At 50.8% G+C, this 57,671-nt stretch carries 48 protein-coding genes and 1 tRNA gene (1 of these 49 only partly in view); 23 read left to right on the plus strand and 26 right to left on the minus strand.

Annotation, left to right across the window (positions count from 1 at the left end; genetic code table 11):
* Positions 1-455: 455 nt before the first annotated feature.
* Positions 456-3,251: a bifunctional aconitate hydratase 2/2-methylisocitrate dehydratase gene (locus tag Q0882_RS10850; protein WP_299181389.1), complete on the plus strand. Its 2,796-nt coding sequence runs from the start codon at positions 456-458 to the stop codon at positions 3,249-3,251.
* 437 nt (positions 3,252-3,688) lie between these two features.
* On the opposite strand, the gene Q0882_RS10855 is transcribed toward Q0882_RS10850, so the two are convergent.
* Positions 3,689-3,765, minus strand: a tRNA-Arg gene (locus Q0882_RS10855).
* A gap of 65 nt (positions 3,766-3,830) precedes the next feature.
* A complete protein-coding gene (locus Q0882_RS10860) occupies positions 3,831-4,076 on the minus strand; it encodes a hypothetical protein (RefSeq protein ID WP_299181392.1) in 246 nt (81 codons plus the stop codon).
* A 328-nt stretch (positions 4,077-4,404) separates the two neighbouring features.
* Here Q0882_RS10860 and Q0882_RS10865 point away from each other — a divergent pair, with 328 nt between their 5' ends.
* Entirely contained in the window at positions 4,405-4,824 is a 420-nt protein-coding gene (locus tag Q0882_RS10865) for a c-type cytochrome (protein ID WP_299181394.1), read from the plus strand.
* Between the two features lie 66 nt (positions 4,825-4,890).
* Here the strand turns inward: Q0882_RS10865 and rep are convergent, their stop codons facing one another.
* The gene (gene rep / locus Q0882_RS10870; RefSeq protein ID WP_299181396.1) at positions 4,891-6,900 is read right to left on the minus strand and encodes a DNA helicase Rep; all 2,010 of its coding nucleotides are present in this window, start codon (positions 6,898-6,900) and stop codon (positions 4,891-4,893) included.
* A 231-nt stretch (positions 6,901-7,131) separates the two neighbouring features.
* Here rep and Q0882_RS10875 point away from each other — a divergent pair, with 231 nt between their 5' ends.
* Positions 7,132-8,865 (plus strand): bifunctional diguanylate cyclase/phosphodiesterase, encoded by a 1,734-nt coding sequence (locus Q0882_RS10875; RefSeq protein ID WP_299181399.1) that lies wholly within the window; start codon positions 7,132-7,134, stop codon positions 8,863-8,865.
* A 6-nt stretch (positions 8,866-8,871) separates the two neighbouring features.
* Here Q0882_RS10875 and Q0882_RS10880 read toward each other — a convergent pair whose 3' ends face one another.
* From Q0882_RS10880 to Q0882_RS10890, 3 genes are all read right to left on the minus strand, one after another.
* Positions 8,872-10,386, minus strand: a complete 1,515-nt coding sequence (locus Q0882_RS10880) for a YifB family Mg chelatase-like AAA ATPase (protein ID WP_299181402.1) — start codon at positions 10,384-10,386, stop codon at positions 8,872-8,874.
* Between the two features lie 70 nt (positions 10,387-10,456).
* Entirely contained in the window at positions 10,457-12,115 is a 1,659-nt protein-coding gene (locus tag Q0882_RS10885; protein WP_299181406.1) for a bifunctional diguanylate cyclase/phosphodiesterase, read from the minus strand.
* 29 nt (positions 12,116-12,144) lie between these two features.
* Positions 12,145-12,402, minus strand: a complete 258-nt coding sequence (locus tag Q0882_RS10890) for an accessory factor UbiK family protein (protein WP_299181408.1) — start codon at positions 12,400-12,402, stop codon at positions 12,145-12,147.
* A 289-nt stretch (positions 12,403-12,691) separates the two neighbouring features.
* Between Q0882_RS10890 and Q0882_RS10895 the strand changes: the two genes are divergently transcribed.
* The 11 genes from Q0882_RS10895 to Q0882_RS10945 all read left to right on the plus strand — a co-directional run bounded on the left by Q0882_RS10895 (position 12,692) and on the right by Q0882_RS10945 (position 25,693).
* Positions 12,692-13,030, plus strand: a complete 339-nt coding sequence (locus Q0882_RS10895) for a P-II family nitrogen regulator (RefSeq protein WP_299181540.1) — start codon at positions 12,692-12,694, stop codon at positions 13,028-13,030.
* 37 nt (positions 13,031-13,067) lie between these two features.
* The gene (locus tag Q0882_RS10900; protein ID WP_299181410.1) at positions 13,068-14,324 is read left to right on the plus strand and encodes an ammonium transporter; all 1,257 of its coding nucleotides are present in this window, start codon (positions 13,068-13,070) and stop codon (positions 14,322-14,324) included.
* Positions 14,325-14,521: 197 nt separating this feature from the next.
* Positions 14,522-14,860 (plus strand): P-II family nitrogen regulator, encoded by a 339-nt coding sequence (gene glnK / locus Q0882_RS10905; RefSeq protein WP_299181411.1) that lies wholly within the window; start codon positions 14,522-14,524, stop codon positions 14,858-14,860.
* Between the two features lie 162 nt (positions 14,861-15,022).
* On the plus strand, positions 15,023-16,096 hold the full coding sequence (locus tag Q0882_RS10910) for an alkene reductase (protein WP_299181413.1): 1,074 nt from the start codon (positions 15,023-15,025) through the stop codon (positions 16,094-16,096).
* Between the two features lie 182 nt (positions 16,097-16,278).
* Complete coding sequence (locus Q0882_RS10915) at positions 16,279-18,366, plus strand: bifunctional diguanylate cyclase/phosphodiesterase (RefSeq protein ID WP_299181416.1); 2,088 nt, start codon at positions 16,279-16,281, stop codon at positions 18,364-18,366.
* Between the two features lie 139 nt (positions 18,367-18,505).
* On the plus strand, positions 18,506-19,720 hold the full coding sequence (locus tag Q0882_RS10920) for an aspartate aminotransferase family protein (RefSeq protein ID WP_299181419.1): 1,215 nt from the start codon (positions 18,506-18,508) through the stop codon (positions 19,718-19,720).
* Between the two features lie 27 nt (positions 19,721-19,747).
* Entirely contained in the window at positions 19,748-21,028 is a 1,281-nt protein-coding gene (locus Q0882_RS10925) for a hydrolase (protein WP_299181422.1), read from the plus strand.
* Positions 21,025-21,834 (plus strand): DUF1338 domain-containing protein, encoded by an 810-nt coding sequence (locus Q0882_RS10930; protein ID WP_299181425.1) that lies wholly within the window; start codon positions 21,025-21,027, stop codon positions 21,832-21,834. The genes Q0882_RS10925 and Q0882_RS10930 overlap by 4 nt, the downstream gene beginning before the upstream one ends.
* A gap of 9 nt (positions 21,835-21,843) precedes the next feature.
* The gene (gene astA, locus Q0882_RS10935) at positions 21,844-22,878 is read left to right on the plus strand and encodes an arginine N-succinyltransferase (RefSeq protein WP_299181429.1); all 1,035 of its coding nucleotides are present in this window, start codon (positions 21,844-21,846) and stop codon (positions 22,876-22,878) included.
* Positions 22,875-24,371: a succinylglutamate-semialdehyde dehydrogenase gene (astD, locus tag Q0882_RS10940; RefSeq protein ID WP_299181432.1), complete on the plus strand. Its 1,497-nt coding sequence runs from the start codon at positions 22,875-22,877 to the stop codon at positions 24,369-24,371. The genes astA and astD overlap by 4 nt, the downstream gene beginning before the upstream one ends.
* Positions 24,368-25,693 (plus strand): N-succinylarginine dihydrolase, encoded by a 1,326-nt coding sequence (locus Q0882_RS10945; protein ID WP_299181435.1) that lies wholly within the window; start codon positions 24,368-24,370, stop codon positions 25,691-25,693. The genes astD and Q0882_RS10945 overlap by 4 nt, the downstream gene beginning before the upstream one ends.
* On the opposite strand, the gene Q0882_RS10950 is transcribed toward Q0882_RS10945, so the two are convergent.
* Together Q0882_RS10950 and Q0882_RS10955 are read right to left on the minus strand one after the other, a co-directional pair.
* Positions 25,690-27,039, minus strand: coding sequence for an ATP-binding protein (locus Q0882_RS10950; RefSeq protein ID WP_299181438.1), 1,350 nt, complete (start codon positions 27,037-27,039; stop codon positions 25,690-25,692). The genes Q0882_RS10945 and Q0882_RS10950 overlap by 4 nt on opposite strands.
* Positions 27,036-27,746, minus strand: a complete 711-nt coding sequence (locus tag Q0882_RS10955) for a response regulator transcription factor (RefSeq protein WP_299181441.1) — start codon at positions 27,744-27,746, stop codon at positions 27,036-27,038. Before Q0882_RS10955 ends, Q0882_RS10950 begins: the two co-directional genes overlap by 4 nt.
* Positions 27,747-27,920: 174 nt before the next feature.
* On the opposite strand from Q0882_RS10955, the gene Q0882_RS10960 reads away from it, so the two are divergent.
* Positions 27,921-28,403 (plus strand): Spy/CpxP family protein refolding chaperone, encoded by a 483-nt coding sequence (locus tag Q0882_RS10960; protein ID WP_299181443.1) that lies wholly within the window; start codon positions 27,921-27,923, stop codon positions 28,401-28,403.
* Between the two features lie 94 nt (positions 28,404-28,497).
* On the opposite strand, the gene Q0882_RS10965 is transcribed toward Q0882_RS10960, so the two are convergent.
* The gene (locus Q0882_RS10965) at positions 28,498-28,959 is read right to left on the minus strand and encodes an Lrp/AsnC ligand binding domain-containing protein (RefSeq protein ID WP_299181445.1); all 462 of its coding nucleotides are present in this window, start codon (positions 28,957-28,959) and stop codon (positions 28,498-28,500) included.
* Positions 28,960-29,339: 380 nt separating this feature from the next.
* Here Q0882_RS10965 and putP point away from each other — a divergent pair, with 380 nt between their 5' ends.
* Together putP and putA are read left to right on the plus strand one after the other, a co-directional pair.
* Positions 29,340-30,812 (plus strand): sodium/proline symporter PutP, encoded by a 1,473-nt coding sequence (gene putP, locus Q0882_RS10970; RefSeq protein WP_299181448.1) that lies wholly within the window; start codon positions 29,340-29,342, stop codon positions 30,810-30,812.
* Positions 30,813-31,064: 252 nt separating this feature from the next.
* The gene (gene putA / locus Q0882_RS10975; RefSeq protein ID WP_299181451.1) at positions 31,065-34,685 is read left to right on the plus strand and encodes a bifunctional proline dehydrogenase/L-glutamate gamma-semialdehyde dehydrogenase PutA; all 3,621 of its coding nucleotides are present in this window, start codon (positions 31,065-31,067) and stop codon (positions 34,683-34,685) included.
* Between the two features lie 169 nt (positions 34,686-34,854).
* Here the strand turns inward: putA and trmB are convergent, their stop codons facing one another.
* The 9 genes from trmB to Q0882_RS11020 all read right to left on the minus strand — a co-directional run bounded on the left by trmB (position 34,855) and on the right by Q0882_RS11020 (position 41,470).
* Entirely contained in the window at positions 34,855-35,574 is a 720-nt protein-coding gene (gene trmB / locus Q0882_RS10980) for a tRNA (guanosine(46)-N7)-methyltransferase TrmB (RefSeq protein WP_299181454.1), read from the minus strand.
* A gap of 88 nt (positions 35,575-35,662) precedes the next feature.
* Positions 35,663-36,457, minus strand: coding sequence for a thiazole synthase (locus Q0882_RS10985; protein ID WP_299181457.1), 795 nt, complete (start codon positions 36,455-36,457; stop codon positions 35,663-35,665).
* A gap of 55 nt (positions 36,458-36,512) precedes the next feature.
* The gene (thiS, locus tag Q0882_RS10990; RefSeq protein ID WP_299181460.1) at positions 36,513-36,713 is read right to left on the minus strand and encodes a sulfur carrier protein ThiS; all 201 of its coding nucleotides are present in this window, start codon (positions 36,711-36,713) and stop codon (positions 36,513-36,515) included.
* Positions 36,714-36,717: 4 nt separating this feature from the next.
* Positions 36,718-37,098 (minus strand): DUF423 domain-containing protein, encoded by a 381-nt coding sequence (locus Q0882_RS10995; protein ID WP_299181463.1) that lies wholly within the window; start codon positions 37,096-37,098, stop codon positions 36,718-36,720.
* 113 nt (positions 37,099-37,211) lie between these two features.
* Complete coding sequence (rpoH, locus tag Q0882_RS11000; RefSeq protein ID WP_299181465.1) at positions 37,212-38,066, minus strand: RNA polymerase sigma factor RpoH; 855 nt, start codon at positions 38,064-38,066, stop codon at positions 37,212-37,214.
* A gap of 155 nt (positions 38,067-38,221) precedes the next feature.
* Complete coding sequence (gene ftsX, locus Q0882_RS11005) at positions 38,222-39,256, minus strand: permease-like cell division protein FtsX (protein WP_299181468.1); 1,035 nt, start codon at positions 39,254-39,256, stop codon at positions 38,222-38,224.
* On the minus strand, positions 39,243-39,908 hold the full coding sequence (ftsE, locus tag Q0882_RS11010; RefSeq protein ID WP_299181471.1) for a cell division ATP-binding protein FtsE: 666 nt from the start codon (positions 39,906-39,908) through the stop codon (positions 39,243-39,245). The genes ftsX and ftsE overlap by 14 nt, the downstream gene beginning before the upstream one ends.
* Positions 39,909-39,936: 28 nt before the next feature.
* A complete protein-coding gene (gene ftsY, locus Q0882_RS11015) occupies positions 39,937-41,271 on the minus strand; it encodes a signal recognition particle-docking protein FtsY (protein WP_299181473.1) in 1,335 nt (444 codons plus the stop codon).
* Between the two features lie 61 nt (positions 41,272-41,332).
* Positions 41,333-41,470, minus strand: coding sequence for a hypothetical protein (locus Q0882_RS11020; RefSeq protein ID WP_299181475.1), 138 nt, complete (start codon positions 41,468-41,470; stop codon positions 41,333-41,335).
* A 113-nt stretch (positions 41,471-41,583) separates the two neighbouring features.
* Between Q0882_RS11020 and Q0882_RS11025 the strand changes: the two genes are divergently transcribed.
* Both Q0882_RS11025 and rsmD read left to right on the plus strand, forming a co-directional pair.
* Complete coding sequence (locus tag Q0882_RS11025) at positions 41,584-42,771, plus strand: hypothetical protein (protein WP_299181477.1); 1,188 nt, start codon at positions 41,584-41,586, stop codon at positions 42,769-42,771.
* Positions 42,772-42,780: 9 nt separating this feature from the next.
* Positions 42,781-43,395 (plus strand): 16S rRNA (guanine(966)-N(2))-methyltransferase RsmD, encoded by a 615-nt coding sequence (gene rsmD / locus Q0882_RS11030; RefSeq protein ID WP_299181479.1) that lies wholly within the window; start codon positions 42,781-42,783, stop codon positions 43,393-43,395.
* On the opposite strand, the gene Q0882_RS11035 is transcribed toward rsmD, so the two are convergent.
* Positions 43,392-44,012 carry a TetR family transcriptional regulator gene (locus Q0882_RS11035; RefSeq protein WP_299181481.1) on the minus strand — a complete coding sequence of 207 codons (621 nt, stop codon included), beginning with the start codon at positions 44,010-44,012 and terminating at the stop codon, positions 43,392-43,394. The two genes, rsmD and Q0882_RS11035, sit on opposite strands and share 4 nt — an antisense overlap.
* Before the next feature lie 91 nt (positions 44,013-44,103).
* On the minus strand, positions 44,104-45,357 hold the full coding sequence (locus Q0882_RS11040) for a M48 family metallopeptidase (protein WP_299181483.1): 1,254 nt from the start codon (positions 45,355-45,357) through the stop codon (positions 44,104-44,106).
* A gap of 198 nt (positions 45,358-45,555) precedes the next feature.
* Here Q0882_RS11040 and coaD point away from each other — a divergent pair, with 198 nt between their 5' ends.
* A complete protein-coding gene (gene coaD, locus Q0882_RS11045) occupies positions 45,556-46,035 on the plus strand; it encodes a pantetheine-phosphate adenylyltransferase (RefSeq protein WP_299181484.1) in 480 nt (159 codons plus the stop codon).
* A gap of 31 nt (positions 46,036-46,066) precedes the next feature.
* Positions 46,067-46,315, plus strand: a complete 249-nt coding sequence (locus Q0882_RS11050) for a YfhL family 4Fe-4S dicluster ferredoxin (RefSeq protein ID WP_299181487.1) — start codon at positions 46,067-46,069, stop codon at positions 46,313-46,315.
* Between the two features lie 57 nt (positions 46,316-46,372).
* Here Q0882_RS11050 and Q0882_RS11055 read toward each other — a convergent pair whose 3' ends face one another.
* The 4 genes from Q0882_RS11055 to Q0882_RS11070 all read right to left on the minus strand — a co-directional run bounded on the left by Q0882_RS11055 (position 46,373) and on the right by Q0882_RS11070 (position 52,884).
* Positions 46,373-49,285, minus strand: coding sequence for a DUF6701 domain-containing protein (locus Q0882_RS11055; protein ID WP_299181490.1), 2,913 nt, complete (start codon positions 49,283-49,285; stop codon positions 46,373-46,375).
* A gap of 19 nt (positions 49,286-49,304) precedes the next feature.
* Positions 49,305-49,820 (minus strand): DUF501 domain-containing protein, encoded by a 516-nt coding sequence (locus Q0882_RS11060; RefSeq protein ID WP_299181493.1) that lies wholly within the window; start codon positions 49,818-49,820, stop codon positions 49,305-49,307.
* Between the two features lie 83 nt (positions 49,821-49,903).
* On the minus strand, positions 49,904-51,982 hold the full coding sequence (recG, locus tag Q0882_RS11065; protein WP_299181496.1) for an ATP-dependent DNA helicase RecG: 2,079 nt from the start codon (positions 51,980-51,982) through the stop codon (positions 49,904-49,906).
* The gene (locus Q0882_RS11070) at positions 51,979-52,884 is read right to left on the minus strand and encodes a hydrogen peroxide-inducible genes activator (protein ID WP_299181498.1); all 906 of its coding nucleotides are present in this window, start codon (positions 52,882-52,884) and stop codon (positions 51,979-51,981) included. Before Q0882_RS11070 ends, recG begins: the two co-directional genes overlap by 4 nt.
* Before the next feature lie 51 nt (positions 52,885-52,935).
* On the opposite strand from Q0882_RS11070, the gene Q0882_RS11075 reads away from it, so the two are divergent.
* On the plus strand, positions 52,936-53,781 hold the full coding sequence (locus Q0882_RS11075; RefSeq protein ID WP_299181500.1) for an SDR family oxidoreductase: 846 nt from the start codon (positions 52,936-52,938) through the stop codon (positions 53,779-53,781).
* Positions 53,782-53,816: 35 nt separating this feature from the next.
* Here Q0882_RS11075 and ppk1 read toward each other — a convergent pair whose 3' ends face one another.
* On the minus strand, positions 53,817-55,967 hold the full coding sequence (gene ppk1, locus Q0882_RS11080) for a polyphosphate kinase 1 (RefSeq protein ID WP_299181502.1): 2,151 nt from the start codon (positions 55,965-55,967) through the stop codon (positions 53,817-53,819).
* Between the two features lie 54 nt (positions 55,968-56,021).
* A complete protein-coding gene (gene hemB, locus Q0882_RS11085) occupies positions 56,022-57,032 on the minus strand; it encodes a porphobilinogen synthase (RefSeq protein ID WP_299181505.1) in 1,011 nt (336 codons plus the stop codon).
* A gap of 183 nt (positions 57,033-57,215) precedes the next feature.
* On the opposite strand from hemB, the gene elbB reads away from it, so the two are divergent.
* Positions 57,216-57,671 carry the 5' portion of an isoprenoid biosynthesis glyoxalase ElbB gene (elbB, locus tag Q0882_RS11090; protein ID WP_299181508.1) on the plus strand. The gene runs 198 nt beyond the window's last position, so 456 of the gene's 654 nt are visible here — the first part of the coding sequence; its start codon is at positions 57,216-57,218; its stop codon lies off the right edge, out of view.

The following is a 57,671-nucleotide window of genomic DNA, read 5'->3' on the forward strand; positions in this document are numbered from 1 at the left end:
CGTTGTATTTCGTCAGGAAGCTGCGGATAAGATTCTGTATTTGCCATAAACCTATATCTACCTCGAAGGGGGGGACTGGGAACAACGCTGCTTATATAGTCGATCAAAATTCAAGAATATCCTTGATAACCTTCCGGTCGATTCAACCACTGTTAACACGCAATCAGTTAACCGGTCATCTGATAAAGAGAGGATTAACCTGCCTTGGCCCCTTCTAAAAACCAAGGACCTACCTAATTGATAGTTATTTTTAGTGAAAAAAACCCCAAAGATCTTTAATAAAAAGCATGGTTACAACCAAGGTATACCATCTGAAACATATTGATTTAAATGCCATTTTTTAAACTTATATCGACTATAAGCTTCATTTAATGAGTTTTGATTGAGCTACCCACAACTTATTTTTATAATCCGTCCCCAAATCATAACCACATCTAAGTGAGACGTTGGACGCTATGAGCTACTATTCTGAGTACCTAGAAGAAATTGAGGTTCGTAAAAAGGACCTGGGTCTAAACCCAAAACCGATCGATAGTGCCGAACTGCTATCCGAGATCATTACCCAGATTAAAGATACGGGTAATGCAGAGCGCGAAGCTTCTCTAAACTTCTTCATCTACAACACTCTACCTGGTACAACTCCAGCGGCTGGCGTTAAAGCAGCTTTCCTAAAAGATATCGTTCTGGGTAAAGAAACGGTTGCAGAGATCTCTCCTGAGTTTGCTCTGGAGCAGCTGTCTCACATGAAAGGCGGTCCTTCTGTTGAAGCACTACTGGATGTGGCACTGTCTGACGATGCTCAGGCTGCAGCTGCAGGTGAAGTCCTGAAATCTCAGGTATTCCTGTACGATGCTGACACTGCTCGTTTGGCTGACGCTTTCAAAGCGGGCAATGCGATCGCTAAAGAGATTCTGGAAAGCTACGCGAAAGCTGAGTTCTTCACTAAGCTGGATGACATTCCAGAGAAGATCAAAGTTATCACCTATATCGCAGCTGAAGGTGATATCTCTACTGACCTGCTTTCTCCAGGTAACCAGTCTCACTCCCGTGCTGACCGTGAACTTCACGGCAAGTGCATGATCTCTCCAGAAGCTCAGCAAGAAATTAAGAAGATGGGTGAAGACAACCCAGACGCTAAAGTGATGCTGATCGCTGAGAAAGGCACCATGGGTGTAGGTTCTTCCCGTATGTCTGGTGTAAACAACGTTGCACTGTGGGCAGGTGAGCCAACTTCTCCATACATCCCATTCGTAAATAACAAGCCGGTTGTTGCAGGCACTAATGGTATCGCACCTATCTTCCTGACAACTGTTGGTGTAACTGGCGGTATTGGTCTTGACCTGAAAAACTGGGTTAAGAAAACTGACGCAAACGGCGAAGTTGTTCGTGATGAAAACGGCGATCCAGTACTGGAAGAAGCGTACTCTGTTGCAACAGGTACGGTTCTGACGATCGATACTAAAGCTAAGAAGCTGTACAACGGCGATGAAGAGCTGGCTGATATTTCAGATGCTTTCACACCACAGAAAGTGGAATTCATGAAAGCGGGTGGTTCTTACGCGGTAACATTCGGTAAGAAGCTGCAAACATTCGCTGCTGAAACGCTGGGCGTTGACGCGCCAGCTGTTTACGCGCCATCTAAAGAGATCTCTATCGAAGGTCAGGGCCTGACTGCTGTTGAGAAGATCTTCAACCGTAACGCGGTTGGTGTAGCTTCTTCTACTCCTCTGCACACGGGTTCTGACGTTCGCGTTAAAGTGAACATCGTAGGTTCTCAGGACACTACCGGTCCTATGACTTGTCAGGAACTGGAAGCGATGGCTGCTTCTAAAATCTCACCAAGCGTTGATGGTGCCTTCCAGTCTGGTTGTCACACAGCGTCTGTATGGGATAACAAAGCTAAGGCTAACACGCCTAAACTGATGGCATTCATGAACGCGTTCGGCGTAATCACTGCACGTGACCCGAAAAACGTTTACCACTCAATGACTGACGTTATTCATAAAGTACTGAACGATATCACTGTTGACGACCGCGCTATCATCATCGGTGGTGACTCTCACACCCGTATGTCTAAAGGTGTCGCGTTCGGTGCTGACTCCGGTACGGTTGCTATCGCACTGGCGACTGGTGAAGCAGCAATGCCAATCCCTGAGTCTGTGAAGGTAACCTTCAAAGGCTCTATGAAGCCGCACATGGACTTCCGTGACATCGTACACGCGACTCAGGCGCAGATGCTGAAGAAGTTCGCTGGTGAAAACGTATTCCAGGGCCGTGTAATCGAAGTACAGATCGGTACTCTGCTGGCTGACCAGGCGTTCACGTTCACTGACTGGACTGCAGAGATGAAAGCGAAAGCGTCTATCTGTATCTCTACTGACGAAACGCTGATCCAGTCTCTGGAACTGGCTAAGTCCCGTATCCAGATCATGATCGACAAGGGTATGGAAAACGAAGCTGGCATGCTGCAAGGCCTGATCGAGCTGGCTGACAAGCGTATCGCTGAAGTTAAATCCGGTGAAGCACCTGCTCTGGCTCCGGATGACAACGCTAAGTACTACGCTGAGCTGGTTGTTGACCTGGACGCAATCGATGAGCCGATGATCGCTGACCCTGATGTAAACAACGAAGACGTTTCTAAGCGTTACACTCACGATGTGATCCGTCCAACTTCTTACTACAATGGCCGTCAGGTAGACTTGGGCTTCGTTGGTTCTTGTATGGTTCACAAAGGCGACATGCAGATCATCGCTGCGATGCTGCGTAACCTGGAGAAGAAAGGTCCTATCACCTTTAAAGCGCCACTGGTTGTTGCGCCACCGACTTACAACATCGTTGACGAGTTGAAAGCTGAAGGCGACTGGGAACTGCTTGAGAAATACGCTGGCTTCGAATTCTCTGATGAGAATCCAAAAGAAGAAGCACGCACCAAGTACGAAAACATCATGTACCTGGAGCGCCCTGGATGTAACCTGTGTATGGGTAACCAGGAGAAAGCGGAAGCAGGTGATACTGTTCTGGCAACTTCTACCCGCCTGTTCCAGGGCCGTGTTGTAGAAGACACTGCAGAGAAGAAAGGTGAGTCTCTGCTGGGCTCTACTCCAATGGTAGTTCTGTCTTGTATCCTGGGTCGCTTCCCGACTCTGGAAGAGTACAAAGACGCCGTTGAAGGTATCAACCTGACTACTTTCGCTCCACCAAGCGAAGACTTGAGCGTAGCTCCTCAGGCGATCCCGGCTGCACGCATCTAATCACTGATAACGTGACTAACAAAAAGCCCTGATTATTCAGGGCTTTTTTTGTTTTCGGGTGATTTACGTTACACAAATATATCTAAACATTCGTAAACTAAGCCGCCCGCCAAAGCGTAGAGATTACGATTAATTTTCTTCGTCAGGCCTAATGCGACGCCTAATCTGGCAGAAGAAAGATACTGGAATGACTACAAAGTGGTGGCCAGTTTTACTTGACCACTACATAGCGGCGATAACTCAGTGAATTCCCATAAGCTATAGACCGTCTCCTCCGGAGACGGATCTACAACACAAAACACCTTTCACCGGCACTGTGACCAGATTGTGACCAACGGGTGAATACGCCCCGCAAACGGTTTTGGAGTGCGCCTTTGGCTCAGATGGATGGGCCAGCAATATTCGTAAGGAAACAAGGAGATAGGTGTGTAAAAAAGTGGCGCGCCTGGAGGGATTCGAACCCCCGACCAACAGGATCGGAACCTGCTACTCTATCCAGCTGAGCTACAGGCGCACTCAAGAAGTGTTTGCGGGGCGTATTCTACCCATGCACAACAAATTCGCCAAGCTTTATTCCACTCAAACTACAGCGGATTGGGAAAACTCTTCGTCGTAGAGGTTTTTGATTTCGGTTTCCAGATCTCCTTCTAACAGGATCTCCCATTTCTGGCTATCTTCGATAAATGAGAGGAAGGAGTGGCAGTTACAGCAACGATAAACACGTTGATTGGGAATACTACTGAGCAGGGTAAGTTTTGTATCTTTCGTAGGCTCACCCTGTAATGTCTGACAGGAGCAGCGCTTGTACATTCCATTGCGGGTCATGACAAATACCGTCTTTATTATTTTAGACCTTAGTATAATCATGTTTTACGCTTTTGCATCTCGAAAAGCTATTCTTTTCTGCCCAGGATTTAAGATTTCCTAATTTCTTATAGCTAACTGAAAAAATAATGCTCTAAATCACACGGTTTCTTCCCTCCCCTGCCAAAGCCCCATTTCAGTTGTGATTATTTATCGCTATAATCCGCAGCCGGTGAAACTTTGAGCAGTCGTGTCTGAATATCCGCCCCTGAGCACCTCTTAAGGCCGGGCATCCTGACAGGCCGCGCTGCCCATATTCAAATTTATGGTTGATTGAGAGGTCGTGACTGTGAAAAAAATCACTTCAGCACTGGTTGCTCTGGGTCTGGGTGTTGCACTAAGTGCATCTGTTCAGGCTACTTCTAATGATGAAGCAGTAGTTGAGCGCATTAAAGCTGTTGGTTCCGTTTGTATCGAAGGCGATGATAGCTGTGGCGGCGCTGCTGCGGCTCCGGCTGCGGCAAGTGGCCCACGTTCTGGTGCAGATGTTTACACTGCTAAATGTGCAAGCTGTCACGCTGTAGGCGTTGCAGGTGCACCGAAGTTCGGTACATCTGAATGGACTGACCGTGCAGCGAAAGGTATGGATTCTCTGCTGGCAACTGCAATCAGCGGTGTTGGTGCAATGCCTCCAAAAGGCCTGTGTGCTGACTGTTCAGATGATGAACTACAGGGTGCGATCCAGCACATGATCGACAGCGCTAAGTAATTTTAGCCCTGCTCGTAAAAAAGGCCGCTAGATGCGGCCTTTTTTAATGTCTATATTTCAGACGACTCAATCGAACAGGTTCTTTAAACTATCGAGTGTGGCCTTGCCCCGCTTCTGATTCTGAACCTGACATTTCTCTCCCGCCCCTTCGACCTCCAGATCCTCTGGTGGCAACTCATCAAGAAAGCGACTGGGGATACAATCCAGCACTTCACCGTACTGTTTTCTCTGCTTTGCCAGAGTGATCGTCAGGCAGCGCTTGGCACGGGTGATCCCTACATAGGCCAAACGGCGCTCCTCCTCAATATTATCGGTTTCGATGCTGTTCCGATGCGGCAGTAGCTCCTCCTCCATCCCCATCAGAAACACATGGGGAAATTCCAGACCTTTGGAGGCGTGCAGGGTCATCAGCTGTACGCGGTTGGAGTCATCTTCCTCCTCCTGACGGTCCAGCATGTCGATCAGAATAAGGCGATTAATCGCTTCCTGAATCCCCGCATCCGGATCATCCTCCTGCAAACGCTCCAGCGTCGATTTAAGGGAGTCGAGCAGAAACCAGACGTTCTGCATCCGCTTTTCTGCCATCGCATCGCTTGAGCTGTTCTGTGCGATCCAGCCCTCATAATCGATATCACGGATCATCTCATTGATCGCATCAATCGGATGCCCTGTATGGCATTGCCGATAGATATGCTGCATCCAGTTACAGAAGCGGCGTAATCGCTCAACCGCATTCGCCGGCATCACCTGCTCCAATCCCATCTCGTCACAGGCGTTGAACATGCTGATCTGACGCTCTACCGAGTACTGCCCAAGCTTCTGCAGTGTGCTGGGACCGATCTCACGCCGTGGTAGGTTTATGATCCGCAGAAAGGCGTTGTCATCATCGGGATTGACCAGCACCTTCAGATAACTCATCAGATCTTTGATCTCGGCGCGGGCAAAAAATGAGGTGCCCCCATTCAATTTATAGGGCACCTGATAATGCTGTAGCTTCATCTCCAGCAGGCGTGCCTGAAAGTTGCCACGGTAGAGTATCGCCATATCTTTGAACTGCACCTGATTTCTTAGATGAAGATCGGTGATCTCCATGGCAATTCGCTCACATTCGAACTCTTCGTTGCGTGTGTGGATAACCCGAATGGGATCACCCATCCCCATCTCGCTCCAGAGGGTTTTCTCATAGACGTGGGGATTATTCGCAATCAGTGTGTTGGCCGCTTTCAGTATTCGGCTGGTTGAACGGTAGTTTTGCTCCAGTTTGACCACTTTCAGGCTGGGATAATCTTTCTCTAACTGGTTCAAATTTTCTGGCCGTGCACCACGCCATGCATAGATCGACTGATCATCATCACCCACCACCGTCAACGCACCCCGATGACCAACCAGCAATCGGACCAGACGGTATTGTGAGAGGTTAGTATCCTGATACTCATCCACCAGCAGATAGCGCAAACGGTTCTGCCAACGCTCGAGTACTTGAGAATGTTCCTCAAATAGACGCACAGGGATCAGAATCAGGTCATCAAAATCGACGGCATTGTAGGCCCGCAGATGTTGCTCATAAGCTTCATAGGCTCGAGCGGCGAGGATATCCTGTGGGAGCTGCGCCTGAACCAACGCCTGCTCCGGCGTCAGCATCTCATTCTTCCAGCTTGAGATCTGGTTCTGCACCATATCAACCTGATCACTCTCTTCATTGTTCTGGAGCATCAGGTCTTTCAGCAGGGCTTTCGTATCCTGGTCATCAAAGATCGAGAAACCCGGTTTAAATCCGAGCGTCTTATACTCACGTTTGATGATGGTCAGCCCGAGGTTATGAAAGGTTGCCACGGTCAGACCTTTCGAATCGCCCCCTTGCAGCAGAGAGGTGACACGCTCTTTCATCTCACGTGACGCTTTATTCGTAAAGGTCACCGCAGCGATATTGCGCGCAGCAATACCACACTGATTGATCAGATAGGCGATTTTTTGCGTGATTACACTGGTTTTCCCTGAGCCAGCACCTGCCAGTACCAATAAAGGGCCACTAATATATTCAACCGCTTCTTTCTGCCGCGGATTTAATCGAGACATTTCGCTCTCATAATTAAAGTTAAAATAGTACAAGCCGACTAAGTAGTAGTATCGTATAGTCTGAATACTGGCTTAATAAGCAATTAAGGCTTGCAGTAATTGGTATTAAACGACCGTTTAATCAAGATGCATTAATGCTATGCTAACCAACAGAGCGTTCCTATTATCGCATGAACTCAGCGCGACGGAAGCCCGGATAGAGATGTATCTGACCCATAGGGAAGTAAACAGATGTCCAAGGCCCTCAGGCTAGAACCTGATCGCCCCAAAAGCATACTGCTAATAGACATTGATGGTATAAGCAGACAGATTCCGGAAGCGTTGATCGAATCAACCCGGAAGCATCGTTTGGTTATCACTCATACGTTCTCTGACGGCATGCTCTGCCAAAAACAGAATCGCTGTGATGTCATCCTGCTTGCCTGTAATACACTTAAAAATCTGCTGCCGAAAATTATCAGTAAGCTTCACAATTTCCAGCCGGATGTTCCAATCATCATTCTCGCACCCGATCTCAAAGATGATGAGGGCGAACTGCTTATTCAGTCCAATGCACTCGACTACGTCTCGATCTCCGAATACACCACTGATACCCTAAGTCGTTCAATCCGTTATGCATTTCACAGCAGTGAACAGCTGCAGATCATCAATGAACTCAGAGACAGTGATTCGATGACCGGATTGGGCAACCGGCAGTATTTTCTGAGAACACTTGAGAGCAGCCTTGAATCGATCAAAACAAGTGGTAACAAGCTCGCGATCATATCGCTTGATATCAACAACTTTCGCGCGCTCAACAATCGCCATGGCCAACATAATGGTGACACCGTAGTAATCGAGCTGGGCCAACGGATCGCAAAAAACATAACAGACACAAGCATCGCCGCACGTATCGGTAACGATGAGTTCACCCTGTTGATTGAGACCTCTCCTTTTGAGGATGTTAAGCAGATGGTGACACAGATGCTTAACCGTATTATCCACAGCCTGAATCAGCCGATACAGTATGGTAATGTTGAGACCTCCATCAAATGCAGTATCGGGATCTCACTGGCACCAGAACATGGTTACGATCCGGAACAACTTGTCCACAGGGCGGTTCTGGCACGGCAGGAGTCGAAAAAAGCCTTCGATACCCGCTACACATTCTTCAGTAGCGAACTGGAGGACAGTAATGACCTCTACTCTGAACTGGCCCCAGAGATCGCTTTCGCCCTGCGCAGCAATCAGTTTGTGCTTCACTACCAGCCACAGATCAACCTGAAAACCGGACAGATCGAAGGCGCGGAAACGCTTATCCGCTGGAACCATCCGGAGCGAGGCTTGCTCTACCCTGACTCTTTTATCCCTATCTGCGAGCAGATGGGGCTGATTGTTCCGATCGGCTACTGGATTATTCACCAAGCTTGTCATGATCTGAACAACCTCATCAGGGAGGGTATTCATCTGGAGCACCTTGGGGTCAATCTCTCCTTCCGCCAGTTTGGGGATGAAAACCTTGTCCCTACTATCGAACGGATCCTGAACAAAACGAAAACAGACACCAGCATTCTGGAACTGGAGCTCACCGAATCTACGCTTCACGATGATCAGGACCATGTCATCAGTTGCCTTGAGAGTCTTTCGGAGATGGGACTCTCCTTCTCACTGGATGATTTCGGCACCGGCTACTCATCATTCTCCATGCTGCAGAAACTGCCGATCGACACTATCAAGATTGACCGCTCCTTCATCACCGATGTCACGGTCTGTGATGATGACGCTGAGATCGTTCGTGCGATTATCAATCTGGCCCATAACATGGGTAAGAAGGTGATCGCAGAGGGGGTCGAGAATCAGGATCAGTTGGATTTCCTCGTCAGCCATAATTGCGATATCGTACAGGGCTTCTTCTTCAGCCGCCCCGTGGACTTCGAAACGTTTAAACACACCCTCCTCAAATGCTCTGATTCAGTCGCCGTTTAACCTCCCTCACTCTTTAAAACTCGCCATTGCAGATACCCGATAGCTTAACGCTTCCATCAGATGCGCTCGCGTAACTTTCTCTGCATCTGCCAGATCAGCAACTGTGCGAGCAACCCTTAAAATACGATGATAGGCACGGGCAGATAACTGCAACTTCTCCAAAGCTGCAGCCAACATCTCCCTATCACCTGCCTGAAGCTGACATAAGGACTCCAGCTCTCGTCCAGTCAAAAGTTGATTAGAGACACCTTGACGCTGCAGCTGAAGCTCCCTGCATCTGATAATACGCTGACGGATCACCTCGGTACTCTCACCCGAAACTTCAGCGCCGATCAGCTCCTGTTGCGAGAGCGCTTTAATACTCAACTGCAGATCGATACGGTCTAACAAGGGACCTGAAATTTTACTCTGATAGCGACGCACCTGATCCGGGCTACAGCGGCAACGTCCAGTACCATCTGCATGATATCCACAGGGGCAGGGGTTCATGGCGGTCACAAGTTGAAAGCGTGCGGGGAACAACGCCTGTCTGGCCGCACGCGAAATATGGATCTCACCAGATTCCAGCGGCTCCCTGAGTACCTCAAGCACCGCACGACTGAACTCTGGCAACTCATCCAGAAACAGCACCCCCTGATGCGCCAGAGAGATCTCACCCGGTTTTGGGTTACTCCCTCCCCCCACCAATGATACAGAAGACGCTGTATGATGTGGCGAGCGAAAGGGGCGACGAAGAGGAAATTCGATCGAGCCCGGTTGCGAGATGGAGTAGATTGCTGCAACACTCAGTGTCTCATCTTCATCCATCTCCGGAAGTAACCCCGGCAAACGTGTTGCCAGCATGCTTTTGCCACTGCCTGGTGGACCGACTAAGAGCAGATTATGCCCCCCTGCCGCAGCAATCTCGAGCGCGCGCTTTGCCTGAGGTTGCCCTTTAACATCCTGCATATCAGGATAGAGGCTCTTCATCCGTGTTGGGGGCGGACCCACAACCGCAGCGGGGATTAATGTTTGACCTGAAAGGTGGGCACAGGCCTGCAAAAGGTGCTCTGCCGGACATACGGTTAAACCCGATGCCAGCAGCGCATCTTGTTGGTTAAGATTGGGTAACAGTAACTGCCGCGCCTGCTCCCGGCAGGCCAAGGCAACCGGCAATACACCCGATACCGGCCGCAGCTCACCTGACAGGGCCAGCTCCCCCAGCAGTTCAACCCCTTTTAACGCTTCGGCAGGCAACTGACCGCTGGCAGTTAAGATCCCCACAGCGATGGCCAGATCATAACGGCCTCCCTCTTTGGGCAGATCTGCTGGGGCAAGATTGACGGTGATGCGTCGCTGGGGAAAATCAAAGCCTGAGTTGATCAGGGCACTACGCACCCTTTCACGGCTCTCCTTTACCGCCGCTTCCGGTAATCCAACAATAGAGAAACTGGGCAGACCGCCCGATAGATGTACTTCAACGGTCACCAGGGGAGCATCGATACCCACCTGAGCCCGCGTATACGCGATCGCTAATGACATAAACTTCCTTCCCTGGAAGAGTTGTTATAGTTAAAACCACTTCAAACAGTGGTGCTCACCACCTGGTACGCTAACTGAGTATTGAGTGCTCAACCGCCAGGTGGTCAAGAAGCTGTTCAAGAGTGAGAGGCATACCAAAATACCGTCCCTGCATCAGCATACATCCCTGACTCATCAGTTGGCCACGCATCCCCGCAGTTGCCACACCATCCGCCAACACTTCGATCTCAAGCTGATCTGCCATCTCCAGAACAGTATCCACAATTTTCTGACGACCTTCATCACCGCCCATGGTCATCACTAGGTCAGCATCCAGCTTAATCAGATCGGGTTGAATCTCTGTCAGTTGTTCCAGGACCGGCCCCTGACAGGCAAAACCACTCACAGACAACAGTGCATCGCTCGTCAGCAGATCAAACAGCGCCCCCTCCTTCTCCTGAGCCGTTTTGATATCCACATCCACCATCATCTGACCTGCAATCTGATAGCGGTTTAACTGTGTCATCCACTTCTGGATACTCTCTTTACTTTGCAACTGCTGAGGTTCCATCCGGAAGGAGATAAAACGCAGTCCGGGAAAACGATCCCAGATCCGGTTTAGGGCGGTTAGCTCCTGATCCAGCCACTCTTCATACTGTGCAAGGGACTCCGGGGTTTGTAATAGTGCAGAAAAATCGGCAAAAGGGATCTGCCCCAGCTCAGCATGAGTCCAGCTGGGACGTGCATGGACGGCAACCACCTGATGACTGTAAATACTATACACAGGCAGGTAGGTCATCCGGATATCGCCACTCACCAACGACTTGGTCAGATCCTCCTCTCGCAGAATCTGTGGACCTTTGCTACGCTCCATCAGATCACTGTAAACACGGAAGGTATTACGCCCTCCCTGTTTAGCCGCATACATCGCCACATCCGCTTTTTTAACCAGATCTTTAGGGCGTTCCGCATGCTGCGGGTAGATCGATATACCTACACTGCCACTGATAAAGATTTCACGGTGCTCGACAAAGATGCCATGCGAGAGCTGTTCAACAACTCGCTGTGCAACCTTGACCGCGGCCTCCACACCATCAACTGCCGGCAACATCATCACAAACTCATCACTGCTCAGACGCGCCAGTGCATCCTCGCCACGCACAACTGAGGATAAGCGCCGGGCAACCTCCTGCAACAGATTATCTCCAACTGAGCGCCCCAGATTATCATTGATCCACTTAAAACGATCCAGATCGACCAGCATCACAGCGATCTGTTCATCTTGTTTCTGAGACTTTTCCACCCGACGTTGCAGCATCTCCTGAAACATATCCCAGTTGGGTAGTTGAGTCAGTTCATCATATTGTGCGGCATGAGAATGTTGCTGGATCTCCGCCTTCAGTTGACTGATATTGAAGAACTGGGCGACATACCCACCCGCTTTCCCTGATTCATTTTCCAGTGTAATGATATTGAACCAGGCAGGATAAACCGTGCCATCTTTATTCCGGTTCCACAGCTCCCCCTGCCAACACCCATCGCTGCTCAGCGTTAACCACAGCTCATCGTAGACCTGCTCATTAAGCTTACCAGCTCCCAGAAAGCCGGGATCCTTACCTAACACCTCTTCAGGGCTATATCCGGTAATCTGTGTAAAAGCGCTGTTAACCTGAACGATCTGGTTATCGCTATCAGCCACCAGAATGGCCTGCAACGAGCGTTGAAAAAGTTGCTGTTGAAAATTATCCATGGAACCGCCTGCCTCTGTTAGAACGGGATTCAGTTTTGATCCTGCTGGGATTTTTCCAGTGCTGCCAACTGCTTTTCCAACGCTTCAACTTTTTCTCGTGTCCGCAGTAGCACGGCTTTTTGTGCATCGAACTCCTCACGGCTGACAATGTCGAGACGATTGAAGGTTCCCTGTAGAAGCGCCTTAACCTGATCTTTCAGTTCATTCTGTCCGGGAAGCTTAGCGTCCCCGGAAAGCATCTGCGTAAACTGCTCACTCAAACTCTCGATCAGTTGCGGATTAATCATTTTTTTCCCCAAATAGATATCTGAAACTGCACTCAACTATAACAACAATCAAACCGCATTCAATAGAGCACCAAAAGTGTGCACGCCCTAAAATCGGGCATCATCATCCGCCCCAAGATATTGCACAACAATTAACCAGAACAAAACAAAACCACATAACCAACTGAAAATAAAAGAGTTTTAAAACATGGCACAGCCTTCGCTATATCCTGTGCAGGAATTATTCATGAACAGCCTGCCGATCTGTGCAGGCAAACATAAAGAATTTGTATCTATGGGGGATAACAAAATGAAGATGGTCTCCGCAGTCATCAAACCATTCAAATTGGATGATGTACGTGAAGCACTCTCCGAGATCGGTGTACAGGGTATCACCGTGACAGAGGTCAAAGGTTTCGGCCGCCAGAAAGGTCATACAGAGCTCTACCGTGGAGCTGAATACGTTGTCGACTTCCTACCGAAAGTTCGAGTTGATGCCGCAGTATCCAGTGAGATCGTGGATCAGGTTGTTGAAGCGATCAGCTCAGCAGCCCAAACCGGCAAGATCGGTGACGGTAAAATTTTTGTCACCTCAATCGAACAGGTTGTGCGTATCCGTACCGGTGAATCCGGCACTGAAGCACTTTAATCACTGACTCACCGATAGCTTCTGGAGGAATATCCCAATGGAAGAACTTCTGAATTCAACAGCAGCTGATGTAACTCAGCTGAAATACGCACTCGATACTTTTTACTTTCTCGTGTGTGGCGCCCTGGTAATGTGGATGGCGGCAGGCTTTGCCATGCTGGAAGCAGGCCTGGTACGTGCCAAAAATACAACTGAGATCCTGACTAAGAACATCGCGCTCTACGCGATCTCCTGCATCATGTATCTGGTGTGCGGTTACGCAATCATGTACGGCGGCGACTATCTGCTGTCCGGTATCACAGGCGACGGCTTCACCGGCGCTGAAGAACCAGCAACTTACGCACCTTCTGCAGACTTCTTCTTCCAGGTTGTGTTTGTAGCCACTGCAATGTCTATCGTTTCTGGTGCAGTCGCAGAGCGCATGAAACTCTGGGCATTCCTGGCATTTGCTGTAGTTATGACCGGTGTTATCTACCCAATGGAAGGCTCTTGGACATGGGGTGGTAATGCAGTATTCGGTATGTACACGCTGGGCGATCTGGGCTTCTCTGACTTTGCTGGTTCCGGTATTGTTCATATGGCGGGTGCTGCTGCAGCGCTTGCAGGGGTACTAGTACTGGGCGCTCGTAAAGGCAAATACAGCAAAGAGGGTGCGGTTAACGCAATCCCGGGTGCGAACCTGCCACTGGCGACACTGGGTACGTTTGTACTGTGGTTGGGTTGGTTCGGTTTCAACGGTGGTTCCGTACTGGCAACTTCCGATGTAGAGAACTCAAATGCGGTAGCGGTTGTGTTCATGAACACTAACGCGGCAGCTGCAGGTGGTGTTGTTGCAGCCCTGATTGTTGCTCGTATGCTGTTCGGTAAAGCCGATCTGACAATGGCATTGAACGGTGCACTGGCGGGTCTGGTTGCGATTACAGCTGAACCATCTACGCCGACTGCCCTGCAGGCGACTCTGTTTGGTGCCATCGGTGGTGCGCTGGTTGTCTTCAGCATCCTGACACTGGATAAGCTGAAAATTGATGATCCGGTTGGTGCGATCTCTGTACACGGTGTTGTAGGTCTTCTGGGTCTGCTACTGGTTCCTGTAACTAACGATGGTTCCAGCTTCTCTGGTCAGATCATCGGTGCACTGACAATCTTTGTCTGGGTATTCGTAACAAGTATGATCGTTTGGTTGGCTATTAAAGCGGTTATGGGTGTACGCGTATCGGAAGAGGAAGAGTACGAAGGCGTCGATATTTCAGAATGTGGTATGGAAGCTTACCCAGAATTCACTTCTGCTAAGTAAGCTTAAAACCTCTTAGAAAAGGGTGCGCAAGCACCCTTTTTGCGTTGATTCAGAGTGATAGTTACTGATCTCCTGACACGAATCCATATACCAAGTTTTAAATTTCTAGGTATACTAAGGCCCATAATTCACTATAGTTACAGCTGCTGCCTGATCGAACGGTCGGGAATCGGCAGACCCAACTGAGGAATAGCATTATGAAACTGGTCACTGCGGTGATTAAACCGTTTAAACTGGATGATGTCCGTGAGGCTCTTTCTGAAATTGGTATCCAGGGCGTTACCGTGACTGAAGTAAAAGGCTTCGGTCGTCAGAAAGGTCATACTGAGCTCTACCGAGGGGCGGAGTACGTTGTCGACTTCCTACCTAAAGTGAAGATCGAAATCGCTGTTGATACGGGTATGGTTGACCAGGTTATTGAAGCGATCAGTAAAACTGCGAACACGGGTAAAATCGGTGATGGCAAAATCTTTGTTGCCCCACTTGAGCAGGTTATCCGTATCCGTACCGGCGAAAGCGGCCCAGATGCACTGTAAGGTTTTACTGATACCTTAATCTTTTAAAAAAGCGGTTTATTAAAACCGCTTTTTTATTTGCTTAGATATTCCAGCAACAGTACGTTGCAGATTTCCCCATTGTTTCCCACCCTTCCTCTCTGGTTAACTAAAACGCTTTCCTCCTATCTGTTGCGAGTAATCATGACCAGAGCAGACAACCTTTACAGCCCGATCCAGCTCGGCGAGTTAAAGCTAAATAACAGAGTTTTGATGGCTCCCCTGACCCGGGCACGTGCTGAACCTGGACATCTCCCAGGCAGATTAATGGCAGAACATTATGCACAGCGTGCGGAAGCGGGTCTGATCATTGCGGAAGCCACCATGGTATCTGAAGGCTGCTGTGCCTTTATTGCAGAGCCGGGTATCTATTCCCAGGAGCAGATTGCCGGCTGGCAGCAGGTAACTGATGCGGTGCACAGCAAAGGGGGTAAGATCGTCCTCCAACTCTGGCATGGCGGGCGTGCCTGCCATCCTGACCTGAACAGTGGACGAACGCCCGTCGCTCCCAGCGAGATTGCTATCGATGATCTGGTATATACCCGTTCAGGAAAGCAGCCCTATACCATTCCCAGAGCCCTCAAGGATGATGAGATTCCCGCCATCGTAGACAGCTTCCGGCAGGCAGCAATCAATGCGAAAACAGCAGGCTTTGATGGTGTTGAGATACATGGTGCCAACGGTTACCTCCTCGACTCATTTCTCAGAGATGGCAGCAATCTCAGAGAGGGGCCATATGGAGGTAGCCGAGAGAACCGCGGCCGCTTACTCTTTGACGTTATAAAAGCGGTCTGCGCAGTCTGGGGGAGCCAACGTGTCGGAGTTCGCTCCTCGCCACTGAACAGTTTTAATAGCATGTCAGACAGTGATCCGATCGGCTTAACCCGTTGGCTGGCAGAGCAGTTAAATGGCTTCGATCTGGCATACTGGCATCTGATGCGCAGTGACTTTCTGGGGCAGCAAACCGGCGATATTATCACCCCTGCCCGGAAGTACTACAAAGGCAACTTAATCTGCAACATGGGTTATTCCGCGGAGGAAGCCAACGCAGATATTCTGAACGGAAAGGTGGATGCGGTTGCGTTCGGGGTACCCTTTATCGCCAATCCTGATCTGGTCCGACGGTTTCAGCAGGGTGCTGAGTTGAATTCAGCGGATCCGAAAACATTCTACACAAGGGGCCCGACGGGCTATACCGATTACCCCACTCTCTCCTGAACGTGCTGAAGTAGCATAGGGGCCGCCCTCATACTAATGGCCGCTCCTATGACACGTTTAACAGCGACAATATTGACACAGATCAATAATCAAACAAAATTAATAAATTAACAAAACAAATAAACTATCAAATAGCGCAAAATAGCGGGCTTGCAGCAAAAAATTAAAACAAAAACCGCAAAATGAACAAACAACAAAACATCCCAGAAAACACCATCCCTTTCGACTGGCTGAAAGGTTCATCAATCGGAGTTCTTGAGCTGGACGCTGATTATCACTGCGTCTACGCCAACCCTGCCGCAGCATCTCTTATCTGGGAGCAACCTTACGCACCTCTGCCACTGTTGCCACATGTTTTCAAAGAGGCGCTTCTGCCCCACCTCACCCGTTTAAATAGCAGTAGCAGCTCCTCTCTCTCTCAGCAGTTAGTGATTCCACAAACAGCCACTGAGGAGCTACTTCTCAGTATTGAGATCTCCAAGGTAACGCGGGAAACATCCCCGCATCTCTACTTTATTACGATTCGCAACTCCAGCCACAGTGCTCGACAGGCAAGGGAACTTAAAGTATTCCGAAATGCGGTGGAAAATACGGGCAGCGCGGTAGTCATTACTGATGCCCGAGGTCAGATTGAATACGCTAACCACCGTTTCTCTGAGATCACCGGTTACGAGATTGCGGATGTCAGAGGGAAAAGCCCCGGTTTCCTCAGCTCAGGTAACACCAGTAAAGAAACTTATGACTCCCTCTGGAGTACCATTCTGAACAACCAGCAGTGGCGCGGAACGCTGTTGAACCGACGTAAAGATGGCACAACCTACTGGTCATTACAGAACATCTCCCCTATTCACGATGAACAGGGCAATATTATCAACTTTGTGTCGGTCAGTGAGGATATCTCACAGATCAAAGAGCATGATGCGATGATGGAGAAGATGGCGTATTACGATCCGCTCACCGAACTGGGCAACCGGCGTAATTTCCGTCGGGCTCTCGATCAACATCTTCAAGATACACCTGAAGAGGGCTACTCCGCTCTCCTCCTGCTTGATCTGGACCACTTTAAACAGATCAACGACACCATGGGCCACGAAGCAGGCGACGCACTACTGACAACCATCGCGGGGCGTCTTAATTTTTGTACCCGCAACCGCACCTCCGTATTCCGCCTCGGTGGAGATGAATTCACGCTAATTTTCCATAACTGTATGGAGAAACAGCAGATCATTGAGCGGGCCAATGAGGTCCTGAACCTGCTGTCACAACCTTTACAGATCGGGGCGCATGAGATCAGAGTGACTGTCAGTATCGGCATTACGTTGATCGGCGTTGATAGCCTCGATGCCAGTGACCTGTTAAGAAATGCTGATCTGGCGATGTATTACGCCAAAAAACAGGGGCGTAACACCTTTGCCTTCTATGAGGAGAGAATGGATGCGGAAGCTCAGCGCACCCTGAGTATTGAACATGATCTGCGCCATGCCCTGAACACCGATCAGCTCCGAGTGGTCTATCAATCCCAGATCAATGCAAAAACCAGTCGCATCACCGCAATGGAAGCACTATTACGGTGGGATCACCCTCTCGATGGTGAAATCCCACCAGCTGAATTTATCCCCCACGCTGAAGAGACCGGATTAATTATTCCGATCGGGCACTGGGTGATGAAAGAGGCCTGTAAGGCCGCTAAATCCATTCAACTTGAAGGGCTTCCCCCCGTCAAAGTCTGCGTTAATCTTTCTGCCAGACAGTTTGATGACCCCTCTCTGATCAGTCATATCGAGGAAGCCCTCAGCGAATCACAGCTGGACCCTCAGTGGCTGGAACTTGAGATTACAGAAAGTATGCTGATGCGGGATATATCCACCGCAATTGAAACCCTAAACAAGATCAAAGCCCGTAATATCAGCCTTGCGATCGATGATTTCGGTACCGGCTACTCCTCCCTGAGCCATCTTAAAAAGATGCCAGTTGATCGTCTTAAAATTGATCGCTCCTTCCTGATGGATATCCCTGAAGATAAAGACAATATGGCGATCACAACCACCATTATTGCGATGACCAAGATGCTCGGCCTGAAAGTGGTTGCAGAGGGCGTTGAAAACCATGATCAGATGCAGTTCCTCAACGACAATGATTGCTCGATGATGCAGGGTTACCTAATCAACCGGCCCGAAAGGTTTGACGATTTCCAGCAGAAGTACCGTTACTGCCAACGATTCTGCGGTCACTGCCACGAACGACTACACTGCACTTTCGGCACAGCTTAAACTCAAAAACAGCGCCATCGCCAGCGTTTTTTTTCAAACCCGCTTTACCCCTCCCAACCCCACAGACAACACACATTAGCAGCCGACTCTCAATCTAAGGTCTAAACTAAAACCTATATGTCGAGTGAGGAGTCATGCGATGGAAGCTCCTGTAGACCGCCAGACATTTGAACAGGTCATGGTGCCCAATTATTCCCCCCTCCCAATGATTCCGGTATCCGGTAGAGGCTCACGAGTCTGGGATCAACACGGCAAGAACTATATCGATTTTGCCGGGGGAATCGCTGTCACAGCCTTGGGGCACAGCCACCCCGACCTGATCAGAACACTGCAACAGCAATCTGAACAACTATGGCATCTCAGTAATGTATGGACCAATGAACCTGCAATCTTGCTGGCACAGACACTGTGTAAAAAAACCTTCGCTGAGCGCGTCTATTTTGCTAACTCCGGGGCTGAAGCGAATGAAGCCGCATTCAAGCTAGCCCGGAAGTATGCCCATGACCACTTTGGTAGCGAGAAGAACGAGATTATCAGTTGCATCAACAGCTTTCATGGCAGAACACTGTTTACGGTTTCCGTCGGAGGCCAGGACAAATACTGCCAGGGGTTTGAGCCAATACCCGGCGGTATCACTCATATCCCCTTCAATGATATCCCGGCTCTGAGGGCTGCTGTCAGTAACAACAGCTGTGCAGTCGTTATTGAACCCATACAGGGCGAAGGAGGTATTATCCCGGCTGAGCGAGCCTTTCTCCAGAGCGCACGGGAACTCTGTGATCAGCACAACGCACTGTTGATCTATGATGAGATCCAGACCGGGGTAGGCAGAACCGGAAAGCTGTATGCCTATGAGCACACTCAGATCACCCCCGATATTCTGACAACCGCCAAAGCACTTGGCTGTGGTTTCCCCATCGGCGCAATGCTCTGCCGGAAAGAGGTTGCTGCCGCTTTCACTGTGGGTAGTCACGGCAGTACATACGGAGGCAATCCACTCGGCTGTGCCATCGCCAACCGGGTGTTAACACTGATTGATGAGCCAGAATTATTGGCCGGGGTTACACAGAAACATCTGCTGTTTATCCACGAGCTAGGTCTACTGAATCAAAAATACCCACTTTTCAGAGAGTTTAGAGGGCAAGGCTTGCTGATCGGCTGTGAGCTGCAACCGGATTATCAGGGTAAGGCCCGTCAACTGTTGCAGATTGCGCAGGAGGAGGGGCTCATGGCACTTATTGCGGGGCCGAATGTGATCCGTTTTACCCCTTCACTGATCATCCCCGATCAGGAGATTCTGGAAGGGTTGGCCCGTTTTGGGCAGGCGATGGAGCGCTTTCTGCTCGAGTGTTAAAACCCGGCGCGGTGAGAGAGGTCGAACATGAACCAGCTTATCCATCAACCGACCAAACCCTCCCGGCTGGAATCCCAGCTGATTGAACAGCTCTGGGAGCTTCAGCCATTAAGAGAGCAGCAGCTCATTGAGCTGGTAGAGATCAATAGCAGCTCCCTTAATCCTGAAGGCATCAACCGGACCGGTGAGTATCTGGAAGCACTCTTTACCCCCCTCAGCGATCGATGTGAACGCATCACCCTCTCACCCTGGGAACGCTTGGATTTTGATGGCCGTCTGCTGAAACAACCTCTGGGGGATCTGTGGCGTTACCGCTGCAGGACCGAAGCACCGATCCAGATATTGCTGTGCGGACACCTGGATACCGTGTTTCCCAAAAACAGCCCTTTTCAGTGTATCTCCCGCATCACTCCGACCTGTCTCAACGGTCCGGGGGCTGCCGACATGAAAGGGGGTATTCTGGTGATCCTGTCAGCTCTCTCCCTACTTGAGAAACACCCGGAACATCATAAGATCGGCTGGACCCTGCTGCTCAACCCTGATGAAGAGATTGGCTCGCCGGGCTCAGCTCCGCTACTACAGAAAGAAGCGGTGAAACACCATATCGGATTGGTCTATGAACCCACCCTGCCCGACCAGAACTTAGCAGGCGCACGCAAGGGCAGCGGGAATTTTACCTGTGCAGTCCATGGCCGTGCAGCCCACGCCGGACGAGAGCCCGAAAAAGGGCGAAACGCGATAAACAAAGCGGCTGAGATCCTGCTGGATCTGGCACAGTTCAACCACTTACGCCCAGGACTCACGCTGAACACCGGTATGATTCAGGGTGGCGAAACGACCAATAAAGTACCTGATCTCGCCGTCTTCAAATTTAATATCCGTATTGCTCAGCCGGAAGATGCGCAATGGTGCCAGCAGAAATTGAATCACCTCATCAAAGCAGCAAACCAGCAGGATGGGTATAACGTTACACTCCATGGGGGGTTCGGTCGGCTTCCTAAGCAGTTGGATCCAGTCCACCTGAGCCTCTACCAGTACCTGCAACAGTGCGCGCTTCATCTGGGCAGAAAGGTGCACTGGCAGGCGACAGGTGGCTGTTGTGATGGCAACAATCTCTCTGCTGCCGGATTGCCCAACATCGATACATTGGGGGTCCATGGTAATTTTATCCACAGTGCAGATGAGATTATTGAGCTGCCAAGCCTGACTCAACAGGCACAGCTCAGCGCATTACTACTCTTTAAAATCGCGCAACAAGGCTTGCCAACAGGTATTTCCCAGCGCGAATCCCGGGAGGCTAGAAGATGAACCTAGACGACATGCTACAAGCCATGTGGCAGGACTACCTCCAACTCAACCCCGATGCACGGAAGATCCATTTACTCTTCGAGCAACACAACTCACAAGTGCTGAATGATCACATTGCGCTGCGAACGTTTGATCTGGAAGAGGTTAACCTGGAACAACTCGCCCAACCTTTCTGCAGAGCGGGATATATTCAGGCCGGTGAGTACGACTTCCCCACTAAACATCTCTATGCACAGCACTTTGAGCATCCAGACCCGCAGCATCCAAAGATCTTTATCAGTCAGCTGATGACCGAAGCTCTCTCACCCGACAATCAGTTACTTATCCATAGCCTGATCGCCGACATTGATCCCCAACTGCCATCAACCGATCAGTTCTGTTATAGCGGCCGCCCCTGGGAACTGTCATTTTCTGAATATGAGCAGCTCCTGACAGAGAGTGAATATGCCGCCTGGGTCGCCGCCTTCGGATTCCGTCCTAACCACTTCACCATTCTGGTCAACGCACTTGAGAGCCACAGAACCATTGAGGCGGTCAACGCATTCCTCAAGCAACAGGGTTTCCAGTTGAACAGCGCAGGCGGGGAGGTAAAAGGGGGTGCAGACCAGTATCTGGCGCAGTCATCGACGCTGGCCAATCTGGTCACGGTCAGCTTCAGCGATGGTGAAACTCAGATCCCCGGATGCTATTACGAATTCGCCCTGCGGTACCCTCTGCCAACTGGGCAGTTATATCAAGGGTTCGTGGCTGCATCCGCCGATAAAATTTTTGAGAGCACTGACTCACGGCAGGCCAGAGACAGTTAGGAGGTCGCTATGTATTTCATTCGCCCGATAATCTCAGAGGATCTGGATACATTGCATCAGATTGCAATTGAATCTGGCCCCGGCTTTACATCTCTGCCCGAAAACCCGGAGTTGTTGACCGAAAAGATCGCCCGAAGCCAGACAGCAATCCAGCAAGAGATCCAGACGCCCGGCCCTGAAAGCTACCTGTTCGTTCTCGTTAACAGCGAAACCAATGAAGTGGTGGGCACCACCGGTATCGAAGCCGCCGTCGGTCTGAAGGAGCCCTGGTACCACTACCGGGTCGGAACGGTGGTACATGCCTCTCGCGAATTGAAAATACATCACCAATTTCGCACCCTCTACCTGTGCAACGATTACACCGGCTGCTCCGAGGTATGTACACTCTATCTGCAACCGGACCATCGTCACTCCCAAAATGGCAGCCTGCTCTCCAAAAGCCGTTTTCTCTTTATGGCGGAACAGCCACAGCGTTTCTCCACCCGTGTTATCGCTGAGATGCGCGGTTATTCAGACGATCATGGCCGCTCTCCCTTCTGGGAGGGGTTAGGACGCAAATTCTTTACTATGGATTATTCAGAGGCGGATTATCTGACCGGCTCTGGGAATAAGGTCTTTATCGCTGAACTGATGCCAAAGCACAGTATCTATATCCACCTACTGCCCGAGGATGCGCAGAAGGTGATCGGGCGTGTCCATGCCAATACAGAACCTGCAAAAAGGCTACTTGAGAATGAAGGTTTCCGCTTTGAAAACTATGTGGATATCTTTGATGCAGGCCCGACAATCACCGCACCTCTGGAGAAGATCCGGGCCATCCGCGAAAGCCGATATGCCAAGGTGCAGATCAGCCACTGCGACGCCTCAGATTCCTATCCGACTTTTCTGCTAAGCAACACTCAAACAGCGCAGTTTCGCTGCTGCATCCACCCCCTGCAGGAGAAACGGGGTATTGCCGAGCTGCCCGCTGAGGCTGCTGAAATTCTCAAGGTTCGTCAGGGCGAGACGATCAGGCTGGTAGAGCTCAAAGGGAGACATTCATGAAACCTTTAGCATCACACTTTATCAACGGTGAGTGGGTCCGGGGGGATGGAGAGGAGCTGGTCTCCCTGAATCCGGGCAATGGCGAGCGTATCTGGCAGGGCATTACTGCAACGCAAGCACAGGTCGATGATGCTGTATCTGCCGCAGTTGACGCATTCCCTCACTGGGCAGAACAAACCTTCCAACAACGCGCCTCTTACCTCAAACGCTTCACGCAACTCCTTGAGGAGTACAGCGACCTTCTGGCGGACACGATTGGTCAGGAGACCGGAAAGCCGTTGTGGGAAGCCAAAACGGAGGTCACCGCGATGCTGGGCAAAGCCGCACTGACGGTGCAGGCCTATCAGGAACGCTGCAGCTCGGAAACACAGCACAACGGTTCGATTCGCTCGGTTCTCAGCCACCGTCCCCACGGGGTCGTGGCTATTTTTGGCCCCTATAATTTCCCCGCCCACCTGCCGAATGGACATATCATGCCGGCCCTGCTGGCGGGCAATACCGCCATTCTTAAACCCAGCGAACTCACCCCACGGACAGCCGAACTTATGGTTCATCTATGGCAGAAAGCAGAGCTGCCTGACGGTGTGCTCAATCTGCTTCAGGGAGCTAAGGCCACAGGGGAGCGACTGGCGTCGCATCCTGCAATCAACGGACTCTATTTCACCGGCAGTGCGGCAACCGGCTGCTATCTGCACGAACAGTTCGGTGGTCATCCCGAAAAGATTCTGGCTCTGGAGATGGGCGGAAACAATCCCCTGCTGGTCACTCAGGTAAACAACCTGACCGCGGCGGTCTATCACACCATTCAATCGGCCTACCTCACCGCTGGACAGCGCTGTACCTGTGCCCGACGTCTGCTAGTGCCTGAGGGTACTGAAGGCGACCGGTTTATAGAGACTCTGGAACAGGCGATCCGAACAATTGAGGTCGGCACTTATAATCAACAACCCGCCCCATTCATGGGGGCGCTTATCAGTCAAAACGCGATGACGGCGATGCTCAACGCACAACAAACGCTGCTTGATCAGGGAGCCGAAAGCCGGGTTGATATGGTCCGTTTTTCCGAAAGAGGCTCTTTAATAACCCCTGGTCTGATCGATTGTAGCGCGATCGAACAACCTGAAGATAAGGAGCTGTTTGGCCCTCTGCTCCAACTGTATCGGGTGAAAGATGTGCGGCATGCCACTGAACTGGCGAACCAGACCCGATATGGCCTGGCGGCCGGTGTGCTCAGCGATAACCCCAAAGTATTTGAATATTTTCAGCGCCATGTTCGAGCCGGCCTGATCAACTGGAACCGACCACTCCCAGGCGCTTCCAGTGCGCGCCCGTTCGGCGGAACAGGACTCAGTGGCAACCACCGTCCCAGCGCCTGGTATGCCGCCGACTTCTGCGCCTATCCGGTCGCCTCCCTTCAATCCGACAGCATTGAGTTGCCTGAGCAGTTATCTCCCGGTCTCCGGTTGGAGGAACATATCTGGAGCCAGCCATGACAAAACTACTCAATCTGGATGGACTGACAGGACCCAATCACAACTACGCAGGGCTGGCGTTGGGTAACCTCGCTTCGAAGCAACATCAGGGAGAGTCTTCATCTCCCCGTGCAGCCGCACTGCAGGGTCTTGAGAAGATGTGGCGTTTACATCAATTAGGCATCCCGCAGGGGATCATACCACCGCAAACACGCCCCGATCTGGCACTGCTTTATGCCGCCGGTTTTCGGGGGTCTCCAGAACAATTACTGCAACAAGCCTGGAAGAGAGCCCCCAGATTACTTGAAGCCTGTTATTCCGCCTCCGCCATGTGGGCAGCCAACAGCGCAACCGTGACAGCCTCTGTCGATAGCCAGGATGCTCGATTGCAGCTCACCCCCGCTAACCTGATCAGCAGTCTGCACCGCTCCAGAGAGTCGGCCGATAATGGCCTCTTCTTCCGGCGCTGTTTTGCCAGTTCAAACTATTTTCACCACCACCCTCCCCTGCCCGCACAAGCATCCTTTGCTGATGAGGGAGCGGCTAATCACTGCAGACTGAGTGACCCCAATTCAGATCAGGCACTTAACCTGTTTATCTATGGTCGTGAAGAATCAGCAGAGCACACTGCACGCTACCCTGCGAGACAGAGCCGGCTTGCCTGCGAAAGCATTTTGCGTTCGCATCAGCTTAAAGGTGGGCGGAGTTTACTGATCAGACAGAATCCAGAGGCGATTAACCACGGTGCTTTTCACAATGATGTTGTTGCAGTTGGTTTCCGTAACCTGCTGCTCCTGCACCAGCAAGCGTTTGCCTCACAGCCAGATCTGCTGGGTGAGATCCGCAAAGCGTGTCAGACTTGGCAAAGCCCCTTATATATATTCGAAGTTTCAAACGATGAGTTAACTCTGGATGAAGCCGTTTCCAGCTACCTTTTTAACGCTCAGTTAGTACCGATCTCGGAAAACGAGATCATGATGCTCGCTCCTGAGGAGTGCCGCGAGCATCCTAAGGCATTACAGGTTTGCCAGCGCATTCTGGATGAGGACAACCCGGTCAGCGATATCGAATTTATCGATCTTCGCCAGAGCATGAACAATGGAGGTGGGCCAGCATGCCTCCGTCTGGCAATACCGATCACCGAACAGGAGCTGACCCAAGTCCACCCCGGCATCATGATGTCCGAGCCACTCTACAGTGAGCTTCAGCTATGGATCTGCGCCCATTATCGCGATAGGCTCACCCGGGAAGCACTACTCGACCCGCAGTTAATCTCGGAGATAGAAACTGCGTTGGAATCACTTAGTAAGATTCTCAAGCTCCCCGGATTGTATGATCACTAACCCTCCTCACAACCCGGCAGATGTATACTCACCTCAAGCCCGCCCTCTGGATGATTCTCCAGAATCAATGCCCCACCTAAGCGCTGGACCGCCCGGTGAGCAATACTCAGACCCAAACCATAACCTTCACTGGAACTATCCCCTCGATAGAAGGGTTCACACAGGTGCGCCAACACATCTGGCTCCACCCCGGGGCCATGGTCCCGAATACGGAGAATACAGTCACCGGCATGCTCTATCGAAATATCTATCGACGCGTCTGTCGGCGTATGTTTACAGGCATTGCCAATAATATTATTCAGTGCTCGTTCCAGAAGTTGAGGGTTCAACTTAATCGTACAATCACTCTGCACACTGAGATTAAATGACCGTTGCGGGTATGCAAAGCGAGCATCATCCAGTTGACGTGTCAGTATTGTCCCAAGCTCTACTGAATCTCCACCTCTCTCCATCTGCTCCAGACGAGACAGAGAGAGAATCTCCGCAATCAGTTGATCAAGTGCCTCACACTCCTGAATGATCCGTAAAACCGCTTTATCCTCGACACCCAAGCGTTGTTCGGCGATTCCTGCGGCTGCCTGCAAACGCGCTAACGGCGCCCTCAGTTCATGGGAAACATCTTGCATTAGCTGTTGATGCGCAATGATGGTTTGCTGCACATACTCCGCCATCTGATCAAAATCCCTTGCCAACTCCCCCAGTTCATCCCCTCGTTTACGCAATTTTTCATCCGTACGCGTATCCAGCTCACCCCGGTAGATCGCCTGTGTATGCTGACGTAGAAGCTTTAAGGGTCGCGATATAATTGCAGAAACCAGCAACGCACCCAGCGCCGACACCAATAGAATCAGCACCAACTGAGCGGATAAGATCCTGCCAATCAGATGCAGAAAAGGTGAAGACTCCCATGCCAGATCCACCTCCACCTGATATTCACGCCCCCTCTCAGAGTGAATAAAGAAACGGTAACGATCCTCTGCCGTCGGATCAAAATTGACCGGACCAATCACCTTACGATTAAGTTCGATATCCTTGATATAGACCCGCTGTGAAAAGTTAATCCAAAGGTCTCGCCGCCAGTCCCGGCTATGACGGTCATGATGGTCATGGTCCTTACGGTATTTTTTAGATGGAGCGGGTAGGGTTCTCAATGTACGAAAGCCTTTGAGCTCATAGCGTTCAACCATAAGTTCCGCATAACCCTCGGCCTTGGTTGTCACCACGTCCCTGAAGCGATCTTTTTCCGTAATCGCTCCGATCACGATCACTGTCGCCAACAGTACAAGAAAACTCACACTCCAGATCGCGACAAAGACCTTCCAGAAGAGCCGTTTATACCACTTCATACTGACCCCTTGATAAACTGGTAGCCCACCCCTCTAACTGTTTTTATCAGCTCCCGTTCCGGCAGGTATCGGGCAAGCTTTTGTCGTACCCGACTGACATGAACATCAATTGCACGGTCATAGGCGGCGAGTGGACGGTGTAGCACCAGCTCGGTTAGCTGCTCTTTTTTTAAGACCGAACCAGCGTTGCCCATCAGGTAGGCCAGCACATTAAACTCTGTTCCGGTCAGCTCCAGCAGCTCATCGCTGACTCGAATCTCGCGCAAACCGGGATCAAGACAGATCACGCCCATGTTCACGACCGCGTCAGGAAACAGTGTCGCCTGCGGCTGCGGTTCAGCACGACGCAGAACCGCCCGAATACGCGCCAGCAGCTCTCTTGGATTACACGGCTTACTCAGATAATCATCCGCCCCCATCTCTAACCCGAGAATGCGATCGATCTCTTCACCACGCCCTGTCAGCATAATCACGGGTAACTGGACATTTGGACGGATCTGCTGAAGCAGTTCCAATCCGCTTTTACCCGGCATCATCACATCCAACAGCATCAATGAGTATCGATCAGCCCGACTGAGTTTCTCCAACGCCTCATCAGCATTATGTGCATACTCCAGCAGAAAACCTTCATGTGAGAGGTAATCCCCCATCAGTTCACACAGATCAACATCATCATCCACCATCAAAATACGCGGTTTCTCACTCATCGCCAGGAGGCTCCAGTCGTCAGTAAAACAGTTAAGAAAATAATAGTGTTTTTATTCCCAAAAAACTTAATCCAGTGATCGCATTTACCAAACTTTACAACGGCGATACCCAACTTTGCAGAGACAACGTCCAGAATTCACTCCATCAACAGAGACAACGCAGGAGATGCAACGATGCGCATTAAAGTTATCGCCGGTATTACAGCGACCCTTATCGCTCTCTCAGGAATAGGTGTGACGGCAGCCTATGCAAAAGGTGGGCATAACCACATGGAACGTAAACTGGAGTACCTCACTGAAGCTCTGGATTTAACCCCCGCTCAGGAAAAGCAGCTACGTGAGAATATAGGCAGTAAAGCCGACACGATGAAGACACACCACCAGAGCCGAAAAGAGATCAGAACACAATTGATGCAACTGGATCCAGCCGCAGAGAACTACCAGACTCAACTGGACAGCCTGATTCTGAAAGCACAGGAACAGACTAAAACCATGATCACCGCAAAAGCAGCACAGCAGGAGGCACTTTACGAGGTCCTCACGCCGAAGCAGGAAAAGCAGTACGTAGAACTCAAAAGTAAGATACAGGAGAGAATGTCAAAACGCTTTGGTGAGGGTTCAGAGCATCACGGTTTTGGCGGGAAAAAGTGTCACTGATCTTTTTATTGATCTGATCGCTCCGGATACCCCCTACACGCAGCCCGCTTTCAGGCTCTTGCCCGCCCCCCACGGCGGGCTTTTTTATCTGAGTTCAGATCAACTTAGACGCGATATCTTTGACATCTTCCATCACGACAAAGGTACTGGTCTGTTTGACATGGGGAAGGTTTGAGATCTTTTCACCCAAAACCTCGCGATAACCATCAATATCGGAGGTCCGTACTTTCAGCAGATAATCAAAATTAGCGGCAATCATATGACACTGTTCAATTTCGGGAATCTGCCTAACTGCCTCATTGAACGCCTGTAACGCTTTGGTTTTTGTATCGCTCATGGTCACCTGAACAAACGCAACATGCTTAGCACCCAGCTTTTTCTGATCGATCAAAGCGGTATAGCCCATAATATAACCAAGCTCTTCCAGTCGCTTCATTCTCACCTGACAAGGTGTTTTCGACAGACCCACACGTGACGCCAGTTCTGTCACCGTGACACGGCCGTTTTTCTGTAACTCCCTCAGAATGGCCATATCAAGTTTATCCAGATGATCCATCAGTGTGCCCCTTGAAAGCTAGGTGTATAAAAAGTCTGCAATAGAGACTAAATATAGTGATTTAGCCTTTATGTCACAAGCCAACTATGCTTTTAGAACATGAAGCGGTGTATTCGAATGCATAAAGAGGGGCCTTTTATCCATCCGCAGAAAATTATCCCTTTCAATGCAGTCAAAAGAGAGAAATTGCCTATTTATTAAGCGATTTTAGAGCAAATACCCAACTGTTAGCAGGTAAGATTTTGTACCGTTATACCTATGCTTAACTGCTGGTGCTTATTTAGCCAGGTCGGGCAGTAACCGTTCGGAGAGAGCAGGTTTATCGGTATGACACAGGATGGATCGACTATAAGCATAAAATATAACAACGAGGTTTCAGTATGGTCACCGTAACCATTACTTTTATTCTTTATCTGCTCCTGATGCTTGCCATCGGCATTGTGGCATATCGTCGTACTCAGGATCTGTCTGATTACGTTCTTGGTGGACGTAACTTAGGGCCGATCCCAAGTGCGTTGAGTGCTGGCGCATCAGATATGAGCGGCTGGCTATTGATGGGTTTACCAGGCTACGCGATGGCCGCTGGCTACGGTTCATTCTGGCTGGCTGGCGGTCTGCTGGTGGGTACCTGGCTGAACTGGCTGCTGGTTGCACAGCGATTGAGAGTCTATTCGCAACGTGCGGATGATGCCTTAACACTACCCGCATACTTTGAAAAACGATTTGAAGACAGCAGCCATAGCCTGCGTGTTATCTCTGCAGTCTTTGTCCTGATCTTCTTCCTGTTTTACACCAGTTCCGGACTGGTTGCTGGCGGCAAGCTGTTCGAGACTGTCTTCGGATTTGACTACACCATCGCAGTGCTGGTCGGCGCCACAGCTGTGATCTCCTACACCCTGTTTGGTGGTTTCCTTGCCGTTTCCTGGACAGACGTTGTTCAGGGCCTTCTGATGGTTGGCGCTCTGATTCTGGTTCCCCTCTTCGCTATGGGTGAGATCGGTGGTTTGAGCGGCACACTGGCAGCAGTTGAAGCGAAGAACCCGGAGCTGCTCAATATGTTTACCGATGCTAATGGGGATACGATCACCCTGATTGGCACACTCTCCCTGCTGGGCTGGGGTCTGGGTTACTTTGGACAGCCACACATTCTCGCTCGCTTTAAAGGGATCAAAAGCAAAGATGCGGTCCCTGCCGCACGTCGTATTGCAGTGATCTGGACAGGTATCTCTATGGCTGGAGCCTGCCTGATCGGTCTGAGCGCGATCGGTTACCTACCGGAAGGCCTGGGAGATAACGAAACCGTCTTTATGGTGATGGTTGACGCTCTGTTCCACCCAGCTATTGCGGGGATCTTGCTAGCGGCAATTCTGGCAGCCGTCATGAGTACTGCTGATTCCCAGCTACTGGTTTCCTCCTCGGCTCTGGCAGAAGATTTCTATAAAGCCCTGTTCAATAAGGATGCAACTCAGGAGCAGCTGGTTCGCGTGGGTCGTATCGCAGTGATCGTGATCGCTCTGATCGCCACATTCCTGGCGATGGATAAAGACTCTAAAGTACTGGAGTTAGTCTCATATGCTTGGGCAGGCTTCGGTGCGGCATTTGGCCCTGCACTGATCATGTCACTCTACTGGAAGAGGATGACCAAGATGGGCGCACTGGCCGGGATTATCACCGGTGGCGTTACCGTTGTAATCTGGAAACAACTTTCAGGGGGCTGGTTCGATCTTTACGAGATCATCCCGGGCGCTATCTTTGCGTTTATCGCCATTATTGTGATCTCTAAAGTAACCCCTGCACCCTCTGTATCGATCCAACAACGCTTTGATGATGTGGAAGCAGAGATCAAAAGCTAATCCCACATCACTCTGCTGAAAAAGCTCAGCAGCTCAGATAAGTGCTCACTTTAAAGCCCCGGCAGATCTGCCGGGGCTTTTTTGTGGAAAGTTAGCCATATGCATAAAGCCTACCAAAACAAACCAAAGGAAACATATTGATTATTAAATATATATAAATAGGTCATATTCACTTTATATTTTGTATTTATAGAGAAACTGACCTTTTCACCGCTTGTAAAATAACCAGATAGATTCAAGAGGTGAAAGAGTATGAGCATCACAATCGAGCAATGCCGCACAGCTATTCGTAGCCACTATCTGGCAGATGAAACTGCAGTCATTACCGGACTGGTCAAAAATTCACAGCTAACGGAAAGTGAACGCACTGCAATCTCTGGCAGTGCAGCCGATCTGGTTCGCAAAGTTCGAGCTGAAAGCTCGCCCTCAATGATGGAAAAATTTCTCGCAGAGTATGGTCTAACAACCAAAGAAGGTGTCGCCCTGATGTGTCTGGCCGAAGCGCTGCTACGCGTGCCAGATAGTCTGACAATTGATGCTCTGATCGAAGACAAGGTGGTTTCAGGAAACTGGAAAGGCCATCTGGGACAATCCGCATCATCATTGGTCAACAGCTCAACCTGGGCGCTCCTGATCACAGGAAAACTGTTGCAGGGTGATGAAGCGGAAGGGATCGGTTCAACCCTGAAGGGGATGATGAAGCGCCTGGGCGAACCGGTGGTTAGAACCGCCGTAGCACAGGCGATGAAGGAACTCGGTCGCCAGTTCGTTCTGGGTCGTGATATCAAAGAAGCAACCAAGCGCGCCAAGAAACTGGAAAAACAGGGCTATAGCTATTCCTATGACATGCTGGGTGAAGCGGCGCGCACAGACGCTGACGCCATCCGCTATCATCAGGCCTATTCTCAGGCCATTATGGAACTTACCCATAACTGTACCCATTCTGATATCCGCAGCAATCCCGGCATCTCTGTCAAACTCTCTGCACTTCACGCCCGTTACGAATTCGGTCAGAAAGCCCGTGTTATGAGAGAGCTGGTTGAGCGTACTCTCAGCCTTGCACTTCAGGCTAAAAAAGCCAATATGGGCTTCAATATCGATGCGGAGGAAGCAGACCGTCTCGATCTCTCTCTGGATGTCATTGAAGCTGTTCTTCAGGATGAACGCCTGGCAGGCTGGGAAGGGTTTGGTATCGTTGTGCAGGCTTTCGGCCCACGCGCCAGTTATGTTCTGGATTGGCTGTATGCCACTGCACAACGTCTTGACCGCCGTATTATGGTACGTCTGGTGAAAGGAGCCTATTGGGATGCCGAGATTAAACGCGCACAGGTGCTGGGACTTGAAGGCTTCCCTGTTTTTACGCGTAAAGTAAACTCTGACCTCTCCTATATGTGCTGCGCCGAAAAGCTGATGACGATGACAGATCGAATCTACCCTCAGTTTGCCACGCATAATGCACACTCTGCGGCCGCCATTCTCTATCTGGCTGAAAAGCATGCTGTGGATAACTTTGAGTTCCAACGTCTGCACGGTATGGGCGAATCCCTCCACGATACCGTTCTGAAATCGAACAGCACGCGCTGCCGCATCTACGCACCCGTTGGCGCACATCGCGACCTGCTTGCTTATCTGGTACGACGCCTTCTTGAGAACGGCGCCAACAGCTCATTCGTTAACCAGATCGTAGATACTCGCATCACTCCGGAAGAGATTGCTAAAGACCCCTTCACGCAGATAGCTGAAACCCAAGGCAGCCTTTCCAATACGAAGATTGCTGCACCGGTACATATCTTTGGCCAGAAACGCCTTAACGCCAAAGGCTGGGATATAACAGATGAAGTGACACTGGAAACCTTGGAGCCTCAGCGCGAAGCGTTCCAGCAAACCCAGTGGCACGCCGCACCGATCATTGCCGGTGATTCAAGCAGCACAGAATGCTCAGCTATCTGTAACCCTGCCAATCCAACTGATCAGGTGGGCACAGTTACCGAGGCAGATTCAGCAGACATTGAAACCGCCATCACCGCTGCAGAACTGGCCTTCCAACGCTGGTCTAAAACTGCATCCAGTGAACGTGCGGCCTGTCTGCGCCGTGTTGCAGACCTGTTCGAAGCTAACGCGCCTGAACTGTTCGCACTGGCTAACCGGGAAGCGGGTAAAACTCTTCTGGATGCAGTAGGAGAGATCCGTGAAGCGGTCGACTTTGCCCGCTACTACGCGAATGAAGCGGAAAGAAATGCAGAGTGTGAAGCCCGTGGTGTGATCACATGTATATCTCCCTGGAACTTCCCACTGGCGATCTTTGCAGGCCAGGTTCTTGCCGCTCTGGCTTCAGGTAACACCGTCATTGCCAAACCGGCGGATCAAACACCGTTGATGGCCGCTCGGGCAGTGGCTCTGATGCATGAAGCGGGTATACCAAAAGATGTAATCCAGCTTCTTCCAGGTTCAGGTATCAACGTGGGCGCCCCACTGACATCAGATCCTAGAATCTCCGCTGTCTGCTTTACCGGTTCGACTCAAACGGCACAACGGATCAATCAGGTGATGGCGAGCTCGATGGCACCGGATGCTCCTCTTGTGGCTGAAACCGGCGGTATGAATGCGATGATTGTCGATTCAACCGCACTACCGGAACAGGTCGTGCGGGATGTACTGGCCTCCTCATTCCAGAGTGCTGGGCAGCGTTGCTCAGCCCTGCGTGTTCTCTATATACAGGAAGATATCGCTGACAACCTGCTGGAGATGCTCTACGGCGCGATGGATGAGCTGAAGATGGGGGATCCATGGCTACTCAGCACAGATGTAGGCCCTGTCATCGACGCAAATGCTAAAGCCAAAATCGATGAGCACTGTGCGCTGTTTGCCGCTAAAGGCCAGCTACTGAAGAAACTGAAGGCGCCTGAGAACGGTACTTTTGTTCCTCCAACCATCCTTAAAGTATCGGGTATTGAAGAGATCGACGAAGAGATCTTCGGGCCTGTTCTGCATGTTGCAACATTTGCCGCAAAAGATCTGGATCAGGTTGTCACCGCGATCAACGACAGAGGCTACGGCCTTACCTTTGGTCTGCACACCCGTGTGGATAACCGTGTTGAGCGCATCGTTAATAAAATAGCGGTGGGTAACATCTATGTGAACCGTAACCAGATCGGTGCCATCGTAGGCTCTCAACCCTTTGGCGGAGAGGGTCTCTCAGGCACCGGACCGAAAGCGGGTGGCCCTCACTACGTTAAACGTTTCACCAAATCCACTACAGCTGCTGGTGAAGAGGCCCCTTCGGGGCAGCTGATCAGTGCCAAGACTTTAACTCAACTGATTTCACAGCTCGACGATCACTCATGGGCGGATCAGAACAGTCGCAAAGCGTTGATTGCATCTGTATTCCCGACAGCAACCGATAAAACGGCATCCTTCTGCCAGCAGGCTCAGGCGATGCCAGGACCGACAGGGGAACTGAACCTGCTCTCCGAAAACGGACGTGGCGTTGTCCTCTGCCTGGGACCTGATGCTGAAAGTGCCACTCTACAAGCTGAAACCGCGTTACTTCAGGGTAATAGCGTTGTGATCATAGCTCAGGGTATTGCAGACCTGCTGAAGCAGTGTGGGGAGCAAGGGCTGCCGGTACAGGGCATGGTTGGTCAACTAACCGCTGAAGCGATCACAGAAACCAGCGGGTTTGCGGCAATCTGTAGCAACGCATCTCCAGACGCTCTACGCCTGATCCGTCAGGCCCTGGCTGCCCGACAAGGAGCTCTGCTTCCGCTTATCACGGAACTGGATCAGCCAGAACGATTCGTGATGGAGCGCCATCTGTGCATCGACACAACAGCAGCAGGCGGTAACGCCAGCCTGATTGCCACAGCTGAGTAACCTCAGGGTTACTGAGGCAACCACTTTCCACTTACTTCGTTTTTTGGTTCATGGGCAAAATTCGAAGCGCTTCTCCCCGGTAGCAGATGCCATTCCCGCTACCGGGGATTTTTTTGGCTAAAAAAAAACGGCGCTGTTAGCGCCGTTCTCTGTTTTCAATAGATGATGATCAATTAACCACTTCGAACATCAGATCCCAAACACCGTGACCTAAACGTTCACCACGCTTCTGGAACTTGGTGACAGGTCGCCATTCAGGCTGTGGGGAATACTGTCCATCTCCCGCAACATTACGATAGCCCTCTGCTGAACTCATCACTTCCATCATATGCTCAGCATAGTTCTCCCAGTCTGTAGCCATATGAAAAACGCCTCCGGCTCTGAGCTTCTTACGCAGTGTCTGCGCAAACTCAGGTTGCACAATACGACGTTTATGGTGACGCTTTTTATGCCAGGGGTCAGGGAAGAACAGTTGAATGCAGTCCAGACTTCCATCAGGGATACACTGAGCCAGCACCTCAATCGCATCATCACAAAACACACGGATGTTGGATAACCCTGCCTTCTCAGCATTACTTAACAGACGCCCGACACCCGGACGGTGCACCTCAATACCGATATAGTTTTTTTCAGGTTGGTCTTTAGCCATCTCGACCAACGAGTCTCCCATACCGAAACCGATCTCCAGTACGACAGGCGCCTCGCGACCAAACACTGAATTCAGGTCAAGCATCCCCATTTCCAGCTCCAGCCCCATCTGCGGCCACAGCTCGTCCATCGCTTTCGTCTGCCCTTCCGTCATTCGACCGGCACGCAGGACAAAGCTCTTCACTGTGCGCATATGCTTCTGTTCGGGATTCTGCTGTTCGCTGTTGTTCTCTTCTGACATCAACCTGACCTAAAACGTTTAAACAAAGCAGCCTGATTCAGAATGAGATCAGGCTGCAGGGTGTGGATAAGTTAAATTAGACGGCCGCTTAACCGCCTACAATGGTGCCTTCCATCGGGGAGGAGGCACTGGCATATTTCTTACGCGGCATACGTCCAGCCAGATACGCTTCGCGTCCAGCTTCGACCGCTTTTCTCATCGCAGATGCCATCAAAATAGGATTCTGGGCCCCTGCAATAGCGGAGTTCATCAATACAGCCTCACAGCCCATCTCCATCGCCACAGCAGCCTCAGATGCTGTGCCAACACCCGCATCAACCAGAACCGGCACTTTGCAATCTTCCATAATCACATTGATGTTATGCGGATTCAGGATACCCAGACCGGAGCCAATCATCGAACCAAGTGGCATGATGGAGACACAACCGATCGATTCAAGCTCTTTGGCAACAATTGGATCATCACTGGTATACACCATCACCTTGAATCCATCCCGTACCAGCTCATCAGCCGCTTTGATCGTTTCCACGACATTGGGATAGAGTGTTTTCTGGTCGCCGAGCACTTCCAGCTTCACCAGATCATGTCCATCCATCAGCTCACGGGCCAACTTACAGGTGCGCACCGCATCAGCAGCGTTAAAACAACCGGCTGTGTTTGGCAGAATCGTGTACTTATCAGGTGAAATCACATCCAGCAGGTTTGGCTCATCAGGATTCTGTCCGATATTTGTTCGACGGACAGCGACAGTAACGATCTCTGCGCCACTGGCCTCAATCGCCAGACGGGTCTCTTCCAGATCTTTATATTTGCCTGTACCAATCAGCAGACGTGAATTAAAGCTCTGGCCTGCGATGATTAACGGATCATTTTGCTGTGACATGGTGTATATCCAAAATAGTTGTTATTAGTGAACATCGTGCGCTGGTAAGTAGTGATCAACCACCACCAATAGCATGAACAATCTCAACACGATCTGCATCTTTCAGCACCGTATCAACATGTTCACTGCGAGGGATAATTTCTAAATTAAGCTCAATCGCAATACGCTTTTCACCCAGCTCTAGCTGTTCAATCAAACCAGTCAGGGTGATTCCGTCCTGCACCTGCAGCATCTCACCATTCACCTGAATCTGCATTGATTTATCTCCTGTTTGAAACAATTGCCGTATAGGCCACCAGCCCCCATCCGATCAGGAAGGCAACGCCCCCGATCGGTGTGACCATCCCCAGTGACCGGATCCCCGTCAGCGCCATCAGATATAAACTACCGGAAAAAAGCAGGATACCTACAACAAATGCCACCCCGGCCTTGAGCAGAGCGGATATCCTGAAATGGGCCGGTGCCATCGCGATGAGACCCAACGCCCCTGTATGGTAGAACTGATACTCAACAGCAGTCTGATAGACCGTATAAAGCGCCGGACTCAGACCGGGTTTCAGTGCATGCGCACCAAAAGCCCCCAGTACGACAGCGATAAAACCACTCAATCCAGCGGCCAGCAGCAGACTGTTCTGATTCATAAGGGATCCCGAATAAAACGAGTGGGGGATTATACCGAATTTGCAGACCACTTGCCGACAAATCACAGGCATAAAAAAACCGCTTCTCAGCGGTTTTTTAGAATGAATTGCGCTTAAGCTTCCATCGTCATACGAATTTTCTTCATCGCATTTTTTTCCAGCTGACGGATACGTTCTGCAGAAACACCATACTCTGCTGCTAACTCGTGCAGAGTGGCTTTATCATCCGTTAACCAGCGGCGCGCCAGTATATCCTTACTGCGGTCATCAAGATCAGCCATCGCGCTCATCAGACGACGTTGAGAGTCCTGCTCCCAGTTTGTATCTTCCAACTGGATGGATGGATCACCGCTTTTATCTTCCAGATAGTGAGCCGGAGCCCAAGCAGCCTGTTCATCATCAGCGCCTTCAGGTGCATCGAATGCGGTATCCACTGATGCCATGCGACCTTCCATCTGACGGACAACTTTGGCGTCTACACCCAGATCATCCGCGATGGCATTGACCTCATCATTAGTCATCCACCCCAGAGATTTTTTCTTCGAACGCAGATTGAAGAACAGCTTACGTTGCGCTTTGGTGGTTGCCACTTTCACGATGCGCCAGTTACGCAGGATGAACTCGTGCATCTCGGCTTTAACCCAGTGAACCGCAAAGGAGACCAAGCGCACGCCCATTGTCGGATCAAAACGTTTGACTGCCTTCATCAGGCCAACATTTCCCTCCTGGATCAGATCACCCAGAGGTAAGCCATAACCAGAATAGGTTTTCGCAACATGGACTACAAAACGTAGATGAGACATAACGAGTCGGCGAGCAGCTTCAACATCGCCGTCATAATGCAGTCGCTCACCCAGAGAACGCTCCTCTTCTACGCTGAGAACGGGAATAGCAGTCACTGACTGCATATACGCGTCCAGATTGCGACCCGGAGAAAGTTGTTCAACAACTTGTAAGCTTGTGCCCATTAATGACCTCACATCACTCTGCTATTGAAAATGTCGCAGATATGACTCATTTCTAATACGAAAGTTCAAAATAAAATCCACACCCAGAAAGAGCGGACCGAAAAATATAGCGAGGTTAATCCTAAAACGCAACCATGACAGCTGTATGACACGGCTTATTGCGGTTCAACTTCTCTTAGATGGCGACCGACGGCCAGTTTGGAACCGATCAGCCCAAGTATGATGCCGGCAAACAGAAGGACCAGACTATCCACTACGCCTAATCCCTGGAGCTGAAAGTCACTCTGATAAAGCGCTACCAGCCTTTCGACAGGATCACTGATGACCAATAGGCTGGTCTGCACAAACAGCCAGGCGACCAGACTACCGATCAAGCCAAACCAGAAACCGGTATAGATAAAGGGGCGCTTCACCCAGGCATCTGTAGCACCGACCAGTTTAGCCACCTGAATCTCATCTTTACGATTTTCGATTCCCAGACGGATCGTATTACCAACGACCAGTAACACAGACAGTGCCAATAATATCCCCAATACCAGCACAACACGGTTAGCCAGTGCGACAAAAGAGGCCAACCGCTCGACCCAGACCATATCCAGAACAGCCTCTTCTACTTCGTTCAGGGCGGCCAGCTCAGTTTGCAGTTTGAGCAGAACCTCTTTGCGGGATTCACGAGGTTGCACCACCACAACCGCCGGGAGGGGATTATTATCAAGAAATTCCAACACATCAGTAAAACCAGAGATTCGCTGAAACTCATGCAACCCCTGCTCCCTTGTGACCAATTCAACACCAGCAAGATCAGGTCTCAGCAACATAGCCTGACTGAAGTTTTCAGCTTGCTGATCCGTCAGGGTTTTGTGCAGATAGAGAGAAACTTTGGGCTCACCGTTCCACTCAGCACTGATCTGATCGATATTTTTCAGCCCGACAAACATCAGCCCCGGGAGAGCCAGGGCGATAGCCAGTACCGCCAGCGTCATCAAGGTCGGCAGAGGCGTACGCTGTAACCGCACCAGCGAATCCAGCGCGGTATGCTTATGGTGGCGAATCCAGCTTTTACTATGTGCGCTCAGATCAACCTTATGTTTCGCCGCACCTTTTGACGGAGGGGTTGCGGGTGCTTCTGAAGAGCGGGTAGGACGTTGCTGCCGTTCGGCGCCACGTTTTACAGGTTCACGTCCGGCCATCGCGTAACAGCCTCCCCTGATCCAGCGTTAATGTACGATGACCCATTCTGGATATCAGAGCCAGATCATGGCTTGCAATCAATACCGTGGTCCCATGGCGGTTGAATTCCATAAACAGGCTCATGATCTCAGCAGACAACGTAGGGTCCAGATTCCCCGTGGGTTCATCCGCCAGAAGAAGCTGAGGCTTGTGCACAATCGCGCGCGCAATGCCAATCCGTTGTTGCTCACCTGTAGAAAGCGCTACCGGGTTATGCTTCTCTTTACTCAGCAGTCCCACTTTATCCAGTGCTGCACGGACTCGCTTACCCACATCTTCCGGCTCGTAGCCTGATATCTGTAAAGGCAGTGCAATATTTTCAAAGACAGAACGATCAAAGAGTAGCTGATGATTCTGAAACACCACACCGATACGACGGCGGTGGTAGGGGATATCATCCCGGCTGAACTGGGCCAGATCATGATGAGCCACGCTGACCTGCCCACGAGTGGGTCTCTCCATCAGCATAATCAGTTTCAGCAGGGTACTTTTACCTGCACCGGAATGCCCTGTCAGAAACGCCATCTCACCCCGATCAAGGGTGAAGGAGATATCCCGCAGGGCATCATGCCCTTCAGGATATCGCTTACTGACATTTTCAAATTGAATCATCCGACAGGATCCATCCGGCTGAAATTAGTTAATCAAACAGGGCGTCAACAAATTCCTGTGATTTAAACGGCCTAAGATCATCGATCTGCTCACCCACACCAATAAACCGAATCGGGAGATCCATCTGCTTAGCAATCGCAAAGATCACTCCACCTTTAGCGGTTCCATCCAGCTTGGTTAGAGAGATGCCCGTCACGCCGACACTCTCTTTGAATATTTTCGCCTGGCTCAATGCATTCTGTCCTGTGCCGGCATCCAATACCAGCATCACCTCATGTGGAGCTTCCGGCGAGAGTTTCTGTGTCACCCGAACCACTTTTTCAAGTTCCTGCATCAGGTTATCTTTGTTCTGCAATCGACCTGCGGTATCGGCGATCAACACATCGACCCCTTTCGCCTGCGCCGACTGAACCGCATCAAAGATTACAGAGGCTGAATCAGCCCCAGTATGTTGTGCAACGACGGGGACATTATTACGCTCACCCCAAACCTGGAGCTGCTCAACTGCAGCCGCACGGAAGGTGTCTCCCGCAGCCAGCATCACAGATTTACCCTCTTGCTGGAAGCGTTTGGCGAGTTTACCGATCGTAGTGGTCTTACCAACACCGTTCACCCCAACCATCAGGATCACGTAGGGTTTATTATCACAGGAGACCTCAAGAGGCTGCTCAGAGCGATGCAGCAGAGTGGCCAGTTCATCTTTCAGTGCAGCCTGTAATGCCTGCGCATCACCCAACTGTTTACGTGCTACTTTATCGGTCAGACGCTGGATAATATCGCTGGTCGCTTCCACTCCGACATCAGCCATCAACAGCAGTGTTTCAATCTCCTCCAGCAGATCATCATCGATCTCTTTAGCCCCCAGGAACAGATTGCCCAGTTGCTCTGTCAGGTTTTCCTTGGTTTTACTCAGGCCCGACTTAATCCGGGCAAAGAAACCCTTTTTCTCCTCAACCGGATCTTCCTGAACTGGAGTCGCTTCAGCCACTTCCACTGGCTCTACTGGTTCAACTGGTTCAACTGGTTCAACTGGTTCAACTGGTTCGGCTGTCTCGGCTGTCTCGGCTGTCTCGGCTGTCTCGGCTGTCTCGGCTGTCTCGGCTGTCTCGGCTGTCTCGGCTGTCTCGGACAGCGTATCATCCGTCAGAATCGCATCAACCACCTCATCCTGAACAGATTCCTCCTGTTCAACAATCTCCTCCGCTAGTGGAGTATCATCTATCTCTTTTGCCTGAGCGGTCAGCTGCTCATTTTCAGCAGCTTTATCCGATAACGGCTGCTCCGTTTCCTGTTCCTGTGACTGCTGGATCTTGTCCTCTTCAGCAGCACTACCCCCGAACATGGATTTAAGCTTTTTAAACATCTATTGTCCCCATACAGCCGCCTGTCTCAGATAAAGGCCACTGATTGATTGAAATCGATACCTATTTTTCGACTGAATCATCACTACCGATATAGCGGTAGATGCCAAACAACACCAGCGCAGTGATTAAAGCCCCCGCATATGCGATGTAATCAGTATTCCAGCCCTTTTCTACAAACAACTCTTGTAAAAACAGCATCTAAGTGCACCCATCTGTGTTCTGCCGAAACGGTGAAAGCGACCTGAAAAATCAGCAGTTCACCGATAAAGTCTGGTATCTTATCACAGTGATTTGGTACAGAGACTACCCTTATGACAAATGAATACCGTCCCCTGTTTAACCGTAAATATATCAGCGGACTTATGTGGTTCAGCTTGCTGGCAATTTTGATCCTTTCCACCATGGGGCCAGGGGAAGTCGAATTCTACCCGGTTGAGTCAAACAGAGACAAAACCGTCTACTGGATGGAGCTGGATGAGCAACCCATTACGCTGACCCTACTACTGCCAACCGGTGAAGCGATCAATAGTACCCAGCGTCAGCTGCAGCAACTGAAAAGTCATATCATTCAATCACGGCTTCAGAAGTTCTCATCACCCAATTACAGCTACAGCGTGATTCCCCGACAGGATCGTATTGAGATTACATTTGGCTGGAACCAGCAGCATGTCCCAGAATTAGATGCAATTTGGGATAGCCTGACCCAACCGATAGAAACATCTCAGTGGCAAGCCGAACTGAAAAATATTCAGGCACGTCACTATCTCTCATCCCAAACTCCGGATCAGATGGTCGCAGAACAGTTTTTTATACAGTTACAACCCGACACAGGGGGAGTACTAGATCAGCTACCGGCCGCTTACCATCGAATGTTCCAAGCGCCACGCTATGCCATCAGTGGCGACAGTGCAGATGAGCTGGTTTCGCTGGTGGAAAAGCAACTTCCTCAACATAGTTCGGCGCAACAGCGACAGAAACCTATACCCACACGCCAGCAATCAATCACAGAGGTTCACGAAGGGGCGAACTACAGGCTCTTAATCGGACGTTCAATCAGCGCCCGAAATTCAGAGCTCTATATTGAGGAACGCATCACTGCGCATCTTTTACAACAACTCTTGACCCAACAGCAATCGCAACATAAGGTCAGCTTCCGGCTTCTCTGGGCTGCACTCGAAACCACTGGTTATCAGGCATTTATCCTCGAAGGGAGGAGTAACCCCGGCCCAATGCTTTCCCAGCTACAGCAGCAGGTAACGGAAGAGTTAGTCGAAGTCAGCCAGAAACAGTTGGCTGAGCAGTGGCATGAAAGGATGCGGGATCTGGCAAATCAGACACAAGCCCTGAACCTGATCGCGTTTTATTCACTGCCGGAAGATACCATGGAAAATTACACTGATCAGATTCTTGATCAGGATCCTGATGAGATCATCATAGCAGCCCGTAAGGCCCTGCAAACCAACGAACAGATCAGTATCCTACACACTCCAGCACTTTAAGGAACCACTATGGGTCGACGCCATCCGCCTCGAAGAGCATCAGGCAAAACAGACAACTCCAGCTCGCAACTTCGTATCATTGGAGGCCAATGGCGTGGTCGTAAGGTTGAGTTTGTCACCGTCGATGGTTTAAGGCCGACACCGGACAGGGTAAGAGAAACGCTTTTTAACTGGATACAAACCGGTCTGCCGGGAGCTCAATGCCTGGACCTTTTCGCAGGGAGCGGCGCACTGGGGCTGGAAGCACTCTCCAGACGAGCTGAAAGTGTTACGTTTGTGGACCTGAATACCATCACGACCAACCAGTTGAAGCGCAATCTGCAAACCCTAAAAAGTCAGAACTCTGAAGTGATACAGGCTGATGTATTACAGTGGTTGGAGCAGCGTCAGACCGATATGGAGCAACGATACGATATTGTTTTTATGGACCCCCCATTCAGACAGGGGCTGGTTGCTCCCTGCTGCGAACTCCTGGAGCGACATAATCTGCTCGCAGATAATGCCATTATCTATGTAGAGACTGAGTCAGAGCTGACGCATCTTGAGGTTCCGGCTCACTGGCACGAGCACCGCAAGAAACAAGCAGGCCAGGTAACCTACCGCCTATTTATGCGTGAAGGCTAACCGGGTAATCCGGCAAGATACACTTTCAAAACAGTTTTGATCTGTTGCTTAGGAGGGGTTCTTCCCTCTGTGTAGATAACACTGGCTGTGATTCCAAACACCACGGCCAGTGCCGACTCAGCCAGCGCTCCCTGCTTTAACTTTGAACTTTCTGGTAGCTGCCCCTGTTTCCGGGCCTTTTTATAAATTTTAGCCAGTCGCTCCAACCACTCCTGCTGTTCGGCATAGATATGATCAGAGATCGCCGCCAATTCAGGCTCCTGCTTTGCATTCAGATGAAAAACACGCCAGATCGCTTCACAACGCTGATCCTCAAGAACAAGCCAGCTCCAACGCTTCAACAATTCGCCTAATGATCCGAGGGCATCCTGTCTGGCCGCCTGAAGCTGATCGATAAACAACTCATCCAGAGGTAACCGGGATTCCTGATAGAGAGCTGCGACAAGATCAGTACGATTTTTAAAGTGCCAGTAAAGCGCACCATGGGTCAGACCTGATGCAGCTGCTATATCCTTCAGGCTGGTCTGAGTAATTCCCCGTTTAGCAAAAAGCGTCAATGCTGTCTGGAGTAACAATTGACGAGTCTGTTCAGCTTCTTCCTTGGTCCTTCGCGGCATAACTATCCAACACCTTTAAATGAGGCGGTTCATTATATAACTCTACTGCAACAAGAAAGTGACAGTATGATTAACAACTGATGTAACCACCTTACCTGACAGGCTGGACATCATCCAGATAGAAGCGGGCTCCATATTTTTGCAGGGAATCCACATGCAGATTCTCCGGCAGGCTAAAACGTGCAGCGAACACCTGCCCGGGTTTGACATAGCCTTTTACATGATCCACATAACGCTCAACTTTGCCGTTGCGTTTAAGATACAGACCCATCACCAGATTATTGAGCGCAGGCCCTTTGACCACATAGCGCCAACGCGTTTCAAGACTATGCGCACCTGATTTACGAACCGACTCAAGCTTGAGCCCCTGCTCAATCGATTTAACAAAACTGGCCTGCTGAAGCTGACGCCGCTCCTCCTGCTTCGCTCCCTGATGCTGAACATAAGCCCCTAAAGCGGTACTCAACAGAGCGGCAACACCCCCCCCCTCACCTGCAGCGACCTCTTGCTGGCTTTTACGCCAAAGCACATTGTTATCCAGCAACTCCGTGGCACGAGGGTTGATGTGTCCCTTCTGATAGTAGGGCAGTACCGCTTTACCCACAGCACGCGCCTCCTGATAGCGTTCTGCATTCACCGGATGATCATGGTGGAACAGCGCACGTGCGTTCCCTTCAGCGGCATACTTCCGTTGCCAGATACGGCTTGAAGCCATCGGATCATAACCTGCAAGGGCCGTATACAGGATTCCGATACGGTCCGCTTCGCGCTCACTCTCATGGGTGAATGCGGCCTGATAGCCACTACGACGGGCTGAGTTCGACCCCGCCAAAGCGCTGATCTGTGCGTGGGTCTGTCGCTCGTAAACGTGATTTGCCACGGTATGCGCAATCTCATGACCAATCACCGCTGCCAGCTCTGCATCACTTTTCAGATCACTCATAAGCTGAGAATGGACCACAATATAAGTCCCCCCGGTAGTGAAGGCATTAAAGCTGTCACGCTTTATCAGCAGCGGCTGCCAGCGTTCATTTTTCAGATGGGACACTTTATGGATACGATCAAAGACGCGTACCAATCTTAGATATTGAGCACGATTGATCTGAGCATTGACAGGGCGTTTGTGCTTTTTCTCATTTGCAATTATCCGTTCAACATAGGCATTACCCTGCTGAATCTGTGTTGAGCGTCCCGCCATACTGAGGCTACGTTGGCCGGTTACCCGATCACGTTCACTCACGGTCTCAGCAACCTGATACAACCCACGATCAACCTTTTTCAGCGTTTGACAACCGGAAATCAAAGCGATCAACATCACAGACAGTGCAAAACGTAACCAAACCATCGATATAAAACCCCTAACCTCTATATAGTTATTCGTAATAAAAGATAATTTTTTTATAACTGATTGAAATCAACACATTCCATTATTGTATTTGTACCACTCCGTCAATTCAGCTACTATGCCGCACTTGCGAATTTGCTAATTTATTAGAGCATTATCATGTAAGCTCTAGCAGACACTAACTGCTGTGAACCTAGAATGAATAAGGCCGTATACCCAGGAACCTTCGATCCGATCACCAATGGTCATTCGGATCTGATTGAGCGAGCAGCCAGAATTTTCGACCAGGTGGTCGTTGCCGTTGCTGAGAGCCCCAAAAAACGTCCAATGCTTGACCTGGAAACCCGGGTTGGTTTGGCAAAAGAGGTTGTCTCTCATCTCGATAACGTGACCGTGATTGGCTTTGATTGCTTGCTCGCAGAGTTACTGAATCAGCAAGACGCTAATATCATTTTGCGGGGCCTGCGGGCTGTATCGGATTTTGAGTACGAATTTCAGCTTGCCGATATGAATCGCCACCTGGCACCCAATGCAGAAAGCATATTTTTAACACCGGCGGAGCACCTGTCTTTCGTCTCATCCACGCTGATCAGAGAGATCTCAAGCCTTGGTGGTGACGTAAGTAAGTTTGTGCACCCGGCGGTGCAAAAGGCCCTGACTGAGCACCTGGGCCAGTAATCTATATTTTAATGACAGTGAGGTAGCCATCATGGCATTGATCATTACTGACGAATGCATTAACTGCGACGTATGTGAGCCGGAATGTCCTAATGAGGCCATCTCTCCGGGTGACGAAATCTATGAGATTGAGCCATCTAAATGTACTGAGTGTGTCGGCCATTACGATACCCCTCAGTGTGTAGAGGTTTGTCCAGTTGACTGTATTCCAAAGGACCCTGACCATGTCGAGTCTGAAGCAGAACTGATGGAAAAGTACAAAAACCTGACGGGCCAGTAAGCCGCCGGTTGGTGTTCAAAAAAGCAGGCCTCGGGCCTGCTTTTTTATTGTCTGAAACTACTGATAATTCTCCTGCCAGAAGATCATTCGATCATTCCCCCGAGCACGCCCAAACGTAATAATGGCATCTGGCACGGTGTTATCATTGGCCGTTCCGTTCTGATCCCAGTCATAGCGTAACCACTCATCTAAAGCAGAGATCCCCACCGGAAAGTAACCGGTATGATCATTCCCACCACTGCCAGCACCCGGTGCACTAAAGATCAGACTGAAATCACCACTGTTTGTCACCGCACTACTACCGCTGATAGTTAATGTGCCAACGGAAGAACCATCACCAACGCTGACCGTCCGGCTCGCCGTCGTCGTTCCGATCACTGAGCCATCAAAGCTCATATCCGCAAGCGCTATCTCAGTACAACTATCAGCACTGTTCGTCACGAAGCCACTGCCATCCCAATATTGTGTAACAAAGGGGACGGGAAGATCCTGTGTTTCGGGGCCATGCGCCGACTGGAGTAATAAACGCCCATAGCGCATCGGGTGGACCGACCCGATCGCAACAGCGGTACAACTACTGCCACAACTCCCTGCGGTCAGCGGATCAATATCTAACGCGCCTGATTCAAAATTACGGCCATCGGCCAATCCACCATCTTCGATCATCATCCCCAACTGAAGCTGCGAGAACGGTCCATCTTCCAGACCGGCTTCACCACCGTCACGCTGCAAGATCACATCAGTGACCGGCGTACCGCCCGCGGATGCCACTTTGTTGATCACTCCCAGCTCCCAACCGCTCAGACTGATAGTCGAGCCTGAAGCCGAGGTGTTTAATCGCGCTGAAAGATCAACACCGTCATCAGCATTCTCTGCGGTTAACACCACAGAATCGGTCGTGTAGAGAGCCAGGTCATAATTCTGCGTTACACTGTGTGCCGGGTCAGCAGCGTGGGCCTCAATGCGATATTCAATCGGACCGTAGGGCTGTTGCATATAATTGAATGAGCTACAGCTCAGAGTGAGCAGTTCCGCTGAAAGTTCGAAATGATCGGGGTAGAAGCGACCAATCTTTTCAGAAAACCCGGAGATATCTGCATCAACAGCACCCAGGTAATCACTGTGCTGTGCAATTAATATCAGGCTTCCAACCTCATCGTACTGCAGAGTCCCCTCTGTATCCGCGCCGGCGCGAACACTGTAGCCATCCAGCAGGAGACTGATATCACCCGTCAGATCACCCTCAACCCCTAATGCGGGAGTAAATGAGTCCACACTCAGCGCGGTCGTCCCTTCAAAGTTAGGCGTAACCCCATTATCCGTGACATTAACACCCTGTTCGGGTACGCCATCATAAACACCCAGCGTATCCTCATCATCTGCGGCGCTGTAGCGAAAGGCATTGATCTCCAGCTTGAAATCACTGCCTGCTGAGGTGAACCCGCCACCTGAAACCTCATCGCCTCCAGGATTAGTAACCGTATCGGCGACTACAGAGGTAAAACCAAATGCAAATGGGCGCACCACAAATGGATTGGATGAACCGGAGATGAGTGCAGCTGTATCTGGCGCAGTGTAACGGGCATGTAATTGCATCTGTCCCGCGTCACTGTATGTTAATGACAAGGGTGCCTTAGCGTCTGCGCCAAAGCTCAACTCAATCGGGGTATAGGCTCCCGGCGATACCGGAGAGGCACTGTTGAGTTCAATATTCTCACTATCAGTATCGGTCACGACATTCATCAATTGCCCTGCAACACAGCTGCTGGGGGATTCGCACTGGGCGGCCAGTTCAATGGTCACATCACCGGTAAACAGGGCCGCACACACCGTAGGGTCATCATCGGAGGCCTGCACCGCTTGTAGGTACAACGCTTCTGCAAACGGCGTTTGTGCTGAAGATTTTCCTGAGATCTGAGTCGGAATCAACTCATTATCAAGGCTATCGATAAACCTGAGTTCTGCCCTGCTGAAGGTAATCGGTGGATCATCCGAGGCATCGGCACTCCCACTGGTTTCAGTTGCACTGCCATCGGTCACATTGAAAGAGAAGGTTTCGCTGGCGGCAGACAATCCGGTATAGCTATATGCAAGCTGGACAGATACCTCACCCGAAGCAAAGGTGTAGATGGCCTCACCGTCATCAGCGGCTCCATTATCCAATGAGCCGCCACCGGAAACGATCGATATCCAATCCCCTCGGTTATGGGAAGTTGTGAGCGTGATCTGCGCCTCACCGGTATCCGACGCAAGGTTATGATCACCGTCCAGATGCGCTGTAATGGTCACGGTTTCTGCCAGGCAGGTCACCCCGCTGCCTGAATGACTAATTCCGTAATGATCAACTTCAGCATCCGGTTCACCATCATTGCTACTACCCGGGGTTGGATCGGTGACTTCGGTAAAATCACCCTCACCATCAGGCTTTCGGGCAAAGATGATTTTATTGTCTCCCCCTCCGCCGAGATCAACCCCACAGGCTGCTGGGACACTCCAATATTGGTCTTTTTTACAGGCATCTTTACAGAAATGGACATAATCCATAACGTCACCCGCACTATCGAGCAGTGCAATTTCCCACTCATTTGAGGAGAGCGTTTGTGGCGAACTTAAGTATTGAGTGGGAGTGTGTGATGTCAGGCCTGAATCATATGTTTGCGAAGCGTTATCAAACACACCAACAATCATATTCCCCGTACCATAACTGACACAGACCGGGGCTTTCCCACTGTCGCTGGTACATAACTGCCAACCGCTGACATCGACATCAACATCGCCGAGTATGATTGTCTCTACATACTTAATCGGTCCAGCGGTGCCCTGCGGCACCATCTCATTAATATTGCCAGTGGTGTTAGCACTACAAGATAAACTCACTGGTGATGAGACAGGCTTTTTCGCATGAAGTATCGGACTGGCAACAGTGATGCCGAATAGAATTGCTAACAGAAAACCGATACGACGTCTCATCTTTATATCCCTTGCCCTGTCAGAGCTCCAGCTTAAGATTCAATCCTAGCTCATAGCGTTCATCCAATATACGCCCGATCGTGCTCCCCTGAGCCAGATGATAAGCGTATTGCATATGCAGACAGCGGATTTTGTCCCACTGCGAAATGCCACCAATGCCATATTTTTGGTAGAGAGGCGTAAAACCAAGCGCCTCGATTTTTTCCTTCTGCTCTTCTGAAGCCGATGCCCAGCGCAGATCCACGTAGCGCTGCTGATCCACCAGATGGGCTTCGCGAAGGGCCTCATTATCTGCCAACTCCTGCTCAAGGAGCTTCACCGCACCAGCGGTTTCGATCTCGGCGATCGCCTGATAGATCTCTTTACTGGAGAGCCAGTAAAGTGTGGGAAAGGGCTTATCATCAACCAGAAGTTCCATCTGCAGGACCAGTGGAACCCCGGCCTTATCCTGAACAGCGATTCCCGCTAAACCTCGGGGTTCACGCCCCAACTGCTCTCTGATGATCTCTAACTGCTGCTCTGTAGGTGCTATCAATCTACTGTTTCTCTTCCTAATATTGACCGGAGATCTCACTCCGAAAAGGTACGATGCTCTACCGAACGATCATTATCACGACATTATACATTACCGTAGTCTTCACCTCGTCCTAACCAGCGCTCAACCAATGAGTCGGAATCTCCAGGCCAATCCTGCATCTGCCCCGCAACCGCTTTTACCCGACTCAACAGGTCAGAGTCACGCTGCAGATCAGCCATTTTGAACTGCATCACACCCGTTTGGCGGGTACCTAACACCTCACCGGGGCCGCGTAATTCAAGATCTTTTTCCGCTATACGGAAGCCATCCGTCGTTTCCCTCATTACCGCCAGTCGCTCACGCCCCTGATTAGAGAGCGGCGCGTGATACATCAGCACACAAAAGCTCTCAACAGAACCGCGCCCGACTCGCCCACGCAGCTGATGCAACTGCGCCAACCCTAAGCGCTCAGGGTTTTCAATAATCATCACGCTGGCATTAGGAACATCTACGCCGACCTCGATTACGGTCGTTGCCACCAGCAGATCCAGCTCAGCCGCTTTGAAGCGCTGCATTATCTCGGCTTTCTCAGCCGGTTTCATCCGCCCATGTACCAACCCAATACGCAGTTCGGGTAGCAGTTCTGTTAGTTCTTGAGCGGTAACTTCGGCCGCCTGGCATTGAAGCGCCTCAGACTCTTCAATCAGTGTGCACACCCAATAAACCTGACGTTTATCGGTACAGGCATTTCGCACCCGTTGCATCACCTCATCACGGCGTGTATCTGCAATCACCACTGTATGCACCGGTGTGCGTCCCGGTGGTAACTCATCGATAATTGAACAATCCAGATCGGCATAAGCGCTCATCGTCAGCGTTCTGGGAATCGGTGTCGCTGTCATGATCAGTTGATGCGGTGCTAACTCTCCGTTGCGCCCCTTCTCACGCAACGCCAGTCGCTGGTGTACACCAAAGCGATGCTGCTCATCCACGACAACCAACCCGAGATCAGCAAATACAACCTCCTCCTGAAACAACGCATGGGTGCCTACTACCACCCTGGCATCACCGGAACGAATCAGATCCAGCTGTTCCTGACGTTGCTTTCCCTTCAGTTTACCTGCCAACCATGCCACCTTAACGCCTAAGGGTTCCAGCCAGCTGCTGAAATTAAGATAGTGCTGCTCAGCAAGAATCTCGGTCGGAGCCATCACCGCCGCCTGATGATTCCCTTCCACCGCCTGAATTGCTGCCAACGCAGCAACGACGGTTTTGCCTGAACCCACATCGCCCTGCACAAGCCGCAGCATCGGATATGCCTGAGCCAGATCCTGTTTAACTTCGGCACTGACACGCTGCTGCGCTCCTGTTAGCGGGAAGGGTAGTTGACTCAGGAACTGCTGATGTAACTCTGCTGTACCGATCAGTTGTGGTGCGCCTTTCTGACGAGTCTTCTGACGCAGCTTCAGCAAGGAGAGGTGATGTGCCAGCAACTCCTCAAATGCCAGACGTCGTTGAGCCGGATGCAACCCCTCCAGCAGTAAGTGCTGATCTGCATCCACAGGCGGTCGATGCAGATAGGCCACAGCAGTATCGAGACTGGGAAACTGCCACCCCTCCCGAAGGCTCTGCGGCACCAGCTCCTGCAAAGCACCCGATTTGAGATGGATTAATGCCTGTTCGGTCAGCGCCCTTAAACGTCCCTGATGTAACCCTTCAGTAGTCGGATACACCGGAGTCAGAAACTCTTCCACAGGCACCAGCTCATCGCTCTCTACCCGCTTATAATCGGGATGAACCATCTCAAGTCCGTTAGCGCCCGTTCGGACCTCACCAAAACAGCGAATGCTGACACCCGCACGCAGATTGTTTTTCTGGCTCGCGGAGAAATGGAAAAAACGCAGTGTGAGGGAACCGGTGCCATCCTGAATACGACAGAGCAGACTACGACGACGCCCCTTACTAATATCTGCCAGCTTGACCTCACCCTGAATCACACATTCATCTCCAGGGCGAAGAGAACCGATTGGAATAATTCGTGTACGATCCTGATAGCGAAGCGGCAGATGAAACAGGAGATCCTGAACCGTAAGAATGCCTAGGTTATTTAATTTTGCAGTGAGTGCCGCCCCTACACCTTTAAGCTCACTAACCGGAATAGCGGCCAGTGATTGCGTCATCGCTGACCCGCCGGGTCAAAATTACCGATCGCTTCCACCAGCACATCGATCGCCTGAGGGCGGGGAAAACTCGCGCGCCAGGCGACACCCACCGTCCGCTGCGGGGCGGGTTGTTTAAAAGGCCGTGTGATCACCATGTCTGATTGTGTCGGTCCATAGACTGCTGATTGCGGCAGGACAGAGCACCCCAACCCTGATCCCACCATCATCCGGATCGTTTCCAACGAACTTCCCTCCGTGATGGTATGCTGATCGTGCAGTGCCTGAGATAGAGTTGGGCAGGACTCCAACACCTGATCGCGGAAGCAGTGTCCCTCTCCGAGCAAGAGCAATGGCGTCTGCGGCAGATCCTCGCTATTGACCTCTTTCTGCTGCCCCCAGGGATGCCCCTTCGGCATCAGCATCTCAAAATCTTCATCGTACAGTGGCCGGGTTAGGATATCCGGCTCATGGAAAGGCAGTGCCAGGATCACGGCATCCAGTTCACCGCTGCGAATTTTCAACCGCAGATTCTCAGTAAAATTTTCCTCGATATAGAGCGGCATCTCCGGCGCCAGTTTCTGTACCTGCGAGACCAGATGAGGAAACAGGTAGGGACCGATCGTATAGATCGCACCCACCCGCAGCGGGCTTTTCAGCTGATCTTTACCCTCCTGGGCCAGATCCTTGATCGTATCCGCCTGTTCCAGTACACGCTGAGCCTGCTGCACCACTTTATCTCCGACCGGGGTTACCCTGACCGAGTTTTTACTGCGCTCAAACAGAGGAACACCCAACTCCTCCTCCAGCTTTTTCACTGCTATCGATAGGGTAGGCTGGCTGACAAAACACTTCTCCGCCGCATGGCCGAAGTGTTGCTCCCGTGCCAGGGTCACGATATAACGCAGTTCTGTGAGGGTCATGCGGGTTCATCCTTTGCTATGATGCCATTCAGATTGATAACCGGAGGCTCTATGCAACATACCACGCTTATCGCCGGATGCGGCGACGTCGGCACAACCCTGGGACTACAGTTACAGCAACAGGGACATAAAGTGTTCGGTCTGCGTCGTAATATAAACCAGCTACCGCAGGGCATCCAAGGGATAAGCGCTGATCTGACGCAATTAGCCGGGTTAAAATCCAAACTTGCAGAGCTGCACTCCTGTGATTTTCTTCTCTTCTGTTGCGCCGCGAACCAACATACAGAAGCCGGATACAGGGCGGCTTATCTGGAGGGGTTCAGCAACCTACTCCAGGCTCTACCGATCAGACCCAAACATATTTTTTTCACCTCCAGTACAGCGGTCTACCATCAGAATGACCATGACTGGGTAGATGAAGAGAGCCCCTGTAATCCCACAGGGTTTAACGGCAAGATCATGCTTGAAGCAGAGCAGCAGGTTCAGAATCTGGACACACCTGCAACCGTGGTTCGTTTCAGCGGCATCTATGGCCCCGGCAGAAACCACCTACTACATCGAGTTCAACGAGGCGATACAGCTCCCGCTGAACCACCACTGTTTAGCAACCGTATCCATAGGGATGATTGTGCAGGCGTTTTGTTACACCTGATCAACCGGGTGATTCAGGGCAAGGTTGTGGATAACTGCTATCTGGCCAGCGATGATCAGCCCTCAACCCTGCATGAAGTGACTCACTGGCTGGCAGCAGAGATGAAAACTCCTCTCCGTTCAGAAACGCTCTCCCGCAGAACGGGAAGTAAACGCTGCAACAATAGTAGGCTCAAAACCAGTGGCTACCAGTTTATCTATCCGAACTACCGTGATGGCTATCTCAAACTGCTTTCAGAACAATAAAAAAGGGGCTTTCGCCCCTCTAAAATAGGTAACGGTTACTTAGCAAACTCATCCAGCAACGCCTGCTGCGCGGAGAAGGGTTCCTCCCCCTCCGAGGGCTTGTTCTGGACATAACTGCCATCAGCTTGCAGCTCCCAGCTCTGACAGTTATCACGCATATAGTAATCGAGTTCACGTTTCAGACGTTCAGCATGTTTCCCAAATACCTGAAACCCTGTTTCAACCCGGTTCAGCATATTTCGTTCCATCCAGTCGGCGCTGGCACAGAACACATCCGGCTTACCATTGTTCCCAAAGTAGTAGACTCGGGTGTGCTCAAGGAAACGTCCAATAATCGAGCGCACATGGATATTTTCAGATAAACCCTCGATCCCCGGGCGGATACGACACATACCACGAATGATCAGTTCAACTTTCACGCCCGCTGCAGCAGCCTGATAGAGTTCACGAATCATCTTCGGCTCAGTCAGACCATTCACCTTCACCATGATATGACCCGGTTTCCCTGCTTTTGCCAATCGCGCTTCCCGACGGATCAATTCAATCATCTTGGCATGCAGGGTAAATGGTGCGTTGTAGAGCTTTTTAAGCTTCTGAATTTTGCCCATTCCGGTCAACTGCTGGAACACTTTATGCACATCTTCGCCCACCTCCTGATCCGAGGTAAGGAAGCTGTAGTCGGAATAGAGTCGCGCGGTGCCTGAATGGTAGTTACCGGTTCCGAGATGGGAATATCGAATCAGCTTGTTGCCCTCTTCCCGGACAATCAGCATCGCTTTGGCATGGCACTTATAACCCACTACACCATAGACAACCAGGCAACCCGCTTCCTGAAGGCGAGCCGCCAGATGCAGGTTACTCTCCTCATCAAAACGGGCCCGTAGCTCAATCACCACGGTTACCTCTTTACCGCTACGCGCCGCTTCTACCAGTGCATTCACGATGTCCGATTTTACACCGGTTCGATAGAGCGTTTGTTTGATCGCAACGACATCGGGATCTTTGGCAGCCTGACGCAGCAGATCCACTACCGGCGTAAAGGACTGGAACGGGTGCAGCAGCAGTTGGTCCCCAGCTTTGAGAGAATCAAAAACGCTCTCCCCCTTTAACTTCCCCGGGACACCCGGAGAAAAGGGCTTCCAACGCAGGTCATTGCGCTCCACCAGATCTCTCAGCGCCATCAGGCGCGTCAGGTTCACTGGTCCGTTCACCCGATAGGTCTGCGACTCATCCAGCTTATACTCCTGCTGCAGGAACGCGATCAACTCCTCCGGTGTACGCTGATCCACCTCCAGACGAACAGCATCACCAAACTTGCGTGAATGCAGTTCACCTCGAAGGGTATTCGCCAGATCTTCCACCTCCTCCACATCGAAGGTCATATCGGCATTTCGGGTGATCCGGAACTGATAACACCCCTCAACGGTCATCCCAGGAAACAACTCATCGGCAAACTCATGAATGATTGATGAGAGGAAGATCAGATTATCTCCCCCTTCACAGAGTTCATCCGGAAGCCTGATCAGACGCGGCAGAGAGCGCGGAGCCGGGATAATTGCCATACCGGTTTCACGCCCAAACGCATCCTTACCATCCAATTCAACGATAAAGTTCAGGCTTTTATTCACCAGTCGCGGAAACGGATGGGAGGGATCAAGACCTACAGGGCTGATCACAGGCACCACACGTTCCTGAAAATACGCCTCAACCCACTCACGCTGTTCCGCTGTCCATAGGTGACGGCGGATGAAGTGAATATTCTCTTTTTCAAGATCAGGAAAGATAATTTCGTTCAGGATCTTGTATTGGCGCTCTACCGTCAGATGGCAGATTTCGCCAATACGATCCAATACGGTCCGGGGATGCATCGCATCCGGCCCTACTGCCTCACGCCCATACTTAAGCTGAGTTATCTGTTCGGCGACCCGGATCTCAAAGAACTCATCCAGGTTACTGGAGAAGATCAGCAGAAACATCAGCCGCTCAAGCAGCGGATGCTTCTCATCCAGCGCCTGTTCCAGAACGCGCATATTAAACTGCAGATGGCTCAGTTCACGGTTGATATAGAGTTCAGGCGCTTTGAGGTCTACCGGCGTCTGCTCTACCTCCTGCTCGGTGATCGCAACGCTTTCGCGACTTTCAATTAACGCAACCGCGGCTTCGCTCTGCTCTACTACATCAACCATGAGTCTTACCTCTTCCTAAATTTTAACGGGGCCCTTAATAAAATAAAGGCTCCTCTAATCATTCATCCATTGAGCTACGCGCTTGGCAAAATAGGTTAAGACCCCATCCGCTCCGGCGCGTTTAAAGGCCAGCAACGATTCCAGAGTCACACTCTGTTCATCCAGCCAGCCGTTTTGGAATGCGGCAACATGCATCGCATACTCACCACTCACCTGATATACATAGGTAGGCGCCTTTAGCTCATCTTTAACCCGACGCACGATATCCAGATAGGGCATCCCTGGCTTCACCATCACCATATCAGCACCCTCTGCCAGATCCAGTGAGACCTCATGCAGAGCCTCATCACTGTTAGCAGGGTCCATCTGATAGCTGAATTTATTCCCCTTACCAATATTAGCAGCTGAGCCAACGGCATCACGAAATGGCCCATAGTAAGCACTTGCATACTTGGCAGAGTAAGCCATGATAAGAGTATTAACAAAGCCGTTACTTTCCAACTCATCCCGAATACCGCCAATACGACCATCCATCATGTCACTGGGAGCCACAATATCAGCCCCCGCTTCGGCATGGGAAAGGGCCTGTTGGATCAGGGTATCAACGGTACGGTCATTCAGCACATAGCCCTCTTCATTGATGATGCCGTCCTGCCCGTGGGTCGTGAAGGGGTCCAGTGCAACATCGGTCATGATCCCCATCTCAGGGCAGGCATCTTTGATCGCTTTCACTGCCCGTTGCGCCAGCCCATCCGGATTATAGGACTCCTCTGCAAACTCAGACTTCGCATCCATCGGTGTGACAGGAAACAGAGCCATGGCCGGAACACCCAGGCTACTCAGCTCTTTTGCCTCTTTTACCAACAGATCGATGCTCATACGCTCAACACCCGGCATCGATGCGACCTGCTCAGTCTGGTTTTCCCCTTCAATAACAAATACCGGGAAGATCAGGTCATCGGGAGTCAGGACATTCTCGCGCATCAAACGACGGGAAAAATCATTCGCACGCATACGACGCATGCGGGTTTCTGGATAAAAACGCTGGCTGTTATTAAAGGACACGACAAATTCCTTACTGTGCAGAGACAAATTGGACAGGAAAAAGATGACAAGCAGATGACAACCCTGAAACTCAGCGGCGTCTCTCTAAAGCGTCATCGTAGTAATGAGAGAGATCTTATCGTAATCTTGCCCTAAAAGGGTATGACCAAGCGCATAACAGGTTGGATCAAGGAGTCAGGAAACATGAAAAAAATCGCAGTTATTCTCTCCGGATGTGGTGTCTATGATGGTTCAGAGATCTATGAAACCGTAGTAACACTGCTTCAGATTGCAGAAAAGGGGGCTGAATATCAATGCATGGCACCCAACACGACTCAGATGCACGTCATCAATCACCTCACCGGTGAAGTTGCAGAGGGAGAGAGCCGAAACGTACTAGTTGAAGCGGCCCGTCTGGCACGAGGCGAGGTGATCGATCTGGCAACAGCTGATGCGGCAGATTACGATGCTCTGATCATCCCGGGTGGATTTGGTGCGGCCAAAAACCTTTCAGACTTTGCAGTTACGGGGGCTGATTGTCAGGTGAACCCTGATGTAATCCGTTTCACTCAGGCGATGCATCAGGCGGGCAAACCTGTCGGGCTTATCTGCATCGCTCCCGCCATGACACCTATTTTGTTCGGCGAGGGCGCGACCTGC

The sequence above is a fragment of the uncultured Neptuniibacter sp. genome, from assembly GCF_947498015.1.
In the GTDB taxonomy this organism is placed as follows: domain Bacteria; phylum Pseudomonadota; class Gammaproteobacteria; order Pseudomonadales; family Balneatricaceae; genus Neptuniibacter.

What these genes read in the sequence shown, in the direction of transcription:
- ftsY (WP_299181473.1), bottom strand. Translation starts at nt 41,271, where the DNA reads ATGTTTAAAAAGCTTAAATCCATGTTCGGGGGTAGTGCTGCTGAAGAG.
- Q0882_RS10930 (WP_299181425.1), top strand. Translation starts at nt 21,025, where the DNA reads ATGAACCTAGACGACATGCTACAAGCCATGTGGCAGGACTACCTCCAA.
- Q0882_RS11020 (WP_299181475.1), bottom strand. Translation starts at nt 41,470, where the DNA reads ATGCTGTTTTTACAAGAGTTGTTTGTAGAAAAGGGCTGGAATACTGAT.
- Q0882_RS10955 (WP_299181441.1), bottom strand. Translation starts at nt 27,746, where the DNA reads ATGAGTGAGAAACCGCGTATTTTGATGGTGGATGATGATGTTGATCTG.
- astA (WP_299181429.1), top strand. Translation starts at nt 21,844, where the DNA reads ATGTATTTCATTCGCCCGATAATCTCAGAGGATCTGGATACATTGCAT.
- Q0882_RS10945 (WP_299181435.1), top strand. Translation starts at nt 24,368, where the DNA reads ATGACAAAACTACTCAATCTGGATGGACTGACAGGACCCAATCACAAC.
- Q0882_RS11025 (WP_299181477.1), top strand. Translation starts at nt 41,584, where the DNA reads ATGACAAATGAATACCGTCCCCTGTTTAACCGTAAATATATCAGCGGA.
- Q0882_RS10910 (WP_299181413.1), top strand. Translation starts at nt 15,023, where the DNA reads ATGACCAGAGCAGACAACCTTTACAGCCCGATCCAGCTCGGCGAGTTA.
- Q0882_RS11070 (WP_299181498.1), bottom strand. Translation starts at nt 52,884, where the DNA reads ATGACCCTCACAGAACTGCGTTATATCGTGACCCTGGCACGGGAGCAA.
- recG (WP_299181496.1), bottom strand. Translation starts at nt 51,982, where the DNA reads ATGACGCAATCACTGGCCGCTATTCCGGTTAGTGAGCTTAAAGGTGTA.
- Q0882_RS10925 (WP_299181422.1), top strand. Translation starts at nt 19,748, where the DNA reads ATGAACCAGCTTATCCATCAACCGACCAAACCCTCCCGGCTGGAATCC.
- Q0882_RS10960 (WP_299181443.1), top strand. Translation starts at nt 27,921, where the DNA reads ATGCGCATTAAAGTTATCGCCGGTATTACAGCGACCCTTATCGCTCTC.
- Q0882_RS11035 (WP_299181481.1), bottom strand. Translation starts at nt 44,012, where the DNA reads ATGCCGCGAAGGACCAAGGAAGAAGCTGAACAGACTCGTCAATTGTTA.
- Q0882_RS10920 (WP_299181419.1), top strand. Translation starts at nt 18,506, where the DNA reads ATGGAAGCTCCTGTAGACCGCCAGACATTTGAACAGGTCATGGTGCCC.
- Q0882_RS10880 (WP_299181402.1), bottom strand. Translation starts at nt 10,386, where the DNA reads ATGTCATTAGCGATCGCGTATACGCGGGCTCAGGTGGGTATCGATGCT.
- rsmD (WP_299181479.1), top strand. Translation starts at nt 42,781, where the DNA reads ATGGGTCGACGCCATCCGCCTCGAAGAGCATCAGGCAAAACAGACAAC.
- Q0882_RS11050 (WP_299181487.1), top strand. Translation starts at nt 46,067, where the DNA reads ATGGCATTGATCATTACTGACGAATGCATTAACTGCGACGTATGTGAG.
- ppk1 (WP_299181502.1), bottom strand. Translation starts at nt 55,967, where the DNA reads ATGGTTGATGTAGTAGAGCAGAGCGAAGCCGCGGTTGCGTTAATTGAA.
- Q0882_RS10895 (WP_299181540.1), top strand. Translation starts at nt 12,692, where the DNA reads ATGAAGATGGTCTCCGCAGTCATCAAACCATTCAAATTGGATGATGTA.
- Q0882_RS10950 (WP_299181438.1), bottom strand. Translation starts at nt 27,039, where the DNA reads ATGAAGTGGTATAAACGGCTCTTCTGGAAGGTCTTTGTCGCGATCTGG.
- Q0882_RS10995 (WP_299181463.1), bottom strand. Translation starts at nt 37,098, where the DNA reads ATGAATCAGAACAGTCTGCTGCTGGCCGCTGGATTGAGTGGTTTTATC.
- putA (WP_299181451.1), top strand. Translation starts at nt 31,065, where the DNA reads ATGAGCATCACAATCGAGCAATGCCGCACAGCTATTCGTAGCCACTAT.
- Q0882_RS10850 (WP_299181389.1), top strand. Translation starts at nt 456, where the DNA reads ATGAGCTACTATTCTGAGTACCTAGAAGAAATTGAGGTTCGTAAAAAG.
- Q0882_RS10965 (WP_299181445.1), bottom strand. Translation starts at nt 28,959, where the DNA reads ATGGATCATCTGGATAAACTTGATATGGCCATTCTGAGGGAGTTACAG.
- glnK (WP_299181411.1), top strand. Translation starts at nt 14,522, where the DNA reads ATGAAACTGGTCACTGCGGTGATTAAACCGTTTAAACTGGATGATGTC.
- Q0882_RS10985 (WP_299181457.1), bottom strand. Translation starts at nt 36,457, where the DNA reads ATGTCACAGCAAAATGATCCGTTAATCATCGCAGGCCAGAGCTTTAAT.
- Q0882_RS10915 (WP_299181416.1), top strand. Translation starts at nt 16,279, where the DNA reads ATGAACAAACAACAAAACATCCCAGAAAACACCATCCCTTTCGACTGG.
- astD (WP_299181432.1), top strand. Translation starts at nt 22,875, where the DNA reads ATGAAACCTTTAGCATCACACTTTATCAACGGTGAGTGGGTCCGGGGG.
- Q0882_RS11040 (WP_299181483.1), bottom strand. Translation starts at nt 45,357, where the DNA reads ATGGTTTGGTTACGTTTTGCACTGTCTGTGATGTTGATCGCTTTGATT.
- thiS (WP_299181460.1), bottom strand. Translation starts at nt 36,713, where the DNA reads ATGCAGATTCAGGTGAATGGTGAGATGCTGCAGGTGCAGGACGGAATC.
- Q0882_RS10885 (WP_299181406.1), bottom strand. Translation starts at nt 12,115, where the DNA reads ATGGATAATTTTCAACAGCAACTTTTTCAACGCTCGTTGCAGGCCATT.
- Q0882_RS10900 (WP_299181410.1), top strand. Translation starts at nt 13,068, where the DNA reads ATGGAAGAACTTCTGAATTCAACAGCAGCTGATGTAACTCAGCTGAAA.
- rpoH (WP_299181465.1), bottom strand. Translation starts at nt 38,066, where the DNA reads ATGGGCACAAGCTTACAAGTTGTTGAACAACTTTCTCCGGGTCGCAAT.
- trmB (WP_299181454.1), bottom strand. Translation starts at nt 35,574, where the DNA reads ATGTCAGAAGAGAACAACAGCGAACAGCAGAATCCCGAACAGAAGCAT.
- Q0882_RS11055 (WP_299181490.1), bottom strand. Translation starts at nt 49,285, where the DNA reads ATGAGACGTCGTATCGGTTTTCTGTTAGCAATTCTATTCGGCATCACT.
- putP (WP_299181448.1), top strand. Translation starts at nt 29,340, where the DNA reads ATGGTCACCGTAACCATTACTTTTATTCTTTATCTGCTCCTGATGCTT.
- ftsE (WP_299181471.1), bottom strand. Translation starts at nt 39,908, where the DNA reads ATGATTCAATTTGAAAATGTCAGTAAGCGATATCCTGAAGGGCATGAT.
- Q0882_RS10875 (WP_299181399.1), top strand. Translation starts at nt 7,132, where the DNA reads ATGTCCAAGGCCCTCAGGCTAGAACCTGATCGCCCCAAAAGCATACTG.
- Q0882_RS10860 (WP_299181392.1), bottom strand. Translation starts at nt 4,076, where the DNA reads ATGACCCGCAATGGAATGTACAAGCGCTGCTCCTGTCAGACATTACAG.
- coaD (WP_299181484.1), top strand. Translation starts at nt 45,556, where the DNA reads ATGAATAAGGCCGTATACCCAGGAACCTTCGATCCGATCACCAATGGT.
- rep (WP_299181396.1), bottom strand. Translation starts at nt 6,900, where the DNA reads ATGTCTCGATTAAATCCGCGGCAGAAAGAAGCGGTTGAATATATTAGT.
- Q0882_RS11075 (WP_299181500.1), top strand. Translation starts at nt 52,936, where the DNA reads ATGCAACATACCACGCTTATCGCCGGATGCGGCGACGTCGGCACAACC.
- ftsX (WP_299181468.1), bottom strand. Translation starts at nt 39,256, where the DNA reads ATGGCCGGACGTGAACCTGTAAAACGTGGCGCCGAACGGCAGCAACGT.
- Q0882_RS10890 (WP_299181408.1), bottom strand. Translation starts at nt 12,402, where the DNA reads ATGATTAATCCGCAACTGATCGAGAGTTTGAGTGAGCAGTTTACGCAG.